Origin of the sequence: Streptomyces sp. NPDC059564 (genome assembly GCF_042735575.1) — a bacterium.
Classification (GTDB): domain Bacteria; phylum Actinomycetota; class Actinomycetes; order Streptomycetales; family Streptomycetaceae; genus Streptomyces.
This window is the reverse complement of sequence record NZ_JBHWBP010000017.1, coordinates 1-46,785: the sequence shown is the minus strand read 5'-3', so window position 1 is coordinate 46,785 and position 46,785 is coordinate 1. Positions and strand designations below refer to the sequence as shown.

The following is a 46,785-nucleotide window of genomic DNA, read 5'->3' as shown; positions in this document are numbered from 1 at the left end:
GGCCGTGCGTCGCGCACGGCCCGGCTCCTTCGTGTCTTGCGGTGCCGCCGTTACCGGACCATCTTGGACTGGAGCTTCGCCAGGGTCCCCAGGTCCAGGCCGAGGCCCTTCGTCAGGTAGCCGTAGAAGCCGCCGTACGCGGCGTCCATCTCGGAGGTCGCCGCGTCCAGGTAGTCCTGGCGGACCTCCTGCAGCGGGATCAGCAGGTCCGGGTTCTGCATCCGGCCCGACTGCTTGAGGCCCGCCCGGACCTGGGCGTCGTAGGCCGCGCGGAAGGTGTTCGAGGCCAGGTAGTCGCCCCCGGCCGTCGTCTCCGGCACGCCCAGCGCGCGCAGCAGGACGTAACTCATCCAGCCCGTACGGTCCTTGCCGGACGTGCAGTGGTAGAGCAGCGGGCCCTGCCCGCCGTCCGCGATCTCCCGCAGCGTCGCCGCGAACTGCGCCCGGTTCTCGGGGCTGCTCACGAAGGTGCGGTAGATGTCGCGCATGTAGGCCTCGGCGCGGCCGCCGCCGAGCATCTGCTCCTGCCGTACGGGGTCACCGCTGCCGATCGCGGTCAGCAGGGTCCCGTACAGGCCCAGGTCGCTGACCGGGCGGGCGGTGGCGGAGAGTCCGGGCGGCAGCCGGTCGGCGCCGTCGTACTGGACCTCCATCGGGATGCGGAAGTCGACGGCCTTCGTGAGGCCGAGACCCGCGACGGTGGTGATGTCCGCCGGGGTCAGCTTGCCCAGCGCGTCGGAGCGGTAGACCAGGCCCTGGCGGACCTGCCCGCCCGTGTAGGTGCGGTAGCCGCCGACGTCGCGTACGTTCACGGCGCCCTGCAGGGGGATCTGGCGGGCCGCCGGGGCCTGCTGCCGGAGCTGGTGGAGGGCGCCGGCCCTCGCTCCGGGTGCCGGCGCGGCGTGCGCGGCGGCGGGCAGGGCGGCGACGGCGGTGAGTGCGGTGACCGCTGCCGCGATCACCAGGCGGATTCGGGCACGTCTCATGGAAGGCGACTCCTGTGAGGAGAAGGGGGATCACCCTGGTGGAGGCAGGGTGCGGAGCGTGTGCAGTACCGCGTGCGCCTCGGCCATGACGCGGCCGACGAGCTCCGCACAGGACGGCAGATCCTCGATCACCCCCGCGACCTGGCCGGATGCCATGACACCGAGGTCGGTACGGCCCTCGACCATGGACGCCTTCAGGAGCATGGGGGTGTTCGCGGCCAGCAGGACCTGGCTCCAGGACAGGTCCTTGCCGTGCTTCATCGCCAGCCCGTCGCGCACCATCCGCGACCAGGACAGGCCCGACAGCTTCCTGAAGCCCGCCGCGTGCCGGACCGCCCGCGCCAGGGCCCGGGCGCGGCCCGCCCGCTCCAGGGCCTCGACCAGTTCGGTGCGCAGCATCCGGTGCGGGAGTCCGTCGACGGCGGTGGTGACGGTGACGTCCTTGACCGTGGCCTTCAGGTACTCGGCCTTGACGGCGTCCGGGACGGTGGAGTCGGAGGTCAGCAGGAACCGGGTGCCCATGGCGATGCCCGCGGCGCCGTAGGCCAGGGCCGCGACCAGGCCGCGGCCGTCGTGGAAGCCGCCCGCCGCGATCACCGGGATGTCCACCGCGTCGACCACCTGCGGCAGCAGCACGGTCGTGGCCACGTCCCCGGTGTGCCCGCCGCCCTCCCCGCCCTGCACGATCACCGCGTCCGCGCCCCACGCCGCGACCTTCTCGGCGTGCCGGCGGGCCCCGATGGACGGGATCACCACCACGCCCGCGTCCTTGAGGCGGGCGATCAGCTCCCTGGAGGGGGCCAGGGCGAAGGAGGCCACCCGTATGCCCTCGTCGATGATCAGCCGGGCGCGGTCGGCGGCGTCCCCGGCGTCGGCGCGCAGGTTGACCCCGAAGGGGGCGTCCGTACGGGACTTGACCTCGTGGACGGCCGCCCGCAGCTGGTCCATGGTCATCGTCGCCGAGGCCAGGATGCCGAGCGCCCCCGCGTTCGCCGCCGCCGACACCAGCCGCGGGCCGGCCACCCAGCCCATGCCGGTCTGGACGATCGGGTGGCGGACGCCGACGAGCTGGGTGAACGGCGTCTCCATGGTGGGAACCCCTGTCATGTCAGACCCGCACTTCGCGGTCGCGCAGGCCCTTGGGGTCGATCACCTCGCGGATCAGCCGCAGCTCCTCGGCGGTCGGCTCGCGCGTGTACGGGACCTCCTCGGGCAGCGCCAGCTCGAAGCCGGTGGCCGCCCGGACCTGGTCGAGGGTGACGCCCGGGTGGAGGGACGCCAGCCGCATCGTGCGGCCGGGGCCGGCGAAGTCGAAGACCCCGAGGTCGCTGACGACGCGGGGCAGGCGGTGGAAGCGGGTGACCCCGGCGGCCTCGGCGCGGTCGTGGCCGACGCCGCTGACCATGTCGACGCGCTCCACGAAGACCCGGGTGGAGTGCTTGGGGATCCAGTAGCTCACCGGGTTGTTCAGGGTGTTGACCGGTGCCCCGCGCACCCCCAGGAGCTGGCGGGCGGGCCGCTCCCAGTCGCCGATGCAGGAGATGTTCTGGTTGCCGTACCGGTCGATCTGGCTGGCGCCCATCATCACGTGCCGCCGCCCGCCGGTGACCATCGTCAGGTGCCTGCGGTACGGGAGCCAGCCCTCGGGCGTGCCGTCCAGGCCCACCAGCGTGGCTTCGCCGTCGGTGAGCAGGAGGTCGGGGGAGAAGGTGCGTTTGGCGAGCCGGGCGCCGAAGGCGGGGATCAGGCCCATCGGGCTGGCCAGGACCTCGCCGTTGTCGCGCCAGGCCTCGGCGCAGGCGATCACGCAGTACTCCGGGCGGCTGGGCCGGCTGGTCACATCTGCTCCTCGTGCCAGGTGCGGACGGCGGTCTGGTAGTCGTGCTCGCTCGCGCCGGAGAGGAAGCGGGCGGCGAACTCGGGCCAGGGGGTGGCGGCGTAGAGCTTCTGGAAGGGCTCGTCGCGGTCGTAGTCGGGCACGCAGGAGGTGAAGTGCGCGCCGTTCGGGGTCTCCACGACGCCGGTGACGCAATGCCGGCTGACGAGGAGCGACTGCGGGGGGCCCGACTTGGACAGCTCGGCGGTCTCCACGAGCCGTTCGCAGGACACGTACGCGGTGTCGGCGGCCTCGCAGAAGAGGTCGTCGAAGTAGGGGTCCGGGCCCAGGTACTGGCCGTTGCCCAGGCGGTCGGCGCGGTTGAGGTGGACCAGGGCCGCGTCCATGCGTAGGGCGGGGACGGCGACGAACTCCTCGCCGTCGGCGTAGGGGGAGGTGACCGTGCGCAGCTCGGGGTTGACCCGCATGACGTCGGAGCCGAGGCCGGCGCGGACGGGCAGGAAGGGGAGCCGGTTCGCGGCGGCGTGCAGGCCCCACATGAACATGGCCTCGTCGTACTCGGTGAGGGCGAACGCGCCGCTCTCGCGGGCGGCCCGGAAGTGCGGCTCCAGCGGGATCGAGTCGAGGGTGGCGAAGGGGGCGACGAGCCTGCGGATCCGGCCCGCGGCGGCGAGCAGGCCAACGTCGGGACCGCCGTACGAGATCACGGTCAGATCGGTGATCTCGGACCGGAGCAGTGCTCTCACCAGGGCCATCGGCTTGCGCCGCGACCCCCAGCCGCCGATGCCGAGGGTCATGCCGCTGCGCAGCCGGCCGACCACCTCGTCGGGGGTCATGGTCTTGTCGGTCATGCCGGTCGGTCCTTTCCGAAGCCGTCGCGGACCCGGTCGGCGACCCCGCTGAGGTTGGCCTCGAAGGTGAAGCCCTGCTCGAAGCGGTAGCTGCGCCGGACGTCGACGGGGTCGATGCCGTTGATGGCGGCCTTGGCCAGCCGGATCAGGTAGCCGTCCTTCTTCGCGATCTCGGCGGCCAGTTCCAGGGCGGCGCCGCGCAGCTCCGCGCGCGGGACCACCTTCCAGACCGAGCCGTGCGCGTGCAGTTCGGCGGCGGTGGCGGTGCGCGAGGTGTAGTAGAGGGCGCGCATCAGGTGCTGCGGGACCAGCCGGGCCAGGTGGGTGGCGGCGCCGAGGGCGCCGCGGTCCAGCTCCGGGAGGCCGAAGACGGCGTCGTCGGAGGCGACGATCGCGTCGGCGTTGCCGACCAGGCCGATGCCGCCGCCGAGGCAGAACCCGTTCACGGCCGCCACCACCGGGACCTCGCACTCGTAGACGGCGGCGAAGGCCTCGAAGCACCCGCGGTTGGCGCCGATGAGGGCGGAGTGTCCGGTGTCGCGCTGCATCTCCTTGATGTCGACCCCGGCGTTGAAGCCGCGGCCCTCGGCGGCCAGGACCACGCAGCGGACCTCGGGGTCGCGGCCCGCCGCGCGCAGGGCGTCGGCCAGGTCGTACCAGCCGCGCACGGGGAGCGCGTTGACGGGCGGGAAGTCGACTGTGACGAGTGAGACGCCCTTGTCGGGGCTGGAGGTGGAGACACCCATGAGCGGATCAGCTACCTTTCCACCAAACATTTGTTAGGTGAGGAAGGTAGCAGCCGATGGAGCTCAAGGGGAGGGTCGCCGTCGTCACCGGCGGAACCCGGGGCGTCGGCGCCGGGATCGCGCGGGCGTTCCTCGCGGCGGGCGCCGAGGTCGTCGTCTGCGCCCGCCGGCCGCCGGACCGGCCGGTGGCGGCGGACGGGCGGGAGGCCGCCTTCACCGCCGTCGACCTGCGGGAACCCGAAGCCGTGGAGGCGCTCTTCGGCGAGGTCGCCGCGCGCCACGGGCGCCTCGACTGCCTGGTGAACAACGCGGGCGGCACCCCGTACCGGCTCCTCGGCGAGGGCGGGGCCGAGCGGCACGCCCGGGTCCTCGCGCTGAACCTGGTGGCCCCGATGACGGCCTCGCTCGCCGCGTACCCGTGGCTGCGGGCCTCCCGCGGCTCGGTGGTGATGATCGGCAGCGTCAGCGGGACCCGCCCCTCGCCGGGCACCGCCGCGTACGGGGCGGCGAAGGCGGGGCTGGAGAACCTGGCGCGCTCCATGGCGGTGGAGTGGGCGCCCGAGGTACGGGTCAACTCGCTGGTCCTGGGCATGGTGCGGACCGAGCTGTCGCACCTGCACTACGGGGACGAGGCGGGCATCGCCGCGGTCGGCGCGACCGTCCCCCTGGGCCGGCTCGCCGAGCCGTCGGACGTGGGGGAGGCGGCGGTGTTCCTCGCCTCGGACCGGGCGGGATACGTCAGCGGGGCCAGCCTGCTGGTGCACGGAGGCGGGGAACGCCCGGCGTTCCTGGACGCGGCAACTGTCAACAGGGAGAACTGAGATGGGCATGACGGACGGACGAGTGGTCATCGTGACGGGCGCGGGCCGGGGCCTGGGCCGGGCGCACGCCCTGGCCTTCGCGGCGGAGGGCGCGCGGGTCGTCGTCAACGACCTCGGGGTGGGCCTCGACGGGCAGCCCGGGCCCGACAGCGCGGCGCGGGTGGCCGAGGAGATCGGGGCGGCGGGGGGCGAGGCGGTGGCCCACGGCGGGGACATCGCGACGGCCGGGGGCGCGGCCTCGCTGGTGGAGTGCGCGGTCTCCGCCTTCGGCCGCCTGGACACCCTGGTGAACAACGCCGGGTTCCTGCGCGACCGGATGCTCGTCAACCTCGACGAGGACGACTGGGACGCGGTGATGCGGGTCCACCTCAAGGGCCACTTCCTGCCGCTGAAGTACGCCGCCGCGTGGTGGCGGGCCGAGGCGAAGGCCGGCCGGCCGGTGGCCGCCCGGGTGGTCAACACCTCTTCGGGGGCGGGCCTGCTGGGCTCCGTCGGGCAGGGCAACTACAGCGCGGCCAAGGCGGGCATCCTCGGCCTCACCCTGGTCGCGGCGGCTGAGATGGGCCGGTACGGGGTCCAGGTCAACGCCATCGCCCCGGCGGCCCGGACCCGCATGACGGAACAGACCTTCGCGGAAACGATGGCGGCCCCGGTCGAGGGGGCCTTCGACGCGATGGCCCCGGAGAACGTCTCCCCCCTGGTCGTCTGGCTCGGCTCGGACGCCTCGGCCGGGGTCACGGGCCGCGTCTTCGAGGCGGAGGGCGGCCGCATCACGGTCATGGAAGGCTGGCACCCGGGCCCCACGGCCCACCGCGCGTCCCGCTGGACCCCGACGGAAGCGGGCGAAGCGGCGGCCAAACTCCTCGCGGCCTCGGAACCCCCGCACCCGGTGTACGGGGCGCAGAGCTGAAGGGTGTCGCGGAATCCGCGCGAACCGCCCCGAGATCCGGCCCGTCAGGCCGGCGGCCTCCGCCGCGGCCTCGCCGCAGGCGGTGGCCGGTCTGGGCGGGGTGCCATCGGACGGCACATGGCAAAGGCAAGGAGAGAGATCTCCTTGCCACTCTCAACTTATAGCGCGCCGGGGGGCTTGCCGCAAGACCCGGGTCAGGGCGCAGAATCGTCGACCGAAGCCACAACCTGCGGAAACGGGGCCACGACGTGCGTGTGGGAAGACGATCAGGGATGAAGACCGAGCAGTACGTGCTGGATCTTCAAGAGGCCGACGAGACGCAGGTCGCGGTCGTCGGCGGCAAGGGCGCGCACCTGGGCGGGCTGTCGCGGATCGAAGGCATCCGCGTGCCCGGTGGATTCTGCGTGACGACGGACGCCTTCCGGCGGATCATGGCCGAAGCGCCGTCGATCGCCGACCGGCTCGATGAGCTGTCGCGCGTGAACCCGGACGACCGGGAGGCGATCCGCACGCTCAGCGCGCGGGTCCGCCGGGCCATCGAAGGGGTCGCCATCCCGGGCGATCTCGCGGCGGCGATCACCCGCGCACTCGCCCGGCTCGGCGAGCGAGCCGCCTGCGCCGTCCGGTCCAGCGCGACGGCGGAGGACCTGCCGACGGCCTCCTTCGCCGGCCAGCAGGACACGTACCTGAACGTCGTGGGGCCGGCGGAGGTCCTCCGGCACGTCAGCCGGTGCTGGGCCTCGCTGTTCACCGAGCGGGCCGTGACCTACCGTCAGCGCAACGGCATCGACCACCGTACGGTCCACATGGCCGTGGTCGTGCAGCGGATGGTCTTCCCGCAGGCGTCCGGCATCCTGTTCACGGCCGACCCCGTCACGGGCAACCGGAAGGTCGCCACCGTGGACGCCGGCTTCGGCCTCGGCGAGGCCCTGGTCTCCGGCCTGGTGAACCCGGACGTCTTCACGGTGCGGGACGGCGAAGTCGTCGCCAAGACGATCGCCGCGAAGCAGCGTGCCGTCGCCGCCCTGCCGGCCGGCGGTACGGAGGAAGTGGCGATCGACGCGCGGCGGCAGGAGCAGCCGGCGCTGACGGACGCGCAGGCCGTACGGCTCGTGCGGCTCGGGCGGCGGATCGAAGCGCACTTCGGCCGCCCGCAGGACATCGAATGGTGCCTGGCCGACGAGGACTTCCAGATCGTTCAGAGCCGGCCGATCACGACGCTGTTCCCCGTCCCCGAGACCGGCGACCAGGACCATCACGTCTACGTCTCCGTCGGTCACGGGCAGATGATGACCGACCCCATGAAGCCCCTGGGGTACTCCATGTGGCAGCTGACGGCCATGGTGCCGATGCACGAGGCCGGCGGGCGGCTGTTCGTCGACGTCACCCGGCGCCTGGCCTCGCCCGCGAGCCGCGCCGGCCTCCTGGACGCCCTGGGGAAGGGAGATCCGCTGATCAGGGACGCTCTGGAGACCGTCCTCGACCGCGAAGACTTCGTCCCCTCGCTCCCGGACCCGGCTCCCGCCGGGCCGCCGGCCGGCGGTGCGCCCGCCCCGATCGAGACCGATCCGGCCCTCGTCACCGAACTGATCGAGCGCAGCCGGGCGTCCATCGCCGCCCTGGAGCGCGACATCCGGACGAAGACCGGACCGGAGCTGTTCGACTTCCTGCTGGAGGCCTTCGAGGAGCACAAACGAGTCCTCGGCGACCCCGTGAGCATGCAGGCGATCATGGCGGGGATGGAGGCCACGTGGTGGCTCAACGACAAGCTGGAGGAATGGCTGGGCGAGAAGAACGCGGCTGACACGCTCACGCTGTCCGCCCCCGACAACATCACGTCGGAGATGGGACTGGCGCTGCTCGACGTCGCTGACGTGATCCGCCCGCATCCGGAGGTGGTGACGTTCCTGCGGGGCGTCGCGTACGCCGAGGACGCCGCCTTCCTGGACGAGCTGGCGAAGCTCGCGGGCGGGACCGAAGCGCGCGACGCCATCGAGGCCTACCTCGACCGGTACGGCATGCGCTGCGTCGGCGAGATCGACATCACGAGGCCGCGCTGGCGCGAACGCCCCACCACGCTCCTGCCCGTGATCCTCGACAACGTCAGGATCTTCGAGCCGGGCGCCGCCGGGCGGCGCTTCGAGGAAGGCCGGCAGAAGGCGCAGAAGAAGGAACAGGACGTACTGGCACGCCTGCGGGCCCTGCCGGACGGGGACCTGAAGGCCGACGAGACCAAGCGGATGATCGACCGGGTCCGAACCTTCATCGGATACCGGGAGTACCCGAAGTACGGCATCATCAGCCGCTACTTCCTCTACAAGCAGGCCCTGCTGGAGGAGGCCGGGCGCCTCGTGCGGGCCGACGTGCTTCCCGAGCCGGAGGACGCCTTCTACCTCACGTTCCGGGAACTCCACGACGTCGTGCGCTCGAAGCAGGTGGACGACCGGCTCATCCAGCAGCGCAAGGACGCGTTCCGGTCGTACCACGCGCTCACCCCGCCCCGGGTGCTCACCTCGGACGGTGAGGCCGTCACCGGGGCGTACCGGCGCGACGACGTGCCGGCCGGCGCCCTGACCGGAGTGGCGGTCTCCGCCGGGACCGTCGAGGGAAGGGCCCGCGTCATCCTCGACATGGCGGAGGCCGATCTCGAAGCGGGCGACATCCTGGTCACGACCTTCACGGACCCCAGCTGGTCGCCGCTGTTCGTCGGGATCGCGGGCCTGGTGACGGAGGTGGGCGGCCTGATGACCCACGGCGCGGTGATCGCCCGTGAGTACGGCCTGCCGGCCGTCGTGGGCGTGGACCGGGCCACCCGCCTGATCCGGGACGGCCAGCGGATCCGCGTGCACGGCACCGACGGGTACGTCGAGATCCTGCCCTGACACCCGACCAAGGTCAGGCGGCGCTCCGCAGGGGGGTGGGGAAGAGCGCCCCTCCGGGCGGGAGGGGCGCTCTGGGGAGTATGTGATCAGGCAGGAGGGTCACCCGCCCGGGGAGATGAGCAGGGCCCCTGTTATCGTGCGCCGATGTCAACGATCAAGCAGTTCCAAGTGACCTTCGACTGCGCGGAACCTGCGCGCCTCGCCGCCTTCTGGTGCGAGGTGCTGGGGTACGTCATACCGGCAGTCCCGGAGGGCTTTGCCACGTGGGAGGAGTACCACCACTCGCTGCCGCCCGAGGACGAGGTCTACTTCGCGTGCGCTGATCCCTCGGGTGTGGGCCCGCGCGTGCTCTTCCAGCGAGTTCCCGAAGGCAAGGTCGTCAAGAACCGGGTGCATCTTGATGTGCGGGTCGGCACGGGGCTCGTGGGTGACGAGCGCCTGGCCACACTCGAGGCCGAATGCGCACGGCTGATGGCGCTCGGCGCGAAACACGTGCTGACGCAGCGCGCCGATGGCGTCAACGAGTCGTGCGTCACGATGCAGGACATCGAGGGCAACGAGTTCTGCCTCGCCTGATTCTCCTCCGAGACTGCGAGGTTGTGCGGTCGTGCGATGCCGAGCATGGCGTGTCGGACCCCGTTCGGCGGGGGTCACGGGCCGCGTCTTCTAGGCGGAGGGCGGCCGCATCACGGTCATGGAAGGCTGGCACCCGGGCCCCACGGCCCACCGCGCGTCCCGCTGGACCCCGACGGAAGCGGGCGAAGCGGCGGCCAAACTCCTCGTGGCCTCGGAAACACCGGGGGCGGTGTACGGGGCGGCGCAGGGCTGAGGGCTGTCCCGAATCGGGGCTACGCCTCGCAGGCGTACTGCTCGGCGAGGTTGTCGGCGGCCTCCACGACCACGGTGCGGGAGGCCGTGGTGAGGGCCGCGTCGTCCCAGTTCCGCGCCACGACGACGCCGGGGGCGACCTCCAGCGCGACGGTGACGTACTCGGCGTCCGCCTTCATCTCCCTCGGGCACCCGGAGGGCAGCTGGACCTCGCTCTGCCGGGGGGCCCACCCACCCCGAACGGCCGTCGGGAAGCTTGGTGGCACCCTTGGCCGGGCTGTTCAGGGCGTTGGCGGGACGGACGGCGAGGGTGTACTGGAGCGGGCCTTCGGTGGCCCTTTCCGGGACCCGGATGACGAAGCAGGTGGTGGAGAAGACGGGGTCCGCCCCGGACTTGCCGGTCTTGTGCTCGTCGACGGTGACCCGGCCGCCCGTGCCGTCGGACAGCAGCCCCGCGGTCTTCTCGGTGAGCATGCCGAGGCACAGGTTCCGTCCACGCGGTTCCTTCTGCGGGCTGGGCCACAGCTGGATGGCGGCGACGACTGCCACCGCGACCACGAGCACGGCCGGCAGCACCAAGTACTTCCTGTTCATCAGTACCGCTCGCCCATCTTCATGTCGGCGTCCTTTACGCGGCCGTGCCGACGACGATCGAGCGCTGGATGGCGTCACCCGCGACGGGGATGGCCGTCAGGGGCGCGCCGATGATGTGGTAATTCATCATCTTGTTCTAGCTGTTGGCGTCCTTCTGCGCCTGGCCGAGGTCGTAGATGACGTCCCCCCGCGTGCCGTCGAGGTGGCCGAGCACCTCCGAGGACTGTTTGACCCAGGCGTGCAGCTCCGGGTCCTCCTTGCGGTACGAGTCTGCAGGGAAGCGGTCGAGGCCGTCGGCGATCACCGCGGTCTGCGAGGCGTGGATGACGCCGAAGGCCTGCGGGTCCTCGGCGGTGGAGCGGATGATCCGGGTCAGGGCCCCGCGGTCGATGTCGAGACCGTTGAAGTCGGTGCGCCCGTCCATGTTCTTGCCGAGGATCTGGTGCACGTCGGAGCCGTAGTCGCCGATCATCTCGCCCATGGCCATGCGCAGGGTGACGGGCACGGCGCTCTGGTTCTTCTTCGTCTCTTCGGCGTACTCGCCCATCATGTGCTCGAAGATCGCGGTCTCGGCGCCGTCGTGGTGGGTGCCCACGGGGTGCAGCGGGCCGCCCGGCTGACGGCCGATGGCCGCGGCTTCGACGGCAGCCGCGAACTAGGCGCGGGCCGAGGTCCGCTGGAGGTCCTCGGGCATCTTGTCCTGGACGTTGCCGCCCGGCCAGTCCCGGTCCTCCAGGAAGTACTTCAGGTTGTCCGTCGTGTGGGGATCGAAGTAGTGGGTGGCCGCGGACGGTTGCGGCTCATCGCGTTCATCAGACCCTTCATCGGGTCCTCCTGCGTGCCCTGCCAGTTCTTCATGACCCCGTCGTAGGCGTCCTTGCCGCGGGTCTCCCACTCGCGGAGTCCGTCGCCGACCGCCTTCAGGAATGCCTCGCTGTAGACCGGGTCGTTCTTGTCCTTCCGGAACGGACTGTCCTTGGGGTCCTTCGGGTCGTACGGCTTGTCCCCGGCGTCGGCGGCCATCAGATCTGTGAGGGCCTTCCAGCCCGTCGCCCCGCCCGCTAGCTGCCCCGGGTGCTGGTTTGGCAGGCTGTTGCCGTTGCGGGCCATCGTGATGAGCCGGTCGGTCCAGGCCGAGGTGGCCCCGCCCGGCGAGCCGATCGGCGAGTCGGGTCCGGTGGCGGTGGCCAGGCTCCCGGACAGGGCCTTGTAGAGACGGGCGTCGGTGGCGGAGACCTGGCCGTCGCGACCGCCATGCTCCAGGCTTCTGGCGAGCAGCAGCAGCGCTTCCTGGTCCTCGCGGCCGTTGTAGCTGAGTCCTGCATCAGCTCGGCAGAGAACGTCGGCGAGTTCTGGCCGCCCTCGACGAGGCTGATGAGCCGCTCGCGTTCCTTGTCGTCGAGGTACTCCCAGCGGGCGTAGAGCTTGGCGGCCTCGCGGCCGTTCTCCGTCTGCTGCTTCTCCTCGGCGCGCAGCTTCCGGGCGTCGGCGACACCATTGATGTCAGTGCTGCCGAAGTCGTTGGGATGGTTCTTGACCAACGCGCGCAGCCCCCAGGCACACAGCTCGTCCGCCTCGGCGGCCCGTTGCAGGATGCCTTCGATCTTGCCGCGCAGTGCCTCGAACTGTGCCTCGGTGGCGACCGGTTCCGTACTCCTTGGACCGGCGGTCGGGGTGGACGCGGTGGCTGAGCACGCCGTTCTTGAGCTGCGTCAGCTTGGCGATCATCTCGGTCCACTGGGTGATAGCGGTGTCCATCGGGCCGAGCTTCGCATTCAGGAGTTGCTCGAACGGGGGCATGGATGCGGCCCCTTACCGGAAGAGCTGGCTGATCTTGGACGCGGACACGGCACCCTCGCTGCCCGGCGCGACGGGCCCGACGATGCGCAGCCGGGCCCCGATCCAGTCGTCGTTGGCCTTGTTGGACTTCTTCGTGTAGTCGAGGTGGTTGGAGATGTGCGCGCATGCCTGGAGGAGGGTCTTCACCTGCGTCTCCCAGGTCTTGTTCACCCCCGAGAGCGCGGCACCGGTATCGAAGCCGTCACCCTTGAGGCTGCTGCCGGCGCTCTCGCTCGCCGCGCTCGCGTGCTTCCCCGCGGGCTGCAGGCCGTTGAAGAGGCCGTTGGCGGCATGGCCGATCGTGCCGAGGTCGTCGTCCTCGACCACGTAGTCGGCCGACCCCGCCGCCGGCGCCGAACCGCCCGTACTGTCGGCCTGGTTCAGCCTCATGGTGACGGCCGCCATCTCCGCGGCCCACTCTTCCTCGAACGACATTGCCGGCACCCCCGTACTGCTGGCCGAAAACCTGCCCGGCCCGCCACGCTAGCCACCGGGGCAGCAACCGGCCACAGCTGCCCGATCATCCGTACGGGATCCTTATGGCGGGCGTGGACGTGGTGCTTCATAGCCATCGGAGGCGGAGCACGCTGGTCGGCATCGGGACTGTGAATTCGCCGTGGGCGGTTTCCGGCCCGCTCGCGAGGAATGCGTGCCACCGCCAGCCATGCACGAGCTCGTTGGGCGGTGGCCCCTACTGGCGAGGCCACACTCACGTTTACGACTGGGCGTGCAAGATTTCGCCCGGCGGCATGATTGCTACCGATTGAGCCATGGCGAGAGGAGGGCGGAAAACTCTTGATCGGAAATCTGGACACCTCCCCAACCGAACCTCTCCCATGCTTGCGCCTGTTGCAGGACGGGCAGCGGAATATTGAAGGCGAGATGGAATGAAGCGATAAAAGAGATGACGCCGAATGCTGGACCCAACCTATCCTTGGAGAGCAGTGCGAGGTCGACGACGTTCTTTCCGTCGGCATGGGCTGTCTGCAATTCGCCTGCAACTTCCTCCATTTTGTCCATTTTGGGGCCCAGTTTTCCCTTCTTTGTGTTATCTGGAAACCTCGCGGCGTCAGGGTGGGCCCCAACTTTCGCGTGAGACCCACCCTGACGTACTTATGTCGATTCGCAGTCGCGCGAGCTAATTCTCTAGCGGAAGATCACGCCGACATGAGTATACTCCCCCGGCATGCCTCGGAGCTCGGTGAACTCCACCTTTGAAAAGCCTGCTCTCCCGGACATCTTGCCTGTGAATGTGTAGGCCCGTGCCGCCTCCTCGAGTGAGACGTGACTTCGTACGGCTTCGTTGAAGGAGTTCAAGTTGTCGCTGAGCGTTCCTCCGTTCTGCCAGTAGGCCTTGACTCCCTTTACCTTGTCGCCGAAGTGGGCAAGAGCGGCGTTGAACATTTCGCCACCCTTCGGTGTGTCCGGACCGCTATTGATGACAAATGAGACGATGCCCTCGGTGTCGATGTCGGCGACGATTCCAAGACCGCTTGGTGCTACGTCAATGTATGGCGGGCAATTGACGTTATGGACTAGTACGGGAGACTCGCCTGCGAGCACATAGAAAGTGTGAAGGTCGGCGACACTCAAGTCCCAGACCCTCTGTGGTGCGGTCAGCGGGCTGATGCCGACCACAGCATCCACGGCACCGGTCGCCGTAAGGAGCGGATCTCTCATATGCAGGTCGGAGGCCTTGACCCAGCCCCGGCCCTGGACGTACATCCGGTGTCCCGGGGTGGTGGCGATCCGTCCGCCATTGGCAAGGGCGATCTGAAGGAGCCGGTCTGCCGGGTGTGAATGGGTCGCCGTGACCGGTGCCGAGCGGGTGATATCGCCATTCGGGTCAGTGGCAAGCACTTGGTCGCCAACGCTGATCGTGTCGATCGGCTTCGACGTGCCACCAGCCAGCAGCACGCGCGTGCCGGCGGGGAAGCTGTCCGTTAGGCACGTTGCCCTTAGCCTCTGAAATTGTGTCTTGCTGATGCCAGCAATTGCTTCTTCAGACAGGCCGACGGAACGCAGGGCCCTATAGGCGTCAGCGAATCCTATGCCAGTTCTCGCGGCGGCATCGGCCGCCCTGACGGCGTCCGCGATGGGCCGGAGGATCTGGCCCGAGAACAGGAGGGCGACGTCCACGGCTGCCCAGGCGCATCCGCCCCAGCTTCCGCTCTCACCGCCAGGAGCGAGTTTCTGGACGCACTTGATCCAGCTCCCGAAGAGGATGTCCACCGGGTCGATGCCCGCCTGGTACTCGGCGATCGTGATGTTGTGCGTGACTTCTTGGGCCAGCTCGTCTGTCGCGCGCTGACCCAGATACACCGTCGCGCTGGCGGGGCACGTGGACTTCGACGGTTCCAAGACCTTTGCGGTGCACGAGTACAGGTCGAGGAACGCCTTGTACCGGATCTTCACGGTCAGCGTGCAGTCGCCCCTGTAAAAGAGCGCGTCGATCAAGCCGTCGCATCCGGCCGTCTTCTTGAGGGTCTCGGGTTTGCCGATCCGCTCGGTGTGGTCGATGACGTAGAACATGTTGCCGATGGACCCGCCGGATCCGTCAGGGACGGTTCCGGTGTTGATCTGCTTCGCCTTGGCGGCCTTCTCAGCCCTGTCGGCGGATTCTTGGGCTTCCTTGGCGTACTTGTCGGCGTCCTTTGCCGCCTGTTCGGCTTCGGAGGCGGCGGTTGCGGCGCGGTCGGCTGCCGTGCGGGCGGCCTTGGCGTCCTGTTCGGCCTGAGCTGCCGCATTGCGGGCGGCCGTGGCGTCGAGGGCCGCCTGGTCGGCGGAGGTGCGGGCGTCCTTGGCATGGGCTTCGGACCGGACTGCCGCCTGGTCCGCGGCTACGGCGTCCGCTGCCGCCTGGCGATCGAATTCCGTGGTGCGGGCCAGGGAGGCTGCCGCGAGAGAGGCCGTCGTGGCGGCTTCGGCCGAGTAGCCGAGGGCCTCCTTGGCGTAGCCGCGGGCATCGGCGGCGTACCCGGTCGCGTTGGCGGAGTGCTGGTACGCGGCCTTGGTGTCCTGCTGAGCCCGGTCGGCGAGGACCTTGGCGTTGGCGGCCTCATCCTGGGCGTTCTTGGCGTGTGCCTCGGCGATGGCCTTCTGCTGCTCGGCGATCGTCTTCGATGCCTGACCGGTCAGCACGATCAGGGTCGCGGTCGAGTCGGTGGTGACGTACGGGGAGCCGAGCTGGATGGCGTCATTCGCCGGATCGGCGACCTGAGATGCCGACTTGCCGGCATCGGCTGCCGCCTGCGCGGTGACGTAGGCGTAGCCGGCCGCCTTCGCCGAGGCGGCCACCGCCTTGAGGGCTTCCCGGCTCGCGAGGTCGGCCTGGGTCTTGGCCGTCTTGGCCTTGCCCTCCGCCTCGTCGGCCAGGGCGACGGCGCTCCGTGCTTCGGAGGCGGCGTGCTGGGAGGCGGCGATGGCGTCGGCGGCGGCGCTGGTCGCGGTCTTCACCGCGGCGTCCGCCCTCAGCTTCGCCGCCTGAGCGTCGTCCGCGTCGGCGCGGGAGCGCTTGGCGGCCGCGTCGGCGCGCGTGGCCGCGGCGTCCGCTTCCTCGGCCGCCTTCGTCGCGGCGTTCGCCTCGCCCCGTGCCTTGCCTGCGGCCGTCTCGGCGTCCTTTGCGTGCTGATCGGCCTCATCGGCTGCCGTGCGCGCCGCGTTCGCCTCCGAGCCCGTGTCGAGCGAAGCCGCGTAGGCGGCCTTGGCGTCGGCCTTGGCGCGTTCGGCGTCGGCCCTCTGTTCCGCGTCCCAGGCGTCGTCCCGCTTGGCCTTGGCGTTGTCGCGCGCCTTGACCGCGCCGTTCCTACGGTCTACCGCGGTGGCCTCGGCCGCTTCGGCCTTGGTTCTGGCGTCCTGTGCCTTCGTGGCCTCGGCCTGTGCGTTCTCCCGGTGCTTCGCCGCCTCACCCTGCTTGGCGGCAGCTGTTCCCTTCTCCTTCTTCGCCGTGGCCTCCTCGGCCTCGGCTGCCAGCCGCTTCGCGTGCGCGTCGGCGGCCGCGACCTTGGCGTCGCTCTCCGCCTTCACCGCGTCGCCGAGCTTGGCCTTCGCCGTTTCCGCGTCCTTCTTCGCGTTGTCCCGGTGCGACTTGGCCGCGTCCGCGGAGGCCTTCGCCTGCAGCTCGGCCGTGTGCGCGGCCTCCCTGCGGAACTCGGCCTTGGCCTGGGCGGCCTGGGCCAGGGCACGCTGAGCGATGGTCTCGCTGTCCGCGCCGGAGGCGCGCGTGGCGGCCTCGGCGGTCTCTCCCGCCTTCACCATCGCTTCCAGCGCGGCCACGGCACCCTGGGTGACCTGTGCCTTCTGCTGACCCACCAGCAGACCACGGCCCGGTGGCGCCCCATTGGCGTCCGCGATCGTGTAGGCGGACTGCGCCGCCGCGTCGGACGTCGCGGCGGCCTTCTTCGCCGCCGCTGCCTGCGCCTTGAGGACGTCGAGCTGCTTCTTCGCACCCGCTTGCGCCCCAGTGACAGCCGCCTTGGCCTTCGCGAAGTCGGCCTGCGGCGGTATGGCGCCATGGCCCGACGGCTTGATGTCGAACTGCTGCGGGCCGGTGCCGTTGCAGTCCCACAGCCAGGAGTCGTACCCGGGCTCGTAGGTGTGCAGGTCCAGGCACTTGCCCGTGCCGACGTTCATCAGGCTCGTCGTGGCCCGTAGGTTGTACTCCCAGGTCTGCGCCGGGGAGCTGTTGCACGTCCAGATCTGGATCCGCGTACCGTTGGCCGCATCGTTGTTCGACACGTCCAGGCACTTCTGGGAGACAACGCTCCGCAGGTGCAGACCGTGGTCGTCAGCCCAGACCTGCCACTGCTGCGCGGAGGTCCCGTTGCACCAGTACACCTGGACCGGCGAGCCGTCATTGGTGCCGCTGTTCTCGACGTCGAGGCACTTGCCGCCGGCCGCGTGTACTTCGATCACGGCAGGCTTGTCACCGACCGCGCCCACTCCGCCGGGGGACCAGTAGTCCTGCCAGCGTGCCGCGTGGTCGGCGACCCATGAGTGACCCAGCATGTCTCCCAGGGCCTTCGCCCCCGAGGCGAGCGCCTTGGTCGCATCCGAGTTCGCCGTCAGGATCTGGTTGCGCTGTGCCTGCTGGGAGGCGATCTCCTGCTGCCACTCGCCCGAGGCGGTGGCGGAGATGTCGTCCAGCACCCTGTTCGGGTCGATCGGATCACGCCACGCGCAGCCCGCGAACCGGGACTTCAGGTCCTCGACCGCGATGCGGTACTCCGCCGTCCCCGGCTGCGGCGCCGTCCGGGGGAACCCTCCGGAGGCCATGAACATGCGGGCGTTGTCCGCGCCCATCGGCTCCGGAGCCCACTCCGTCAGGTGCTTGAACGCCTCGCGCTCCGCGAGGTCGCGGTTCCAGTCACCCCCGGGAGCATGGGGGTCGGGGTCCTTTCCGTAGAGGGGGAACCCCAGGTACTTGACCATTCCGGCGGCCTGGCCGTACGCCTTCGGCGTGGGGTCCTGGTAGAAGCCGCCTTCCTCGGTCCAGAACCGGTCCGAGATCCACTTGCTCAGACCCGTCTGGGTGTAGAAATCCTGCTTGCCGTCACCCGGCGAGCCCGGAGGCCAGTGGAAGTCGGAGTTGTTGATGCCACCCGGGGTCGTGAGCCCCTCCAGAGGCTTCTGCCAGCCCGCCCGCTGCGCCTGGAGCGCCTCCAACGAGCTCCTCGCGGCGTCCCGGTCCTTCTGGTACGCGGTCGCGAGCGGGGTCTGCTCCCAGTGTTTGCGGTCCGCCAGCGTGTGGAGCTTGTCCTGCGGTTGGTTGAGTGCGTCCTGGGCGGTCTGCGTCATGGACGGACCGCCCAGGCGCAGTACATCGGTCATCAGGCACTGGTCCTGGCGCCACTGCTCCGCGCTGGTGTCGTAGAGCCAGTCGTAGGAGTCCGCGGCCGGATCGGCGCGCTGTCCGGTATCGCGGTCGAGCAGTCCGGGCTGGACGGCCAGACCGCCGAGGACGGCCAGCGCGACGACAGACGTGATAACTGGAGTGAAGATTGCTGATCTTCGCGATCTACGGGTTAACAAGCCCGTCCTTGGGCGCAAGAGAGCACTCCTTCATGGCGAACGAAGGCAGGCGGGGAGTACTCCGGTTGAGGAGGCGCGCCATTCAGCTGCCGCCCCAAAATGGGCAGCAGACAGCGCCGATCGATGCGACGTTCCTGATGAGCCGACATCGGTACATGATGAACTCGTCCCCCGCAGCGGCACCGTTTCCCCCCCGGCCGCTGTTGACATGCGAGGCGGCAAACCGGGTCAGGGCCGCCGTCTACGCGGTGATCACCTTACCGACGGTATCTCGATGCGGCGTATGGATTTCGAGCCAACGTTTCGGTCCGCAACCGTACGGAGATGCTGTGGCTCACGGGGTGGGGGACGGGCGGCGGGACAGGGCCAGGAGGCTGAGGCCGAACATCAGGACGCCCAGGGGGACGTGGAGCGCCGGCTTGTGGGCGATGCCGAGGACCACCTGGACCGAGGCGAGTACGAGGAAGCCGGACGCGTACAGGATGGGGCGGGGCGAGCCGCCGCCCGGGCGCCAGGCCAGGATCGCGGCGAGTACGTACAGCATCGACGCGCCGTACATCACGCGCGCTCCGATGCCGTGCAGCAGCTCGCCGTAGGACGAGGACAGGAGCAGTCCGGCGGTGGCCGCCTGGAAGAAGATGGCCAGGGTTTGGAGGGCGGTCGCGACCTGGAGGAACGTCGGTCTGCTCGCTATCGGGGGCGTCTGGGTGCTCATGGAGCGGTCCTCTCTTCTGCCTCGCGGCGGTGATCGGTAGTGTCCTGATCACCCGACGACGCAGCCCCGCGAAATGTGAGGCCATGAACACCCCATCCGAGTTGGACGCGAGTGCGGTCGCCGGCGAGCGGCGGCAGCTGGTCAACGTCGCCTACCGGCTGCTCGGTTCGCTGGCCGAGGCCGAGGACGCCGTGCAGGAGGCCTACGCCCGCTGGTACGCGCTGTCGCGGCCGCAGCAGGAGGCCATCGCCTCACCCGGTGCCTGGCTGACGACGGTGGCCGGCCGCATCTGCCTGGACGTGCTCGGCTCGGCGCGGGCCCGGCGCGAGCGGTACGTCGGCACGTGGATACCCGAGCCGCTGCCCGACCACTCGGAGTGGAGCAGCGTGCGGGCGGGCGATCCCGCCGACCGGATCACCCTGGACGAGTCCGTGAACATGGCCTTCCTCGTCGTACTGGAGTCCATGACTCCGGCCGAACGCGTGGCCTTCGTCCTGCACGACGTCTTCCGCTACCCCTTCGCCGAGGTCGCCGAGATCGTCGGCCGCACCCCCGCGGCCTGCCGCCAGCTGGCCTCCACCGGCCGTCGGCGCGTCACCGCCGCGCGGACCCCGGCGGCGCCGGCGCCCGCGCAGGCCGGTCTGGTGCGGCACTTCAAGGAGGCCTGGGAGGCCAAGGACATCGAGGCCCTCGTCGGTCTCCTCGACCCCGACGCCACCATGAACGCCGACGGCGGCGGCCTGGTCGGCACCGTCCTGCGCCCGGTCGAAGGCGCCGAGGCCATCGCCGCGTACCTGATCCACATCGCCGCCAAGGCCCCGGGACTGACGCTCCTGGAGCGGACGGTCAACGGCCTCCCCGGCCTCGTCGCCCAGCACACCGGCGTCCCCGTCACCGTGGCCGCGTTCGAGGTCACCGGCGGCCGCATCAGCCGCATCTGGGCGGTCCGCAACCCGGAGAAGCTCCGCGCGTGGCCCGCGGCGCGGCGGGGTTCGGGACATCCTGCGCCCGGTGGAAGCCAACCCGCGGAGGGGCCGGCGGGGGAGCGGGGCTGATGGGCAGCGGTCGGCGGGGGTTGCGGACTCGCGGGTTCCGGCCAGGGGGCGGGAGCAGGGCCCGGGCCTGAGGCCCTTGTCCGGTACGCGTCCCTGCCCGCCCCCTCCGCCTGTGGTGGCATGTGCATGACCAACCCCACCACCCCCTACGGACGGAGAACCGGACATGCGCTTACGCAGACTCACCTTCGGGGCCGCCGCCATCGCCCTGGCGGCCGTCGCCGCTCCCGCCCCCGCCCAGGCCGACACCCCGACCGTGCCGCCGCCCGGGCGCGTCACCGTCGAGGTGGCCGGCGCCAACGGCTCCGGCTGCCCCCAGGGCACCGCCGACGTCGCCGCCGCCTCCGACAACACCGCCTTCACCGTCACCTACAGCAGCTACCTCGCCCAGACCGGCGCCGGCTCCGGCGGCACCGAGTTCCGCAAGAACTGCCAGCTGGCCCTGCGGATCCACGTCCCCCAGGGCTACACGTACGCCATCGCCCGCGCCGACTACCGCGGCTTCGCCCACCTCCAGCGTGGCGCCTACGGCCAGGAACGCGCCGGGTACTACTTCCAGGGCTCCGCGCAGACCACCCGCACCACCCACCAGGTCAACGGCCCCTACACCGACAACTGGCAGGCCAGCGACCAGACCGGCTACACCGACCTGGTCTGGGCCCCCTGCGGCGAGGACCGCAACCTCAACGTCAACACCGAACTGCGCGTCTACGGCGGCACGTCCAGCCCCCAGACCCTCAGCTTCATGAGCATGGACTCCACCGACGGCAGCGTCAGCACCGTCTACCACTTCGAATGGAAGGAATGTCCCGCCGCCTGACCGTGCACCGCGCGCATGCAGAAGGAGTGACAACGATGTCTCATTCCCTGTCCCGCACCCTGCTCGTCGGCGGCGCGGCCGCCGCCCTGATCGCCACCGCCGCCCCGGCGCAGGCCGCGGCCCCGCAGATCACCGTCCCGCCCGACAAGATCGTCATCGAACTCGCCACGGTCAACGGCTCCGGCTGCCGCGAGGGCACCGCCCAGGTCGCCGTCGCCCCCGACAACACCGCCTTCACCGTCACCTACAGCGAGTACATGGCCCAGGTCGGCCCCGGCGCCCCGCCGACCGGCTTCCGCAAGAACTGCCAGCTCAACCTCCGCGTCCACGTGCCGAACGGCTTCACCTACGCCATCGTCCAGGCCGACTACCGCGGATTCGCGTCCCTCCACCCCGGTGCGACCGGCGTGGAACGGGCCAACTACTACTTCCAGGGCATGCCGCAGACCACGCAGCGCACCCACACGTTCAGCGGCCCCCTCGACGACAACTGGCAGTCGTCCGACAAGACCGAGTACGCCGACCTCGTCTGGGCCCCGTGCGGCGAGAAGCGCAACTTCAACATCAATACGGAGCTCCGGGTCAACGCGGGCACGTCCGGCCCGAACACCACCAACTTCATGGCGATGGACTCCACCGACGCGAGCGTGAACACCCTCTACCACCTCGCCTGGGAGGTCTGCCCGGCCCCGAGGAAGTAGCGGCCCCGCAGCCGGGCGAAACCCCACACACGGGCCGGGACCTGAAAAGGTCCCGGCCCGCACTGTTTCCCGCTCAGCGGGAGCGCGGCCTCCCGTACCCCACCACCCCCCGCCTACCGTCTGCGGCACCACACACCACCGCAGCCGGGAGGACCACCATGCTGAACGACCGGCTCCGGCACGAGGCCGCCGGGCTGCTGCGTGCGGCGGAGCTGGCGCGGACGCCCGTACGGCCGCTGGCCGGGCTGTTCGAGGGGGTCGACGCCGAGGACGCGTACGAGATCCAGCTCCTCAACATCCGGCGGCGCTGCGCCGACGGCGCCCGCGTCACCGGCCACAAGGTCGGCCTGTCGTCACCCGTCATGCAGGCCATGACGGGCGTCGGCGAACCCGACTACGGGCACCTCCTCGACACCATGGAGCTGCGCCAGGACACCCCCGTCCCGGCCGCCGCGTACTGCGCGCCCCGCATCGAGGCCAAGGTCGGCTTCGTCCTCGGCGCCGACCTGCCCGGCGAGGGCTGCACCGAGGCCGACGTCCTCGCCGCCACCGCCCGCGTGGTCCCGGCCCTGGAGCTGATCGACAGTCGCATCGCGGACTGGCGCATCACCATCGCCGACACCATCGCCGACAACGCCTCCTCCGCCGGCTACGTCATCGGCCCGGGCCGCGACCCCCGCGAGCTCGACCTCAAGGCCGTCGAGGCCCGCCTCACCAGCGGCGGCGACACCCTCGCCACCGGCCGCGCCGACGCCGTACTCGGCGACCCCGCCACCGCCGTCGCCTGGCCGGCCCGCACCGTCGCCCGCTTCGGCGTCCGGCTGCGCGCCGGCCACCTGGTCCTGCCCGGGTCCTGCACCCGCGCCGTGGACGTGGCCGCCGGGCGGACGTACACCGCCGACTTCACCGGGCTCGGCCCGGTGTCCCGCTCCTTCCGCTGAGGTATCCGTGACCGTCACCACGCGCAAAGCCACCGCCGCCATCGTCGGCTCCGGCAACATCGGGACCGACCTGCTCTACAAGCTCCAGCGTTCCCCGTACGTCGAGCCGTCTTCCCCGCACCGCTCCCACCCCCCGACGAAGTGGAGGGCCCCACCCATGACCCCGACGACCCCGGCGCAGCACGGTCCCCGCGTCATCGAGGCGGCCGCCCCACCCGACCGGTTCGCCCGCGGCCGGCACTGCCTCGGCCTCGCCGCCGACTTCGCGGGGGCCACCCCGCACGAGGTGGAGGCCTTCGGGACCCGGCTCGTCGTCTTCCGCGGAGCCGGCGACGGCGCCCTCCACGCCCTGAACGCCTACTGCCCCCACGTGGGCGGCAACCTCGCCCACGGCACCGTCAAGGGCGACACCGTCGCCTGCCCCTTCCACGACTGGCGCTGGTCCGGCGACGGCCGCTGCGCCGCCGTCCCCTACGCCCGCCGCGTCCCGCCCCGCGCCCGCACCCGCGCCTGGACCACCCTGGAGCGCAACGGCCAGCTCTACGTCTGGCACGACCCCGAGGGCAACCCGCCGCCCGCCGACGTCACCATCCCCGAGATCGCGGGCTTCGGCCACGCCGACTGGAGCGGCTGGAGCTGGAACTCGCTGCGCGTCGAGAACGCCAACTGCCGCGAGATCGTCGACAACGTCGTGGACATGGCGCACTTCTACTACGTGCACTACGCCTTCCCGCACCACTTCAAGAACGTCTTCGACGGGCACGTCGCCACCCAGTACATGGAGTCCACCCCGCGCGGCGACGTCGACCTCGGCACCCTCTCCACCGGCGGCGGCCTGCGCTCCGACGCCTCGTACCACGGCCCCTCGTACATGATCGACCGGCTGTGGAGCGACGTCGGCGGCGGCCAGGAGTCCCTCGCCGCCGACGTCTTCACCCCGGCGCCCGCGCGGTCCGCGCGGTCCGGCCCCGCCGGGTCCGGCTCCGCGCGGTCCGGCCCCGCCGGGGCGGGCTCGGGTGCTGCCGCGCTGGCGCCCCTGGACCGGCCCGGGTCCGTCGGACCGCGCCCTGCCGGGCCGCGCTCCGCGCCGCCCCCGGCGGGGGTGGACTCCGCAGGGGCCGCCCCTGCCGGGGCGGCCTCCGCCGCGGCGCCCTCAGCCGCCGGGCCCCCGGTCGTGCCGGAGCCCGCCGGAGCCCCCGCCGTCGCCGACGTGGAGCTGGACGGCCGCTTGTACCGGCTGGCATGGGACCGCGGGACCCCGCTCCTCGACGCCCTGCTCGCCGCAGGCGTCCCCGCCCCGTACTCCTGCCGCGAGGGCGCCTGCGCCGCCTGCTGCTGCCGGGTCCTGGACGGCGAGGTCACGATGATCCGCAACGAGGTCCTGGACGACACCGACCTGGCCGAGGGCCACGTACTGGCCTGCCAGGCCCTCCCGCTCGGCCCCGCGGTGCGGATCACGTACGGGTGAAGGGGTGTCGGGCGGGACGCGCGGCCGCTAGCTTCTCCGGGGAAAGCGCTTGCTGCGCGCGGCAATCGGTTCGGGAAGCGGGGCTGGGCCCATGTCCGACACCATCACGCTCGCCGTCGTCGGGGCGGGGGACCGGGGGAGCCGCCACGCCGGATGGGCCCTGGCCCATCCGGAGCGGGCCAGGGTGGTCGCGGTCGCCGAACCGCGCGCGCCCCGGCGGGAGCGGCTCGCCGCCGCCCACGGCATCGACGCCCCCCACGTTCTCGGCGACTGGCGGGAGCTGGCCGCCCTCGGGCGGATCGCGGACGCGGTGCTCGTCTGCACCCTGGACCGCGACCACCTGGAGCCGGTCCTCGCGTTCGCCGCGCTCGGCTACCACATCATGCTGGAGAAGCCGATGGCCCTCACGGAGGACGAGTGCCGGCGCATCGTCGACGCCGTCGAGCGGGCGGGCGTCATCCTCTCCGTCGGGCACGTCCTGCGCTACACGCCCTACACGCGGACCCTCAAGGACGTCGTCGACTCCGGCCGCATCGGCGACGTCGTGAGCGTCCAGCACCTGGAGCCGGTCGGCTTCTGGCACCAGGCCCACTCGTTCGTCCGGGGCAACTGGCGGCGCGCCGACGAGGCGACGACCATGCTGATGGCCAAGTCCTGCCACGACCTGGACTGGCTCCAGTACGTGCTGGGGCGCCCGCCCGTACGGGTCTCCAGCTTCGGCCGGCTCTCCCACTTCCGGTCCGAGAACAGGCCGCCGGGCGCGGCCGACCGCTGCCTGGACTGCGCGGTCGAGCCGGACTGCCCGTACTCCGCCGTACGCGAGTACGGCGACCGGCTGGCCGACGGCCGCCACCGCTGGCCGCTGAGCGTGCTGATCGAGGAGTTCACCCCGCGGGCCCTGGAGACCGCGCTGCGGGAGGGGCCGTACGGGCGGTGCGTGTACGCGTGCGACAACGACGTCGTCGACCACCAGGTGGTGGCCATGGAGTTCGACTCCGGGGCGACGGCCACCTTCACCATGACCGCCTTCACCGAGCAGGCGGACCGCCACACCCGGATCTTCGGAACGCGCGGCGAACTGCGGGGCGACGGCCGCAGCATCACGGTCTACGACTTCCTGTCCCGCGCCGGGGAGCAGGTCGCCATCGGCGGGGGCGGGCCGATGGACGCCTCGGGCGGGCACGGCGGTGGCGACTCCGGCCTCATGGACGCCTTCGTCGCCGCCGTCGCCACCGGCGACCCGGGCCTGGTCAGGTCCGGCCCGCGGGAGTCGCTCACCAGCCACCTGACCGTCCTGGCCGCCGAACGGGCCCGCTGCTGCGGCACGGTGGAGCCCGTCGGGCCGCCGGTCTAGGAGGCGGGGGCTACCGCACCCGGGGGCCAAACGAAGCGGGCCCGGCCCCCTGGCGAGGGGTCGGGTCCGGGTCTTCGTTTCGTGCGATGGGATATGACTACCCGCTACATCCACTCGCTGAACCGCAGCCAGCCCAACATGTTGTCCATCGCCCGCGCGGGCACCGCCGGTTCCGGCTTCCGCGGGGCGGCCGCGGCCGGACGTGCCGCCCGGCCGGTAGGCGGTCCCCGTGCACCCGGGCGACATCGGCACCAAGGGCGGCCTGGTCACCGACGGGGACGGCCGGGTGCTGCGCGAGGACTCCATGCCGGTCGAGGGCCTGTACGCCTCGGGCAACTGCTCGGCGGCGGTGATGGGCGGGACCTACCCGGGGCCGGGCGCGACCATCGGCCCCGCGATGGCGTTCGCCTGGGCGGCGGTGAACGCCATCGCGCGGGGCCGCGGGCGCGGAGGGTCAGGACAGCTTGCCGTCGTAGTCCGGGAGCTTGACGGTGCGTTCGGCGTGGCCGCCGACGAGGTCGCTCTCGTTGTTGCCGATGTTGGCGATGATCGTGTAGCCGCGGCCCTCGATCTCGGCGCGCTTGGCCGTCTTGTAGGCGCTGACCTGCCCGAAGAGGTCGGGCAGGTCACGGACGTAGAGCCCGGACACCGGGTAGCCGACGGACTTCAGGTTGCGCTCGGTGAGGGAGTACACGATGCCGGGGCGGGCCGTGACGAAGAAGATCGCGACGCCGCGGTCGTTGGCGTACCGGGTCAGCTCGCGGACCTTGGAGATCGCGGGGGTCGGGAAGGTCCAGAACCAGTGGAAGTCCGTCTCCAGCGAGGAGTTGTCGATGTCGAGGACGATCGCCGGCTTCTCCCCGGCGGGGGAGGCGGCGATGCGCTGCTCGATGGCGGGGCGCACGCCGTCGATGACGGTGGCCACGTCGCGCTGCCAGGTCGCGTAGTCGATGCCGAGGATCGCGGCGTTGCCGCCGGGGGCGGAGGCGGCCGGCGCCGCGGCGGGCGCGGGAGCCGGTGCGGCGGGGGCGGCCTCGGCGGCGGTGGCCGGAAGCAGGGTCATGACGGTGGCGGCGACGGCTGCCGCGGCGGCGGTGCGGGCGCGGTGGGCTGCGAGCATGTGGGGGCGCTCCTCGGTCATGCATTGACATGTACGCGATCAGGCTGGGGGAGTGCCGCGCTCATGTCTACTGGCCGGTAGGAAACTTTTCGTGGCCGCGCGGTGAATGGTCCGGTGGCCGGATCCGTTCGCCCGTTTTTGCCCGGTGCGGGGGTGCGGGCGGGGGTGCGGTCGGGGCGTCCTCGTGGCGCGGCCGACGCCCCCTCGTCACGTGTCGCACTCCAGCACCGTGCGGCACAGCCCGCACCGCACCCGCAGCACCCCGCCGCCCGCAGGCACTCGCAGCCACTGCCCGCACACCGGGCACGGGAAGCTCACCCGCAGCTCCCCGTCGCCGTCCCGCCCGAACCGGTACGCCGCCCCGCGCGCCGGAGCCGCCCCCGCCCGGCGGGCCCGGGCGTAGCGGCGCCGCTGTGCCCTGGCCGCGGCGGCCAGGGGGGCCCGGAGCTCCTCCCGGCCGGCCAGCGCGTGTCCGCGTACGTAGGCCTCGTAGGCCTGGGGGCTGGTGAACCAGGGCGCCGGGTCCTCCCCGAAGAAGCGGGCGCGGCGGGCCAGGACGTAGCCGAACTCCTCCGGGGTGAGGTAGCCGAGCTTCTGATGGGTCAGCGCGTCCTCGCGGTAGGCGTCGAGCAGCAGCCATCCGGAGCCGAGGAAGGCGGCGGCCGTGTCGGTGAGGATCTCGTTGTCGGCGGTGGCCGGGAAGCCGAGGTCCAGGCGGTGCAGCAGCACGTGCGTCACCTCGTGGGCCAGCGCGGCCGCCAGATCGCGGCGGTGGACGCGGAAGCGGTCGTTGACCTCGACGAAGTACTCCGGCCCGGCGGCCAGTTCGACGGTGGCGGCGTCCTGCATCGGCCGGAAGGAGACCACCATCCGCGCGTCGGGCAGCCGCAGCGCGCGCACCACCGCCGAGGCCACCCGGTGGGCGCCGAGGTGCAGGTCCTCGGCGGGACCGAAGGCCGCCTCGGCCGGCGTGATGCTCGCGGCGTAGGCCCGGATCCCGTCGGCGGTCAGGCGGCGGAAGAGCGCCGTGAGCGAGGCCCGGACCGTCTCCAGATGCGGAAATCCGTGCTCGACCGGGCTGGTGCGCCCGTGGTTGTCCCTCATGCCGCCCCCTGGACCGGAAGTTGTCCGAAAACGCCTTCTTGAAGCCCGCCGCTCGGCGGATGTGTCATGGACTCGTCATTCACCCGATGGCGCGCACAGCCCAACCCCCCACGAAAGGCAGTGTGTTGACCGTGGCCACTCTCGGAAGAATCCTCAAGCGCACCCTCGCCGCAGGTGCCGTGGCCCTCGCGGCCGTCAGCCTCCAGCCCACCGGAGCCAGCGCCGCACCCACCCCCGTCGTCGGCGGCACCCGTGCCGCGCAGGGCGAGTTCCCCTTCATGGTCCGCCTCTCCATGGGCTGCGGCGGAGCCCTCTACACCCAGCAGATCGTGCTCACCGCCGCCCACTGCGTGGACGGCTCCGGCAACAACACCTCCATCACCGCCACCGGCGGAGTCGTCGACCTCAACAGCTCCAGCGCCGTCAAGGTCAAGTCCACCAAGGTCCTCCAGGCGCCGGGCTACAACGGCAAGGGCCGCGACTGGGCGCTGATCAAGCTCGCCAAGCCCATCAACCAGCCCACCCTCAAGATCGCCGACACCAAGGCCTACGACAACGGCACCTTCACCGTCGCCGGCTGGGGCGCCACCCGCGAGGGCGGCGGCCAGCAGCGCTACCTCATGAAGGCCACCGTCCCCTTCGTCTCCGACGCCTCCTGCCAGAGCGCCTACGGCTCCGACCTCGTCCCCGGTGAGGAGATCTGCGCCGGCTTCAGCCAGGGCGGCGTCGACACCTGTCAGGGCGACTCGGGCGGCCCGATGTTCCGCCGCGACAGCGCCAACGCCTGGATCCAGGTCGGCATCGTCAGCTGGGGCGAGGGCTGTGCCCGCGCCGGCTACCCCGGCGTCTACACCGAGGTCTCCACCTTCGCCAACGACATCCGCAACGCGGCGGCCGGCCTCTAGCCCCGGCCCCCACCTCCGCGCCTGCACCTGCACCTGCGTCCCGTCCTTCCGGCCCCGTCCGCGGTGGCCGGAAGGACGAGGCGCGATGCCCCGAACGTACGTAAAGTCGGCCGAGCCGCCCGCGAGGCGCGGGCAGCGGCGGGCCGGGCCGCACCCTCCCGGCGGCCCGCCGTGCGGTTGCGGGCCGCAGCGCACGCGGGTCCCATGGGAAGACTCCACAGGCGGCGGCAGCGGGCGACAGCGGGGAAGGCAGCGCATGGCGATCAGAGTGGTCATCGCGGACGACCAGGAGATGGTCAGAACCGGATTCCGGATGATCCTCGAAAGCCAGCCGGACATCGAGGTCGTCGCCGACGTCGTCGACGGCGAAGCGGCGCTGGCCGCGGTCGCCGCGCACCGCCCCGACGTCCTCCTCCTCGACATCCGCATGCCCAAGCTCGACGGGCTGGAAGTCACCCGCCGCCTCTCCGGCCGCGACGGCCCGCGCATCGTCATCGTCACCACCTTCGACCTCGACGAATACGTCCACGCGGCACTCCACGGCGGCGCGTCCGGCTTCCTCCTGAAAGACGCGAGCCCGGCCATGCTGGTTGAAGCCGTCCGCGCGGCCGCCGTCGGCGACTCCCTCGTCTCCCCGGCCATCACCGTGCGGCTGCTGCGCGAGATGGCCCCGCGCATCCCCGCCGCCCAGGCCGCCCGCCGCCCCGCCGAGCCCCTCACGGAACGGGAGCGGGACGTCGTACGCTGCCTCGCGCGCGGGATGACCAACGCGGAGATCGCCGCCGAGCTGTACGTCTCCCTGTCCACGGTGAAGACCCACCTGGCCAACGTCCAGGCCAAACTCGACGCCCGCAACCGCGTGGAAATCGCCGCCTGGGCCTGGGAAAGCGGCCTGGCCACGAACCCGGCATGACCACGAGCCCGGCATGACCACGAGCCCGGCCCGTACGGCGGTCTGCGCGACGCCCCGGGCGGCCGCACGCGCGGGCCGGCGGGACCACGGCGGCCGGGGGGTGCGGTGAGTCCGCTCGCGGCGTGGTCGCGGCGGCATCCGCACGCCGCCGACTGGATCCGGCTGCTGCTCTCCCTGGTCCTGCTCGCCCTCGTCACCTTCGAGGGCGTCGTCCTGGCCCGCCAGCCCAGCCTCCCGCACGCCGCCGTGTGGATCTCCGGCATTCTCGTCTGCCTCAGCGCCGCCCCCTGGCCCGGCATCCCCCTCCTGGCCCGCGCCTGGTTCGCCGCCGCCACGACCTGGACCGTCACCCTCCTGCTCATCTTCGGCAACCACCCCATCGTGGTCTGGGGCGGCGGGGAGGCCATCGCCCTGCTCGTCCTGCTCTCCCAGGTCCTGCTCCGCGCCCCCGCCCAGACCGCCGCCGTCCTCGGCCCCCTCCTCGGCCTCGGCTGCATGGCCGTACCCGTCCGGGACACCGACCCCGGCCGGTTCACCCTGCTGTTCTCCGTGCTGACCGTCGTCGTCGGCGCGTACTCCCTCCTCCTGCGCCTCCAGTCCGTCCAGCGCGTCCGCGAGCTGCGCGCCGTCCGCACCGCCGAACGCCTGGAGCTCGCCCGCGAGCTCCACGACCTCGTCGCCCACCACGTCACCGGCATCGTCGTCGAGGCCCGCGCCGCCCGCTTCACCAAGGTCTCCGCCGAACGCGCCGCCGAGATCTTCGGCCGCATCGAAACCGCCGGCGACGAGGCCCTCGGCTCCATGCGCCGCCTCGTCGCCATCCTCCGCGAGGGCGACGGCGGCGCCCCCGCCGGCACCAGCCCCGTCGCCGGCCTCGCCGACCTGCGCAGACTCACCGAGCGGTTCTCCGCCACCGGCCCGCCCGTCGTCCTCTACATCGAGGACGGCCTCGACCGCCGCATCCCCGGCCACGTCGCCGCCACCGCCCACCGCATCGTCCTCGAAGCCCTCACCAACATCGCCAAGCACGCCGCCACCGCCACCGCCGTCCGCATCGGCCTGCGCACCGTCCCCACCGGCCTCGAAGTACGGATCGCGGACGACGGCGGCCGCCCCGCCCGGCTCTCCGAGAAGGCCCGCGGCGGCGGCTACGGCCTCGCCGGCATGGCCGAACGCGCCGAGGCCCTCGGCGGCTCCCTCACCGCCGGCCCGGCCCCCGAGGGCGGCTGGCTCGTCACCGCGATCCTGCCGCTGTAGGACGCCCGGAGCTATCCCAGGGCGATGGCCCGCAGCGCGGCCAGGTGCCGCCCGTACACCGCGCGCCCCTCGTCCGTCAGCGAGAGCCAGGTCCGCGGGTGCCGGCCGACCCGGCCCTTGTGGACCGCCACCCAGCCCGCCTCCTCCAGCGCGGCGACCTGCTTGGACAGCACCGAATCGCTGACCTCCACCACATCGCGCACGAAGGCGAACTCCGCCTTGTCCAGCGGAGCCAGCGCCGCCACCACCGACAGCCGCACGGGCGCGTTCAGCAGCGGCGCCAGGTCGTGCCGCGGATGCCTGCCCGGCCCGGCCCCCGGCCCCGCCGGCGCCGCCCCGGGCGCCACCTCATCGGCCCCGCTCACGCCGTGCCCCGCAGCTCCGCCCGGGCGCCCAGCGCCGGCGGCAGCGCACACCCCAGCGCGGCCGCCACCGCGAAGCCCACGTCGTCCGTGAACACCGCGTTCGCCAGCACGACCGAAACCCCCAAGACCACGGCCCAGACCCCGATGACCAGGCCGTGCCGCAGACCGAAGCCGCGCCTCACCACGCGCTGCCGGGCGGCGTACACGCTCAGCCCGGCCACCAGCGCGGCGTTGGCCAGCGCGAAGAACACCGCCGCCACCGGGCCGTGCCACAGCAGCGCCACCGGTACGAGCACCAGCTGCCCGGCGGCGAAGACCACCAGGTAGCGCCCGTACCAGCCGCTGCGGGCCCGGGCCGCCTCCTCCAGCTCGGCCGCCCGGCCCAGCACCCCCACCGCGTGCGCGGAATCGCTCATGATCCGTTCCCCCTCGTTCCCCGATGACTCGACACTTTCCACTATGGCCAGCACTTTCCAATCTGGCAAGTGGCGGAGATCGTCTCAAGGACCGATTGGCCGAGGACCCACTCGCGGCCGCCACGTATTCTCGGGAACCATGAACAACAGCGACATCGACGAGATCGACGAGAACGTCACCGCCGAACTGTCCCGCCTGCGCGACAGCATCGACAACATCGACGCGGCCGTGGTCCACATGCTCGCCGAGCGCTTCAAGTGCACCCAGCAGGTCGGCCACCTCAAGGCCAAGCACCAGCTGCCCCCGGCCGACCCGGGCCGCGAGGCCAGGCAGATCGCCCGCCTGCGCGAACTCGCGGAGAACGCGAAGCTGGACCCGGCCTTCGCGGAGAAGCTCCTCAACTTCATCATCGCGGAGGTCATCCGCCACCACGAAACGATCGCCGCCGCCGAAGACCAGTAACCCGCACCCCCTCCCGGCCCCCGCACCCCGACCCCGGGGCATCGCCCCCGGGGGCGCGGCGGATGCGCGGCGGATGCGTGGCGCGGGGCACCCCCGCCCCCTTCGGCGGAGGGCGGCCGTCGGGCAGCATGGGCCCATGTCCGCACTGACGCGCAACGAAGCGCTGCTCCGAGCCCAGCTCCTCGACGTCCACGACTACGCCGTCGCCCTCGACCTCACCACCGGCGGCGACACCTTCGACTCCACCACCGTCATCAGGTTCACCGCCCGCACCGCCGGCGACACCTTCGTGGAACTGAAGCCGGACGAACTGCGCTCCGCCACGCTCGACGGCGACCCCCTCGACCCCGCCGCCCTCAGCGACAACCGCCTCCCGCTCACCGGCCTCACCGAAGGCCCCCACGAGCTGCGCGTCGACGCCCGCATGCGCTACTCCCGCACCGGCGAGGGCCTGCACCGCTTCACCGACCCCGCGGACGGAGAGGCCTACGTCTACTCCCAGATGTTCATGGACGACGTCCAGCGCGTCTTCCCCGCCTTCGACCAGCCCGACCTGAAGGCCGTCTTCGCGTTCACCGTCACCGCCCCCGCCCACTGGACCGTCCTCGCCAACGGCATCACCACCCGCACCGGCGAGCGCTCCGCCACCGGCGACAGTCCCGCAGCCGGCATCTGGACCTCCACCCCCACCCCCCTCATCTCCACCTACCTCGCCGCCATCGCCGGCGGCCCCTGGCACAGCGTCACCACCGAACACGCCGGCCTCCCCTTCGGCCTCCACTGCCGCCGCTCCCTCGCCCCCTTCCTCGACGCCGACGCCGACGAGATCCTCTCCGTCACCACCGCCTGCTTCGACCGCTACCACGAGAAGTTCGCCGAGCCCTACCCCTTCGACTCCTACGACCAGGCCTTCGTCCCCGAGTTCAACGCCGGCGCCATGGAGAACCCCGGCCTCGTCACCTTCCGCGACGAGTTCGTCTTCCGCTCCGCCGTCACCGACACCGAACGCCAGACCCGCGCCATGGTCATCGCCCACGAGATGGCCCACATGTGGTTCGGCGACCTCGTCACCCTCACCTGGTTCGACGACATCTGGCTCAACGAATCCTTCGCCGAATACATGGGCTACCAGACCCTCACCGAAGCCACCCGCTTCACCGACACCTGGACCGAATTCGGCGTCACCCGCAAGACCTGGGGCTACGACGCCGACCAGCGCCCCTCCACCCACCCCGTCGCCCCCGGCCCCGACGACGTCCCCGACACCGCCTCCGCCCTCCTCAACTTCGACGGCATCTCCTACGCCAAGGGCGCCTCCGCCCTGCGCCAGCTCGTCGCCTGGCTCGGCGAAAAGGACTTCCTCGCCGGCATCAACACCCACTTCGCCCGCCACAAGTTCGCCAACGCCTCCCTCGCCGACTTCGTCGACTCCCTCGCCGCCCACACCGACCGCGACGTCCACGCCTGGGCCGAGATCTGGCTGCGCACCACCGGCATCGACACCCTCACCCCCCACATCGAGGACGCCGACACCGGTGCGGGGCCCGGCGGCTGGACCCTCACCGTCGACCGCGACGGCAGCCGCCCCCACCGCATCACCGCCGGCACCTACGCCCGCACCCCCGACAACCGCATCGAACGCGCCGAACTCCTCGACCTCGACGTCCCCTCCGACGAGATCCTCTCCGTCAGCGGCCCCCGCCCCGCCCTGCTCCTCCTCAACGACGGCGACCTCACCTACGCCAAGGTCCGCCTCGACGAAACCTCCCTCGAAACCGCCCTGCGCGACCTCTCCCGCATCCCCGACCCCCTCACCCGCACCGTCATCTGGACCTCCCTGCGCGACATGGTCCGCGACGGCGAACTCGACCCCGAGACCTACCTCGCCACCGCCGCGGCCCACCTCACCGAGGAAACCGACCTCGCCGTCGTCCAGGGCGTCCTCGTCTTCGCCCGCAACCACATCGCCGACCACTACACCGCCCCCGACCGGCGCGGCGCCGCCCTCACCACCATCGGCTCCATCGCCCGCACCCTCCTGCGCCGCACCGAGGACGGCAGCGAACCCGGACTGCGCCTCACCGCCGTCCGCGCCCTCATCGACAGCGCCACCCAGCCCGACACCATCGCCGCCTGGCTCGCCGACGGCACCGTCGGCGGCGGCCCCGAACTCGACCCCGAACTGCGCTGGCGCATCCTGGGCCGGCTCGCTGTACTCGGCGCCGCCGACGAAGCCGCCATCGACACCGCCCTCGCCGCCGACCCCAGCGCCACCGGCCAGGAAGGCGCCGCCCGCTGCCGCGCCGCCCTGCCCACCGCCGAGGCCAAGGCCGCCGCCTGGAACCGCCTCTTCCACGACGACACCCTGTCCAACTACCTCTTCAGCGCCACCGCCCAGGGCTTCTGGAAGCCCGAACAGGCCGACCTCGTACGGGACTACGTGCCGCGCTACTACCCCGACGCCGTCGCCCTCGCGGCCCGCCGCGGACCCGCCATCGGCCAGGCCGCCGGCCGCTGGGCCTTCCCCGCCCACGCCATCGACGAAGCCAACCTCCAGGCCGGCCGCGCCTGCCTCGACGACCCCACGATCCTCCCGCTGCTGCGCCGCCAACTGGTCGACCAGCTGGACGACCTGGCCCGCGCCCTGCGGGTGCGCGGCGCCTGATCAGCGCAGACAGCCCACCACCTTCACCGACACCTGGGCGGTGGCCGACAGGCCGCTGGCCGGGTCGGTCGCGGTGAAGGTCAGCGGATACGTCCCGTCGGGCAGCAGCGGCACCACGAAGCTGCCCGACGGGCCCGCCCCCAGCGACACAGGCCCGTTCGGCCCCTTCAACTGCCAGGCCGTGTACTGCGGATCGGTGATGGCCCGGTCACCCGGCCGGGTCCGCGCCGAACCGGAGAAGCTCTCCTCACACCCCCGCCGCAGCTGCCCGCCGCCGCCCGGCTGCCGGATCGCCACCGCCGGAGGCTGCGGCTGCTGCGGGACGCTCGTCGACGGCTGAGGGCTCTGTCCGTTGGCCGGCCGGCCGGGGGAGCTGGAGGCGGGCGCGTTCGGAGAACCGGACGAGGGCGGGGCACTGTGCCCCGGCGACTGCGACTGCGACTGCGACTGCGTTGGCGACGGCGAGGCGGAGGGGGACACCGACGGCGATCCCGACGCCGGAACGGAAGGATCCACCCCCGGCACCGAAGGCAGCTCGGGCCGCCCCACCGACGTCGGCGAGGGCCCCTTCGAAGGCGAGGTGGCCTTCGCGTCGACCATCGCGCACACCGCGCTGGCGATCATCGGCTGGGCGTCCGGTATCGGGGAGGGACGCAGCCTCTGGTCGTCCCCGCCGTGCGCCTGCGCGTCGAGGTAGACGTTGCCCGTCGAGGTCTCGGCATCACTGTGCTCGATCCACGCCGAATCGTGGTACAGCCCGCCCGCCTTCTGCTGGTTCACCCCCGTGACGTGCCACTCCTTCACCCGGCTCCCCGACGGCGTACCCGCCACCGCGGGCCCGTCCGTCCCCGCGAACAGCCAGCCGTCCCCGAAGTACCGCTGCGGGGCCTCCAGCGCCCCCTCCTCGTTGGCCGTCGGGAAGGTGAAACCGCCCCCCAGCAGCAGCCGGTTCTTGGGACAGCCCACCGTCGCCTGCGCGCTGCCGCCCGCCGCGACCGCCACCTGGGCCGTCACCACCGAGACGCTCTTCAGCTTCACGCAGACCGGCCGCACCCCCACCGCGAAGTTCGCCTGCGGCGGCTGCGGAGCCAGCAGCTGCGTCATGCGCAGCACGTCCGTGGAGTCCTTCAGCGGGAACGGACGGGAGCTCAACTCCGTACCCGGGTTCACCCTCACCGCGAAATCACTCGCACCGGCAGCGGCAGTGGCACCGGCCGGACCGGGAACCGCCGCCCGCGGCGTCAGCCGGTCCAGCGGAACCGGCGCCACCGGCCGCCCCGGCCGGACCCGGTCGGCCTTGAACTCGGCGCCCACCATCGTGAATCCGTCCGCGCAGTGCGGTGTGGCCCGCGTCGTGGTCGGCGCCCCCGCGAACGGGCCCTCGGTCGTCACGTCGTGAATGCCGCCCGGCCCGGCGAGCTTGTTCGACTTGTCCAGGAACGCGTACGCGGGCCACTGGAAATCGAGGTTGCCCTGCATCTCCGGCTTCGCGTTCACACACAGCGCGTACGAGGTCAACGCCGCCGCATCGCCCCCCGGGTTGAACGCCGCCGCCAGCCACGCCCCACCGATGAAGTGGCTGTTCGTCGCGAAACCCTGCCCCGTGACCGCGTACCCGCCTCCGATCGCCGTTTCGTGCGGCAGACACGCCGCGACCGTCAACTGCTCACCACCCGCCGGAACCTGTACGGAGGTGCTCCGCTGGACCACCGACACCACCGGGGCCGGATCCCGCGACACCCACCACACCCCCGCCCCGGCCGCCGCCGTCACGGCCAGCGCCCCCGCGGCCACCACCCCCACCGTCTTGGCACCGACCGCGCCGACCGCTTTCGCGAAGACCCCGGAACCCGCCATCGACCGCCTCCAGCCGCGCACTTGTGGGCCGCAGGCAATGTAATCCCGCCACGCCCCGCATCCCAGAGCCACGCAACCAAAGAATTCCCCACGCCCCCGAACCCCTCGCCCCCGCACCCGCCTGACCAGGCGTCGGCCGCGCTCCCCGGGCCCGCGGGGCAGAGCGGCCCCGCGCCGGCGGCCCGCCCGCCCGGCCCCGCCACCCCCGACCCCCGGGGGGAACCGGCCGGAAATCGTTCCCGGACAAACCCCGGCGGTTACCCCATTCGGGTCGGATCGTTGTACCGGCCGGGTGTCCCGCCCAGCCTCGGCCACGCAGCGCCACGCCCCGCCCAGCCCCCGGAGCCCCCATGACCGTGCCCAAGCCAGCGCCCGCGCCCCCGCTCGCCGGCGGACGCCACGGCGGCGACGCGCTGCGGCCCCTCCTCGACACCGTCCTCACCGCCCTGCGCACCGGCGCCGAGGAACGCGGCGGACCCCTCCCCGCCGGCGGCCCCGACGCCGTCGCCGCCCGCGTCGCCGCCGCACTGGGCGACGTACTCCCCGACCACGGAACCGGCGACCACGAAGCGCTACGGACCCTCGTGCACACCCTCACCGCAGGCGCCGCCGACCCCGCCGACCCCCTCTGCGCCGCCCACCTCCACTGCCCCCCGCTCGCGGTCGCCGCCGCCGCCGACCTCGCCGCGAGCGTCCTCAACCCCTCCCTCGACTCCTGGGACCAGGCCCCCGCCGCCTCCGCCATCGAGGCCCACCTCACCCGCACCCTCGCCGCCGAGCTCTACGCCACCCCCCGCGCCGACGCCCTCCTCACCACCGGCGGCACCGAAGCCAACCAACTCGCCCTCCTCCTCGCCCGCGAACGCCACGGCCCCCGCCTGACCGTCCTGCACGGAGCCAACGCCCACCACTCGATCCCCCGCTCCGCCTGGCTCCTCGGCCTGCCCCCCGCCGTCGCCCTCCCCACCCCCACCGGCACCCTCGACCCCGCCACCCTCCGCGAAGCCCTCGCCCACACCCCCGGGCCCGTCCTCGTCACCGCCACCGCCGGCACCACCGACGCCGGACTCATCGACCCCCTCCACCCCCTCGCCGACCTCTGCGACCAGCACGGCGCCGACCTCCACATCGACGCCGCCTACGGCGGCACCCTCGCCCTCAGCCCCCGCCACCGCGCCCCCCTCGACGGCCTCACCCGCGCCCGCACCGTCACCCTCGACCTGCACAAACTCGGCTGGCAACCCGTCGCCGCCGGCCTCCTCGCCGTCCGCGACACCACCGACCTGGCCCCCCTCGCCCACCAGGCCGACTACCTCAACGCCACCGACGACACCGAAGCCGGCCTCCCCGACCTCCTCGGCCGCTCCCTGCGCACCACCCGCCGCCCCGACGCCTTCAAGATCGCCGTCACCCTGCGCTCACTCGGCCGCGACGGCCTCGCCCACCTCATCGACCTCACCCTCACCGCAGCCCACCGGCTCGCCGAACTCCTCGACGCACACCCCCGCTTCGAACTCCACGCACCCCCCACCCTCACCACGGTCCTCTTCCGACCCACCCCCACGGACGACGACCACCTCGCCACCCTGCGCCGCACCCTCCTCCACAACGGCACCGCCGTCCTCGGCCGCGCCACCGCCGACGGCCGCCTCTGGCTCAAGGCCACCCTGCTCAACCCCCACACCACAGCGCAGGACCTGGACACCCTCGTCGCCCACCTGGAAGGCAGAACCCACCGATGACCGCCCAGCTCGATGCACCCCACGACCTCGTCGGAATCGGCATCGGCCCGTTCAACCTCTCCCTCGCCGCCCTCGCCCACGGCCTCCCCCAACAAGGCGCCGGCCAACTCGCCACCGCCTTCTACGACCAGCGCCGCGACTTCCGCTGGCACCCCGGCCTCCTCATCGACGGCGCCACCCTCCAAGTCCCCTTCCTCGCCGACCTCGTCACCCTCGCCGACCCCGCCAGCCCCTGGACCTTCCTCAGCTACCTCAAGCACAAGGAACGCCTCTTCCCCTTCTACTTCGCCGAGCAGTTCCACATCCAGCGCGCCGAATACGACGCCTACTGCCGCTGGGTCGCCGGCCGCCTCCCCGGACTCCACTTCGGCCACCAGGTCGACGCCGTCCGCTGGAACCCCGAACGCGACCTCTTCGAAGTCGACTACACCCAACTCGACACCGACGGCGAAGCCGAAGCCCTCGGCCGCACCTACACCCGCAACCTCGCCCTCGGCATCGGCACCGCCCCCTACGTCCCCGAACCCCTGCGCCCCCTCGCCGACGCCCCCACCGTCCCCGTCATCCACTCCGCCGACTACCTCGACAACCGCCGGCGCATCCTCGCCGCCGAACACGTCACCGTCATCGGCTCAGGCCAGTCGGGCGCCGAAGTCTTCCTCGACCTCCTGCGCGCCCGCCCCCACGGCCGCGAACGCCTCACCTGGCTCGCCCGCACCCCCTCCTTCGCCCCCATGGAGTACTCCAAGCTCGGCCTCGAACACTTCACCCCCGACTACACCCGCTACTTCCACTCCCTCCCCGAACCCGTCCGCGACCAGCTCGTCCCCGCCCAATGGCAACTCCACAAGGGCATCGACACCGCCACCATCGCCGCCATCCACGAAGAGCTCTACCGCCGCACCCTCCACGGCGGCTGGCCCGACACCGTCCTCACCCCCGGAGTCAGCGTCCGCACCGCCGGCCGCGTCGCCACCACCAAGGTCGAACTCCACCTCGAACACACCCAGCAAGGCACCCGCTCCCGCCTCACCACCGACGCCGTCGTCCTCGCCACCGGCTACAAGGAACGCCCCCTCACCAGCCTCCTCGCCGGCCTCGACCCCTACATGCGCAAGGACTCCTCCGGCCGCCCCCGCATCGACGACCGCTACCGGATGATCCTCGACCCCTCCGTCACCGGCACCGTCTTCGTCCAGAACGGCGAACGCCACACCCACGGCGTCGGCACCCCCGACCTCGGCCTCGCCGCCTGGCGCAGCGCCGCCATCCTCAACACCCTCACCGACAAAGAGCCCTACCCCCAGCCCCACCGCACCGCCTTCACCACCTTCGGCCTCGAACAGCGCGAACACACCCGCCCCCACCCCGCCGTCGAACTGCTCCCCCTCGTCGAACACCCCTGACGACACACAGCGAAAAGTGGTTTGCCGACGAGGAAGCCGCGTGGGTAGCGTCGCCGACCGTGACTCCAACCCTGCGCACCGAGCGGCTGCTCCTGGAACCGTACGCACCCGAGGACGAAGAGGACTTCATCGCCCTGTTCCAGGACACCAGGGTGTCGCGGTGGATGGGTGACGGACCCGCATCCGAAGCAGACGACCGGGCCCTGTTCGGACGGATCTTCACCAAGGTCTACGCCCGGGCCCTGTTCGACGTCTGGGCCGTCCGCCGCGACGGACTCCTCATCGGGCACGCCGAAATCAAACCGACCGACGTCGTCGCGGGCCACGAGATCATCTACGCCCTCGCACCGACCGCCTGGGGATCCGGCCTGGGGACCGAGCTGGCCCGGGCCATCCTCGCCCACGGCTTCGACACCCTGGGACTCACCGAGGTGCACGCCACCGTCGCCGCGTCGAACGAGGCCTCACTGACCCTGCTGGACAGAATCGGCTTCGAGCACGTCCGGGACATCCAAGAGGACGACGGCAGCACCACCCACGTGCTGACCCGCCGCCCCACCGCCACCGACGGACAGGGGCGGGGGAGACCGCCGCGGTGACCCGACTCCCGAAGCGAGCCGGGTCACCACCACACCAGCCCCTAGAACACCGGCACCCCGCCCCGCGTCAGCCGCCAGTCCACCGACGCGAACTGCGCCGGATCGATCGTCCCCTTCGCCTTCACCCACTGGATGATCGTGTTACGGATCTCCTCCGAGTTCGCCCACAGCTGCCTGGCCTGCGGAACATGCGGGAAGTTCCCGCCCCCCGAAGCCCGGTAGTTGTTCACCGCGAACACGAACCGCGCCGCCGGATCCACCGGCTTCCCCGCGAACGACAACCCCGTGATCCGCGAACCCACCGGCTGCGCCACGTCGATGCCGTACGCCAGCCCGTACACCGCGTCGTAGTTGTAGTCCGGAATGCTCTCCGCGTTCGTCAGCTTCGCCGGATCCACCGGAGCGTCCGCCGCCGTCCGCACGTAATACCGCGCCGAATACTCCAGGTAGTCCTTCAGCTGGGCACCCGTCAGCAGCCGCGCCTCAAGGGTGTTCTCGAACGGATACAGCCCCGCCGCGTCCTTGATCGTCACCTGACCCGCCGGAATCGACGCCGTCCGCGAGAAACACGACGCCTGCGACAGCACCGGCAGCGCCGCCCACTCCGAACCCGCCAGCGCCGCCTTCACCGTCTCCGCCTGCACGTGGTTGATCAGATCGATGATCGCCACGTCCTTCACCGGCCCCTCGGCCGACGACATCGCCTGCGTCGACGTACCGATCACCTGATTGACGTACCCCACCACCTTGCGGTGCTCGTCCGACAGCAGCCGCACGATCTTCGGGTCCTCGACCGCCGTGTTCGAATTCAGCACCTGCGCCGACACCTTCGCCACCGACCAGCGGCCCTTCTCCCACACCAGCTCGAAGTCGAACAGCGTCAGCCGCTGCCCCCACTTCAGCGGCTCCGACAACACCACGTCCTTGCCGGTCGCCTTGTTCTTCACCCGGTACTCCGGGATCTCCGTGTGCGCGTGACCCACCAGGATCGCGTCGATCCCCGCCACCTGCTCCGCCACCAGACCCGCCGCGTTCTCCACGTACGGCAGCTGATCACCGTACGAGGACGTACCGCTCGATCCCGAGTGCGCCGACACGATCACCACGTCCGCGCCCATCGAGCGGAGCTTGGGCACGTACTTCGCCGCCTGCTCCTCCAGACCCGGGAACGTCATCTTCCCCTGCACATTGGCCTTGTCCCAGATCGCGATCCCCGGATTCGTCAGACCCAGCACCGCCACCTTCACGTCCCGCCCGTGCGGCGTCCGCAACCGGTGCATGCTGTACGGCGGGAACGCCGGCCGCAACGTCTTCGCGTCCAGCGCGTTCGCCCCCAGCAGCGGAAAATCACACTGCTCCTCGAACTTCCGCAGCACCGGAATGCCGTAGTTGAACTCGTGGTTCCCCAGCGCCGCCGCGTCGTACCCGATCGCGTTCATCGCCTGCGCCATCGGGTGGACCGGCCCGCGCCGCGCGGTGATCGGATCCACCTTCGCGTAGTAGTACGACAACTGCGTGCCCTGGATCGTGTCACCCGCGTCGATCAGCAGCGTGTTACAACGCCCCTTCCGCGACCGCACCTGGTCCACCAGCGTCGAGATCTTCGCCAGACCGACGTCGTTGTGCGCCTTGTCGTCGAACTCCTTGTCCGTGAAGTAGTCCCAGTTGAAGACGTTCCCGTGCAGGTCCGTCGTCCCCATCACCGTGAACGCGTAGGTCCGCGGCGCCTTCCCGCTCCCCCCGGAGCCCTCCTGCGCGGCGGCCGGCGTGCTCGCGGCCCCCGCCAGCGCCACGGCCGCACCCGTCGCGGCCGAAGCCCCTATGAACTTCCTACGGTCGAACGTCATGCCATCTCCCCTTCAACGCGTGAACAACGCGCGTAGATTCTGACCGACCGGTAACAAAACGCAACACCCCCACCAGGTTTCGATCCGATGACCACACCCGTACGAGCCACAGTGCGACAGTGAAACCATGACCCAGGACCCCACGCACCAGCCCTACGGCACCCCCGAAACCCCCCGCGTCGCCGTCCGCGGCGAAGCCCGCCTCGAAGTCGACCCCGAGATCGCCCGCATCGGCATCACCGTCAGCGCCCGCGGCACCGACCGCCGCGCCGCCCTCGAAGACCTCACCCGCCGCAACAACGCCGTCCTCGACCTCGTCAAGAGCTACGGCGAACCCGTCGAAAAACTCGAAACCGGCGCCTTCTCCATCACCCCCGAACTCACCCGCCACGGCCGCGGCGAACGCGTCCGCGCCTACCACGGCCGCGTCCACATCACCGCCGAACTCAGCGACTTCACCACCCTCGGCGAACTCACCACCCGCCTCGCCGACCTCGAACTCACCCAGGTCGACGGCCCCTGGTGGGCCCTGCGCCCCACCTCACCCGCCCACGGCGAAGCCCGCCGCCAAGCCGTACTCGAAGCCGTCCAGCGCGCCCGCGAATACGCCCAGGCCCTCGGCGCCAACCTCGCCGCCCTCGTCGAACTCGCCGACCTCGGCGCCGAGAACGCCGTCCCCGTCGCCATGGCCGCCCCCGGCGGCATGATGCGCGCCATGTCCTTCGGCGGAACCGACGACGCCGGCGCCCCGCCCCTCGACCTCGAACCCCAGCGGCAGACCGTCTACGCCCAGGTGAACGCCCGCTTCACGATGACCCCGCCGCAGCTCTGAAACCCGCACGAAACGCCGAACCCGTGCCCCTGTCGGGGTGCTCATCAGAGCACCCCAATGCACATTCAACAATTGTCAACAAGCTTTTGCCCAAAGGTTGTTGAGTGGACACCCGGAACCAATTTCCTACCGCCTGGTAGGGGCATACGCTCGACCCATGCGCCGAGCGAAAATCGTATGTACCCTGGGCCCCGCCACCGACTCATACGACCAGATCAAAGCCCTGGTCGAAGCCGGAATGGACATCGCCCGCTTCAATCTCAGCCACGGCACCTACGCCGAACACGAAGAGCGCTACCTGCGCGTACGCAAGGCCTCCGACGAAACCGGCCGCAGCGTCGGCATCCTCGCCGACCTTCAAGGCCCGAAGATCCGCCTCGGCCGCTTCCACGAAGGCCCCGTACTCCTTGAACGCGGCGACGAGTTCACCATCACCGTCGAAGACCACCAAGGCGACCGCCACACCTGCGGCACCACCTACAAGGGCCTCGCCAACGACGTCACCACCGGCGAACGCATCCTCGTCGACGACGGCCGCGTCACCCTCGAAGTCACCGCCGTCGACGGACCCCGCGTCCACACCCGCGTCATCGAAGGCGGCATGGTCTCCGACCACAAGGGACTCAACCTCCCCGGCGTCGCCGTCTCCGTCCCCGCCCTCTCCGAAAAAGACATCGAAGACCTCCGCTGGGCCCTGCGCACCGGCGCCGACGTCATCGCCCTCTCCTTCGTCCGCAGCGGCAACGACATCCAAGACGTCCACCGCATCATGGACGAAGAAGGCCGACGCCTCCCCGTCATCGCAAAGATCGAAAAGCCCCAGGCCGTCGACAACATCGACGAGATCGTCGCCGCCTTCGACGGCATCATGGTCGCCCGCGGCGACCTCGGCGTCGAAATGCCCCTGGAACAAGTCCCCATCGTCCAAAAGCGCGCCGTCAAACTCGCCAAGCGCAACGCCAAGCCCGTCATCGTCGCCACCCAAATGCTCGACTCGATGATCGAAAACTCCCGCCCCACCCGCGCCGAAGCCTCCGACGTCGCCAACGCCGTCATCGACGGCACCGACGCCGTCATGCTCTCCGGCGAAACCAGCGTCGGCAAACACCCCGTCGAAACCGTCCGCACCATGGCCCGCATCGTCGAAGCCGCCGAAGAAGACATCCTCGCCAAGGGCCTCCCCCCGCTCACCGAACGCAGCAAGCCCCGCACCCAGGGCGGAGCCGTCGCCCGCGCCGCCGCCGAAATGGGCGACTTCCTCGGCGCCAAATTCCTCGTCGCCTTCACCCAGAGCGGCGACACCGTCCGACGCCTCTCCCGCTACCGCTCACCCATCCCGCTGCTCGCCTTCACCCCCGACGCCGCCACCCGCTCCCAGCTCAACCTCACCTGGGGCGTGGAGACCTTCCTCGGCCCCCACGTCGACTCCACCGACGCGATGGTCGCCCAGGTCGAGGAAGAACTCCTGCGCATCGGACGCTGCGTCCCCGGCGACGTCGTCGTCATCACCGCCGGCTCGCCCCCCGGCGTCAGCGGCAAGACCAACCTCGTGCGCATCCACCGCATCGGCGACGCCGTCCGCTAGCCCGACCCCCTCCGGCCGGGGCGACGGGCTACAGCCCGGCCCCGCCGGTCGCGTCGACCACCCGGCCGGTCACCCACCGGCCGGCGTCCGACGCCAGGAAGCCGACCACATCGGCGATGTCCTCCGGACGCCCCACCCGGCCGAGCGCCGCCAACGAAGCGGCGTGCGCCTCGGCCTCGGCATTGCCCCGCAGCCAGCCCGCGTTGACGTCCGTGTCGACGATCCCCGGAGCCACCGAATTGACGGTGATCCCGCGCGGGCCCAACGCCTTCGCGAGGTTCAGCGTCAGGTTGTCGAGGGCCCCCTTCGTGGACCCGTAGGCGAGGATCTCCGGCATCGCGATCCGCGCCGCGCCGCTGGATATGTTGATGACCCTGCCCCCGTCGCGCAACCGCCCCAGGCCCTCCTGGACCACGAAGAACGGCGCCCGGACGTTCACCGCGAAGACGTGGTCGAACTCCTCCTCGGTGACCTTGCCGAGCGGCACCGGCAGCCCGATCCCGGCATTGTTGACCAGCACGTCGACCGGCCCCAGCCCCAGCCCGTCGTACGCCGCCCAGAGCGCGGCCGCGTCCCCGTGCCCCCCGAACTCGGCCCGCACGGCACGGGCCCGCCCGCCCTTGCCCTCGATCCCCTCGACGACGTCCCGCGCGGCCGCCTCGTTCCCGGCGTACGTCAGCACGACCGTGAGCCCGTCGGCGGCGAGCCGCTCGGCGATGGCCCGGCCGATGCCCCGGCTGCCACCCGTGACCAGTGCGATTCGTTCCATGACAGACTCCCCCTGCATTCGCTAACGATCACTACAGAAACAACCTAACACGCGATCCACGAACACCCGCACGGTTTCACCAGCCGAAGCGCCGATCCACGACGGCCGCGAACTCCTCGAAGCTCAACACCGCGTCCCCGTTCTGATCAGCCGCATCGAACAACGCCGACGACGCATCCGCATCCCCGAGCCCCCAGAACGGCAGATCCCCCTGAGCCGCCAACGTCGGCCCCTTGCTCCGCAACGCCGAGATCACCTCGACACGCGTCAGCTCACCGTTGTGATCCAGATCCAGCGCATCGAACAGCTTCCGAGCCTTGTCGCTCATCGCGGGGGTCCCCTCGTAGTCCTCCCCCCAGCCTATGCCGCGCCCCGCTCAGTACTTGGGCCCGATGTGCGCATCCATGAGTGCGACGGATTCCTTCCGCGCGACGGAGACGTTGAAGGGGTCACTACCCCGCGCGAGCACGGTCCACCGGACGCCGACCTGGGTGAGGGTGTCGGTGCAGAGCTTCCGGATGTCGTCCGACTTGTTGGTGAAGAAGTACCGGGGGTACTCGTACCGCTTGCCGTTCCGCACGGTCCAGTTGGTGATCCGACACCCATCGGAATGAATCAGCCCCCGGATGAACTCCCAGGGGTGCGCGTCGACGATCTCCTGCTGCCAGCCTTCGAGGACGATCCGCCGCTCATGCTTCTTCCCGGGCCCGTGCTGCGGGAACAGGCAGGGTAGGTGCTTGAAGTACACCTTGATGTTGTGTGCGCCCGGGGTGCGGACCCGGCAAGTGGCATTGTGCGGAAACACCGCTCGGAGGGCGGCCTCGGCTGCGTCCTGGATGCCTGGCCATGCGTCGTCGAGCGTGATCATCAGGCTGGGCACTTTGTGCTTCGCATAGTGGCTGATGTGGCCGTCGCCGAGGTAGAGGCCCAAGAGGTAGGCGTAGGCGGCCGCGTCCAGCTCCCGTTGGTCGCACCTCGGGCAGAGGAGGGAGGGGCGTATGCCGACCGCCTCGCCGCGCTTGGCGCGGTCCACGTGCTTCCAGTAGCTCACGGTGCCGAGGGGTACGCCCAGATCGCGCGCCACGTCGACGTTCTTCGCGCCTCCGCGCAGCATGGTGAGGGCCGTTTGGCGGGTTTCCAGACTGTGGAATTCCATGTCAACACTCTGAGTGACTGGGCGTCGCCGTATGTAGCAAAAAGCGGACGTTCACGCGAAGGTGAACGTCCGCTTTTAGGACAAGGTGCCGGGTGCGGGACTCGAACCCGCAAGCCCTCACGGGCAGATGTGTTTGAGACATCCGTGTATGCCATTCCACCAACCCGGCAGGGTCGCACGTCGGAGTGTACCGGGTGACCATGCGGCGGCGCTGCTAGGTAGGCTCATACAAGCAGCAGCGCCCCGCAAAGAGGAGCCCCCGTGACCGCCGAGCACGAGTCGACGCCCACGCCCGACGCCGACCAGTCGCACGTTCCGCCGCTGACGACCCGGGTCGTCATCGCCGAGGACGAGGCGCTCATCCGTCTGGATCTGAAAGAGATGCTGGAGGAGGAGGGGTACTCCG

The 46,785-nt window shown here is 71.3% G+C and carries 41 protein-coding genes, 1 tRNA gene and 3 pseudogenes; 23 read left to right on the top strand and 22 right to left on the bottom strand.

What is annotated here, in order from left to right; genetic code table 11:
- Window positions 1-50: 50 nt before the first annotated feature.
- Genes ACFV0Q_RS06170 through ACFV0Q_RS06150 form a run of 5 tightly spaced genes read right to left on the bottom strand, consistent with a single transcriptional unit; the run spans window position 51 to window position 4,420 of the window.
- Complete coding sequence (locus ACFV0Q_RS06170; protein WP_385001170.1) at window positions 51-986, bottom strand: tyrosine-protein phosphatase; 936 nt, start codon at window positions 984-986, stop codon at window positions 51-53.
- 30 nt (window positions 987-1,016) lie between these two features.
- Window positions 1,017-2,075 carry an NAD(P)H-dependent flavin oxidoreductase gene (locus ACFV0Q_RS06165; RefSeq protein WP_385001167.1) on the bottom strand — a complete coding sequence of 353 codons (1,059 nt, stop codon included), beginning with the start codon at window positions 2,073-2,075 and terminating at the stop codon, window positions 1,017-1,019.
- Between the two features lie 19 nt (window positions 2,076-2,094).
- A complete protein-coding gene (locus ACFV0Q_RS06160) occupies window positions 2,095-2,826 on the bottom strand; it encodes a CoA-transferase subunit beta (RefSeq protein ID WP_385001164.1) in 732 nt (243 codons plus the stop codon).
- The gene (locus ACFV0Q_RS06155) at window positions 2,823-3,674 is read right to left on the bottom strand and encodes a CoA transferase subunit A (RefSeq protein ID WP_385001161.1); all 852 of its coding nucleotides are present in this window, start codon (window positions 3,672-3,674) and stop codon (window positions 2,823-2,825) included. Before ACFV0Q_RS06155 ends, ACFV0Q_RS06160 begins: the two co-directional genes overlap by 4 nt.
- Window positions 3,671-4,420 carry an enoyl-CoA hydratase family protein gene (locus ACFV0Q_RS06150; protein WP_385001158.1) on the bottom strand — a complete coding sequence of 250 codons (750 nt, stop codon included), beginning with the start codon at window positions 4,418-4,420 and terminating at the stop codon, window positions 3,671-3,673. Before ACFV0Q_RS06150 ends, ACFV0Q_RS06155 begins: the two co-directional genes overlap by 4 nt.
- Window positions 4,421-4,476: 56 nt before the next feature.
- On the opposite strand from ACFV0Q_RS06150, the gene ACFV0Q_RS06145 reads away from it, so the two are divergent.
- From ACFV0Q_RS06145 to ACFV0Q_RS06125, 5 genes and pseudogenes are all read left to right on the top strand, one after another.
- A complete protein-coding gene (locus tag ACFV0Q_RS06145) occupies window positions 4,477-5,241 on the top strand; it encodes an SDR family oxidoreductase (RefSeq protein WP_385001155.1) in 765 nt (254 codons plus the stop codon).
- 1 nt (window position 5,242) lies between these two features.
- Window positions 5,243-6,151 (top strand): SDR family oxidoreductase, encoded by a 909-nt coding sequence (locus ACFV0Q_RS06140; RefSeq protein WP_385001152.1) that lies wholly within the window; start codon window positions 5,243-5,245, stop codon window positions 6,149-6,151.
- 272 nt (window positions 6,152-6,423) lie between these two features.
- A complete protein-coding gene (rph, locus tag ACFV0Q_RS06135) occupies window positions 6,424-9,033 on the top strand; it encodes a rifamycin-inactivating phosphotransferase (RefSeq protein WP_385001149.1) in 2,610 nt (869 codons plus the stop codon).
- Window positions 9,034-9,177: 144 nt separating this feature from the next.
- Window positions 9,178-9,609, top strand: a complete 432-nt coding sequence (locus tag ACFV0Q_RS06130; protein ID WP_385001146.1) for a VOC family protein — start codon at window positions 9,178-9,180, stop codon at window positions 9,607-9,609.
- 64 nt (window positions 9,610-9,673) lie between these two features.
- Window positions 9,674-9,862 (top strand): annotated as a pseudogene (locus tag ACFV0Q_RS06125) (short-chain dehydrogenase); the annotation flags it as partial.
- Between the two features lie 19 nt (window positions 9,863-9,881).
- Here the strand turns inward: ACFV0Q_RS06125 and ACFV0Q_RS06120 are convergent.
- The 7 genes from ACFV0Q_RS06120 to ACFV0Q_RS06090 form a co-directional block, all read right to left on the bottom strand.
- The gene (locus ACFV0Q_RS06120) at window positions 9,882-10,040 is read right to left on the bottom strand and encodes a hypothetical protein (protein ID WP_385001143.1); all 159 of its coding nucleotides are present in this window, start codon (window positions 10,038-10,040) and stop codon (window positions 9,882-9,884) included.
- Window positions 10,041-10,591: 551 nt separating this feature from the next.
- Entirely contained in the window at window positions 10,592-11,050 is a 459-nt protein-coding gene (locus tag ACFV0Q_RS06115; protein ID WP_385001140.1) for a hypothetical protein, read from the bottom strand.
- Between the two features lie 149 nt (window positions 11,051-11,199).
- Window positions 11,200-11,565 carry a hypothetical protein gene (locus ACFV0Q_RS06110; RefSeq protein ID WP_385001137.1) on the bottom strand — a complete coding sequence of 122 codons (366 nt, stop codon included), beginning with the start codon at window positions 11,563-11,565 and terminating at the stop codon, window positions 11,200-11,202.
- Between the two features lie 702 nt (window positions 11,566-12,267).
- Window positions 12,268-12,729, bottom strand: a complete 462-nt coding sequence (locus tag ACFV0Q_RS06105) for a hypothetical protein (RefSeq protein WP_385001134.1) — start codon at window positions 12,727-12,729, stop codon at window positions 12,268-12,270.
- 321 nt (window positions 12,730-13,050) lie between these two features.
- Window positions 13,051-13,305 carry a hypothetical protein gene (locus ACFV0Q_RS06100; RefSeq protein ID WP_385001131.1) on the bottom strand — a complete coding sequence of 85 codons (255 nt, stop codon included), beginning with the start codon at window positions 13,303-13,305 and terminating at the stop codon, window positions 13,051-13,053.
- A 135-nt stretch (window positions 13,306-13,440) separates the two neighbouring features.
- Window positions 13,441-18,324, bottom strand: coding sequence for an RICIN domain-containing protein (locus ACFV0Q_RS06095; protein ID WP_385001127.1), 4,884 nt, complete (start codon window positions 18,322-18,324; stop codon window positions 13,441-13,443).
- Between the two features lie 334 nt (window positions 18,325-18,658).
- Window positions 18,659-19,039, bottom strand: coding sequence for a hypothetical protein (locus ACFV0Q_RS06090; RefSeq protein WP_385001125.1), 381 nt, complete (start codon window positions 19,037-19,039; stop codon window positions 18,659-18,661).
- 83 nt (window positions 19,040-19,122) lie between these two features.
- On the opposite strand from ACFV0Q_RS06090, the gene sigJ reads away from it, so the two are divergent.
- From sigJ to ACFV0Q_RS06055, 7 genes and pseudogenes are all read left to right on the top strand, one after another.
- On the top strand, window positions 19,123-20,094 hold the full coding sequence (gene sigJ / locus ACFV0Q_RS06085; protein WP_385001122.1) for an RNA polymerase sigma factor SigJ: 972 nt from the start codon (window positions 19,123-19,125) through the stop codon (window positions 20,092-20,094).
- Window positions 20,095-20,260: 166 nt separating this feature from the next.
- Window positions 20,261-20,914, top strand: coding sequence for a DUF4360 domain-containing protein (locus ACFV0Q_RS06080; RefSeq protein ID WP_385001119.1), 654 nt, complete (start codon window positions 20,261-20,263; stop codon window positions 20,912-20,914).
- A gap of 47 nt (window positions 20,915-20,961) precedes the next feature.
- Window positions 20,962-21,615 (top strand): DUF4360 domain-containing protein, encoded by a 654-nt coding sequence (locus tag ACFV0Q_RS06075; protein ID WP_385001176.1) that lies wholly within the window; start codon window positions 20,962-20,964, stop codon window positions 21,613-21,615.
- A 158-nt stretch (window positions 21,616-21,773) separates the two neighbouring features.
- On the top strand, window positions 21,774-22,556 hold the full coding sequence (locus ACFV0Q_RS06070; protein ID WP_385001116.1) for a 2-keto-4-pentenoate hydratase: 783 nt from the start codon (window positions 21,774-21,776) through the stop codon (window positions 22,554-22,556).
- A gap of 157 nt (window positions 22,557-22,713) precedes the next feature.
- A complete protein-coding gene (locus ACFV0Q_RS06065) occupies window positions 22,714-24,024 on the top strand; it encodes a Rieske 2Fe-2S domain-containing protein (RefSeq protein WP_385001173.1) in 1,311 nt (436 codons plus the stop codon).
- A gap of 91 nt (window positions 24,025-24,115) precedes the next feature.
- Entirely contained in the window at window positions 24,116-25,378 is a 1,263-nt protein-coding gene (locus tag ACFV0Q_RS06060) for a Gfo/Idh/MocA family protein (protein WP_385001113.1), read from the top strand.
- 229 nt (window positions 25,379-25,607) lie between these two features.
- A pseudogene (locus ACFV0Q_RS06055) lies at window positions 25,608-25,751 on the top strand (FAD-binding protein); the annotation flags it as partial.
- Between the two features lie 81 nt (window positions 25,752-25,832).
- On the opposite strand, the gene ACFV0Q_RS06050 reads toward ACFV0Q_RS06055, so the two are convergent.
- Window positions 25,833-26,498 carry an HAD family acid phosphatase gene (locus ACFV0Q_RS06050; protein ID WP_385001111.1) on the bottom strand — a complete coding sequence of 222 codons (666 nt, stop codon included), beginning with the start codon at window positions 26,496-26,498 and terminating at the stop codon, window positions 25,833-25,835.
- Between the two features lie 207 nt (window positions 26,499-26,705).
- On the bottom strand, window positions 26,706-27,602 hold the full coding sequence (locus tag ACFV0Q_RS06045) for a hypothetical protein (protein WP_385001109.1): 897 nt from the start codon (window positions 27,600-27,602) through the stop codon (window positions 26,706-26,708).
- An 86-nt stretch (window positions 27,603-27,688) separates the two neighbouring features.
- On the opposite strand from ACFV0Q_RS06045, the gene ACFV0Q_RS06040 reads away from it, so the two are divergent.
- From ACFV0Q_RS06040 to ACFV0Q_RS06030, 3 genes are all read left to right on the top strand, one after another.
- The gene (locus ACFV0Q_RS06040; RefSeq protein ID WP_385001106.1) at window positions 27,689-28,507 is read left to right on the top strand and encodes a S1 family peptidase; all 819 of its coding nucleotides are present in this window, start codon (window positions 27,689-27,691) and stop codon (window positions 28,505-28,507) included.
- 256 nt (window positions 28,508-28,763) lie between these two features.
- Window positions 28,764-29,420 carry a response regulator gene (locus ACFV0Q_RS06035; protein WP_385001103.1) on the top strand — a complete coding sequence of 219 codons (657 nt, stop codon included), beginning with the start codon at window positions 28,764-28,766 and terminating at the stop codon, window positions 29,418-29,420.
- A gap of 105 nt (window positions 29,421-29,525) precedes the next feature.
- Entirely contained in the window at window positions 29,526-30,677 is a 1,152-nt protein-coding gene (locus ACFV0Q_RS06030; RefSeq protein WP_385001100.1) for a sensor histidine kinase, read from the top strand.
- An 11-nt stretch (window positions 30,678-30,688) separates the two neighbouring features.
- On the opposite strand, the gene ACFV0Q_RS06025 is transcribed toward ACFV0Q_RS06030, so the two are convergent.
- On the bottom strand, window positions 30,689-31,042 hold the full coding sequence (locus ACFV0Q_RS06025) for a winged helix-turn-helix domain-containing protein (RefSeq protein ID WP_385001097.1): 354 nt from the start codon (window positions 31,040-31,042) through the stop codon (window positions 30,689-30,691).
- Window positions 31,039-31,458 (bottom strand): hypothetical protein, encoded by a 420-nt coding sequence (locus ACFV0Q_RS06020; protein ID WP_385001094.1) that lies wholly within the window; start codon window positions 31,456-31,458, stop codon window positions 31,039-31,041. The genes ACFV0Q_RS06025 and ACFV0Q_RS06020 overlap by 4 nt, the downstream gene beginning before the upstream one ends.
- Before the next feature lie 139 nt (window positions 31,459-31,597).
- Here ACFV0Q_RS06020 and ACFV0Q_RS06015 point away from each other — a divergent pair, with 139 nt between their 5' ends.
- Window positions 31,598-31,921, top strand: coding sequence for a chorismate mutase (locus ACFV0Q_RS06015; protein WP_385001092.1), 324 nt, complete (start codon window positions 31,598-31,600; stop codon window positions 31,919-31,921).
- Between the two features lie 136 nt (window positions 31,922-32,057).
- Entirely contained in the window at window positions 32,058-34,586 is a 2,529-nt protein-coding gene (gene pepN, locus ACFV0Q_RS06010) for an aminopeptidase N (RefSeq protein ID WP_385001089.1), read from the top strand.
- Here the strand turns inward: pepN and ACFV0Q_RS06005 are convergent, their stop codons facing one another.
- Window positions 34,587-36,443 (bottom strand): hypothetical protein, encoded by a 1,857-nt coding sequence (locus ACFV0Q_RS06005; protein WP_385001086.1) that lies wholly within the window; start codon window positions 36,441-36,443, stop codon window positions 34,587-34,589. It lies immediately after the preceding gene.
- Window positions 36,444-36,793: 350 nt separating this feature from the next.
- Between ACFV0Q_RS06005 and ACFV0Q_RS06000 the strand changes: the two genes are divergently transcribed.
- From ACFV0Q_RS06000 to ACFV0Q_RS05990, 3 genes are read left to right on the top strand one after another with little or no spacing between them, the layout of a single operon-like run.
- Window positions 36,794-38,185 (top strand): pyridoxal phosphate-dependent decarboxylase family protein, encoded by a 1,392-nt coding sequence (locus ACFV0Q_RS06000; protein WP_385001083.1) that lies wholly within the window; start codon window positions 36,794-36,796, stop codon window positions 38,183-38,185.
- A complete protein-coding gene (locus tag ACFV0Q_RS05995) occupies window positions 38,182-39,591 on the top strand; it encodes a lysine N(6)-hydroxylase/L-ornithine N(5)-oxygenase family protein (RefSeq protein WP_385001080.1) in 1,410 nt (469 codons plus the stop codon). The genes ACFV0Q_RS06000 and ACFV0Q_RS05995 overlap by 4 nt, the downstream gene beginning before the upstream one ends.
- 59 nt (window positions 39,592-39,650) lie before the next feature.
- Window positions 39,651-40,190: a GNAT family N-acetyltransferase gene (locus ACFV0Q_RS05990; protein WP_385001077.1), complete on the top strand. Its 540-nt coding sequence runs from the start codon at window positions 39,651-39,653 to the stop codon at window positions 40,188-40,190.
- Between the two features lie 41 nt (window positions 40,191-40,231).
- Here ACFV0Q_RS05990 and ACFV0Q_RS05985 read toward each other — a convergent pair whose 3' ends face one another.
- Window positions 40,232-42,037: a bifunctional metallophosphatase/5'-nucleotidase gene (locus ACFV0Q_RS05985; RefSeq protein ID WP_385001073.1), complete on the bottom strand. Its 1,806-nt coding sequence runs from the start codon at window positions 42,035-42,037 to the stop codon at window positions 40,232-40,234.
- A 127-nt stretch (window positions 42,038-42,164) separates the two neighbouring features.
- Between ACFV0Q_RS05985 and ACFV0Q_RS05980 the strand changes: the two genes are divergently transcribed.
- Window positions 42,165-42,869, top strand: a complete 705-nt coding sequence (locus tag ACFV0Q_RS05980; protein ID WP_385001070.1) for an SIMPL domain-containing protein — start codon at window positions 42,165-42,167, stop codon at window positions 42,867-42,869.
- A 157-nt stretch (window positions 42,870-43,026) separates the two neighbouring features.
- Entirely contained in the window at window positions 43,027-44,454 is a 1,428-nt protein-coding gene (gene pyk, locus ACFV0Q_RS05975) for a pyruvate kinase (RefSeq protein WP_385001067.1), read from the top strand.
- Between the two features lie 28 nt (window positions 44,455-44,482).
- On the opposite strand, the gene ACFV0Q_RS05970 is transcribed toward pyk, so the two are convergent.
- From ACFV0Q_RS05970 to ACFV0Q_RS05955, 4 genes are all read right to left on the bottom strand, one after another.
- Window positions 44,483-45,223, bottom strand: coding sequence for an SDR family oxidoreductase (locus tag ACFV0Q_RS05970; protein WP_385001064.1), 741 nt, complete (start codon window positions 45,221-45,223; stop codon window positions 44,483-44,485).
- 76 nt (window positions 45,224-45,299) lie between these two features.
- Window positions 45,300-45,551 carry an EF-hand domain-containing protein gene (locus tag ACFV0Q_RS05965; RefSeq protein WP_385001061.1) on the bottom strand — a complete coding sequence of 84 codons (252 nt, stop codon included), beginning with the start codon at window positions 45,549-45,551 and terminating at the stop codon, window positions 45,300-45,302.
- 48 nt (window positions 45,552-45,599) lie between these two features.
- On the bottom strand, window positions 45,600-46,379 hold the full coding sequence (locus ACFV0Q_RS05960) for a helix-turn-helix domain-containing protein (protein WP_385001058.1): 780 nt from the start codon (window positions 46,377-46,379) through the stop codon (window positions 45,600-45,602).
- Between the two features lie 86 nt (window positions 46,380-46,465).
- Window positions 46,466-46,548, bottom strand: a tRNA-Leu gene (locus ACFV0Q_RS05955).
- A 92-nt stretch (window positions 46,549-46,640) separates the two neighbouring features.
- Here ACFV0Q_RS05955 and ACFV0Q_RS05950 point away from each other — a divergent pair.
- Window positions 46,641-46,785: pseudogene (locus ACFV0Q_RS05950) on the top strand (response regulator); the annotation flags it as partial.

What these genes read in the sequence shown, in the direction of transcription:
- ACFV0Q_RS06145 (WP_385001155.1), top strand. Translation starts at nt 4,477, where the DNA reads ATGGAGCTCAAGGGGAGGGTCGCCGTCGTCACCGGCGGAACCCGGGGC.
- ACFV0Q_RS05965 (WP_385001061.1), bottom strand. Translation starts at nt 45,551, where the DNA reads ATGAGCGACAAGGCTCGGAAGCTGTTCGATGCGCTGGATCTGGATCAC.
- pepN (WP_385001089.1), top strand. Translation starts at nt 32,058, where the DNA reads ATGTCCGCACTGACGCGCAACGAAGCGCTGCTCCGAGCCCAGCTCCTC.
- rph (WP_385001149.1), top strand. Translation starts at nt 6,424, where the DNA reads ATGAAGACCGAGCAGTACGTGCTGGATCTTCAAGAGGCCGACGAGACG.
- ACFV0Q_RS06140 (WP_385001152.1), top strand. Translation starts at nt 5,243, where the DNA reads ATGGGCATGACGGACGGACGAGTGGTCATCGTGACGGGCGCGGGCCGG.
- ACFV0Q_RS06100 (WP_385001131.1), bottom strand. Translation starts at nt 13,305, where the DNA reads ATGGAGGAAGTTGCAGGCGAATTGCAGACAGCCCATGCCGACGGAAAG.
- ACFV0Q_RS06120 (WP_385001143.1), bottom strand. Translation starts at nt 10,040, where the DNA reads ATGAAGGCGGACGCCGAGTACGTCACCGTCGCGCTGGAGGTCGCCCCC.
- ACFV0Q_RS05995 (WP_385001080.1), top strand. Translation starts at nt 38,182, where the DNA reads ATGACCGCCCAGCTCGATGCACCCCACGACCTCGTCGGAATCGGCATC.
- ACFV0Q_RS06065 (WP_385001173.1), top strand. Translation starts at nt 22,714, where the DNA reads ATGACCCCGACGACCCCGGCGCAGCACGGTCCCCGCGTCATCGAGGCG.
- ACFV0Q_RS06110 (WP_385001137.1), bottom strand. Translation starts at nt 11,565, where the DNA reads ATGGCCCGCAACGGCAACAGCCTGCCAAACCAGCACCCGGGGCAGCTA.
- ACFV0Q_RS06060 (WP_385001113.1), top strand. Translation starts at nt 24,116, where the DNA reads ATGTCCGACACCATCACGCTCGCCGTCGTCGGGGCGGGGGACCGGGGG.
- ACFV0Q_RS06040 (WP_385001106.1), top strand. Translation starts at nt 27,689, where the DNA reads ATGGCGCGCACAGCCCAACCCCCCACGAAAGGCAGTGTGTTGACCGTG.
- ACFV0Q_RS06035 (WP_385001103.1), top strand. Translation starts at nt 28,764, where the DNA reads ATGGCGATCAGAGTGGTCATCGCGGACGACCAGGAGATGGTCAGAACC.
- ACFV0Q_RS06000 (WP_385001083.1), top strand. Translation starts at nt 36,794, where the DNA reads ATGACCGTGCCCAAGCCAGCGCCCGCGCCCCCGCTCGCCGGCGGACGC.
- ACFV0Q_RS05970 (WP_385001064.1), bottom strand. Translation starts at nt 45,223, where the DNA reads ATGGAACGAATCGCACTGGTCACGGGTGGCAGCCGGGGCATCGGCCGG.
- ACFV0Q_RS06080 (WP_385001119.1), top strand. Translation starts at nt 20,261, where the DNA reads ATGCGCTTACGCAGACTCACCTTCGGGGCCGCCGCCATCGCCCTGGCG.
- pyk (WP_385001067.1), top strand. Translation starts at nt 43,027, where the DNA reads ATGCGCCGAGCGAAAATCGTATGTACCCTGGGCCCCGCCACCGACTCA.
- ACFV0Q_RS06170 (WP_385001170.1), bottom strand. Translation starts at nt 986, where the DNA reads ATGAGACGTGCCCGAATCCGCCTGGTGATCGCGGCAGCGGTCACCGCA.
- ACFV0Q_RS05980 (WP_385001070.1), top strand. Translation starts at nt 42,165, where the DNA reads ATGACCCAGGACCCCACGCACCAGCCCTACGGCACCCCCGAAACCCCC.
- ACFV0Q_RS06090 (WP_385001125.1), bottom strand. Translation starts at nt 19,039, where the DNA reads ATGAGCACCCAGACGCCCCCGATAGCGAGCAGACCGACGTTCCTCCAG.
- ACFV0Q_RS06165 (WP_385001167.1), bottom strand. Translation starts at nt 2,075, where the DNA reads ATGGAGACGCCGTTCACCCAGCTCGTCGGCGTCCGCCACCCGATCGTC.
- ACFV0Q_RS06105 (WP_385001134.1), bottom strand. Translation starts at nt 12,729, where the DNA reads ATGTCGTTCGAGGAAGAGTGGGCCGCGGAGATGGCGGCCGTCACCATG.
- ACFV0Q_RS06050 (WP_385001111.1), bottom strand. Translation starts at nt 26,498, where the DNA reads ATGCTCGCAGCCCACCGCGCCCGCACCGCCGCCGCGGCAGCCGTCGCC.
- ACFV0Q_RS05960 (WP_385001058.1), bottom strand. Translation starts at nt 46,379, where the DNA reads ATGGAATTCCACAGTCTGGAAACCCGCCAAACGGCCCTCACCATGCTG.
- ACFV0Q_RS06045 (WP_385001109.1), bottom strand. Translation starts at nt 27,602, where the DNA reads ATGAGGGACAACCACGGGCGCACCAGCCCGGTCGAGCACGGATTTCCG.
- ACFV0Q_RS06020 (WP_385001094.1), bottom strand. Translation starts at nt 31,458, where the DNA reads ATGAGCGATTCCGCGCACGCGGTGGGGGTGCTGGGCCGGGCGGCCGAG.
- ACFV0Q_RS06150 (WP_385001158.1), bottom strand. Translation starts at nt 4,420, where the DNA reads ATGGGTGTCTCCACCTCCAGCCCCGACAAGGGCGTCTCACTCGTCACA.
- sigJ (WP_385001122.1), top strand. Translation starts at nt 19,123, where the DNA reads ATGAACACCCCATCCGAGTTGGACGCGAGTGCGGTCGCCGGCGAGCGG.
- ACFV0Q_RS06005 (WP_385001086.1), bottom strand. Translation starts at nt 36,443, where the DNA reads ATGGCGGGTTCCGGGGTCTTCGCGAAAGCGGTCGGCGCGGTCGGTGCC.
- ACFV0Q_RS05985 (WP_385001073.1), bottom strand. Translation starts at nt 42,037, where the DNA reads ATGACGTTCGACCGTAGGAAGTTCATAGGGGCTTCGGCCGCGACGGGT.
- ACFV0Q_RS06070 (WP_385001116.1), top strand. Translation starts at nt 21,774, where the DNA reads ATGCTGAACGACCGGCTCCGGCACGAGGCCGCCGGGCTGCTGCGTGCG.
- ACFV0Q_RS06015 (WP_385001092.1), top strand. Translation starts at nt 31,598, where the DNA reads ATGAACAACAGCGACATCGACGAGATCGACGAGAACGTCACCGCCGAA.
- ACFV0Q_RS06155 (WP_385001161.1), bottom strand. Translation starts at nt 3,674, where the DNA reads ATGACCGACAAGACCATGACCCCCGACGAGGTGGTCGGCCGGCTGCGC.
- ACFV0Q_RS06130 (WP_385001146.1), top strand. Translation starts at nt 9,178, where the DNA reads ATGTCAACGATCAAGCAGTTCCAAGTGACCTTCGACTGCGCGGAACCT.